Here is a 57671-nt window from a genome sequence, read left to right on the forward strand (position 1 = left end):
GAGAGCGGAACGGTCGGAGGAATAGTCCGACCGTTCACAGCGTCCTCGCTGTGTTTTTCAAAGGAACCTCGACCATCGGATTGTTCCGACGGACGGGGTATCAACATATCTGGCGTTGACTTTTGGCACGCTGTTGAGTTCTCAAGGAACGGTCGCTTCCTTCGTACTCACCCTCTCGGGCTTTCCTCCGGGCGCTTCCCTTCGGTCTTGCGTTTCCGACTCTATCAGATCTTTTCTCGATCCGATTTCCTCGGCGCTTTCCAGGTTCTCGCTCTCGCGTTTCCCTTTCCGGCGGTTCCGACTTTATCAGAAGTTCTCGGCCGGTCTGAACGGCCGCTCATTTCCGAGTAATCGGGGGTGCTTCTCAGGATGCCTTTCACGACTTCTTGAAGAAGCGATTAGATTCTAACGACTGCCGGGGGACCATGTCCAACTCCGGGCAACTGTTTGAATCTACCTCCCCACTCCCTCCGTGTCAACGGCTCTCGCGGGGCGGAGAGGAGACTAGCAGCTCGCGGGCGTCCAGTGCACATCCGGCGGGTCAGGCGGCCGTGGGGACGGAGGCGCTGCGGTCCGTCGCTTCGAGATCACCCGTCTCGCCCGCGCGTGCCGCGCGACCGCCCAGGACGTAGACGTACGTCAGGAAGGCCAGCTCGGCCGTGACCCCGATGCCGATGCGGGCCCAGGTGGGCAGGCCGGAGGGGGTGACGAAGCCTTCGATGGCGCCGGAGACGAACAGGACCAGGGCGAGTCCGATCGCCATGCCGACGGCGGCCCGTCCCTCCTCCGCGAGTGCTGTGCGCCGGCTGCGCGGGCCGGGGTCGATCAGCGTCCAGCCGAGGCGCAGACCGGTGCCTGCGGCGACGAAGACCGCGGTCAGCTCGAGCAGGCCGTGCGGGAGCACCAGGCCGAGGAAGGTGTCCAGGCGGCCGGCCGAGGACATGAGGCCGAAGCCGACGCCCAGGTTGAGCATGTTCTGGAAGAGGATCCACAGGACAGGAAGCCCCAGGAAGACGCCCAGGACCAGGCACATCGCCGCCGCCTGGGCGTTGTTCGTCCACACCTGGGCGGCGAAGGCGGCTGCGGGATGGCTGGAGTAGTAGGTCTCGTACTCGCCGCCGGGGCGGGTCAGCTCGCGCAGCTGGCCGGGCGCCGCGATGGACGACTGCACCTCGGGGTGCGTGCCGATCCACCAGCCAAGGAGGACGGCGACGGCGGTGGAGACGAGTGCCGTGGGCACCCACCAGTGGCGGCTGCGATAGACGGCGGCTGGGAAGCCCTGGCTCAGGAAGCGGGTGACGTCACGCCATGAGGCGCGGCGCGTGCCGGTGACGGCGCTACGCGCGCGTGCCACGAGCTGGCTGAGCCGTCCCGTCAGCTGCGGGTCCGGCGCGCTGGACTGGACGAGGGACAGGTGGGTGGCGGTGCGCTGGTAGAGGGCGACGAGTTCGTCTGCCTCGGCACCGGTGAGCCTGCGCCGACGGCGGAGCAGCGCATCGAGCCGGTCCCATTCGGCTCGATGTACGGAGACGAAGACGTCCAGGTCCATCGGGTCTGCCTGCTCCTCGGCTGCTCCTCCACGGCCGGTCGCGATCGCCGTGGATGCTCGTCAATGCTGTCAGCTTGTCGTACTGCGGCGCGATGCGCCCACAGCTTGGCAGACTTGCGGTTCAGGGGGCGGACCGAGGAAGGACGGCTGGCGTGAGTGAGCTGGTGACCGGCGAGGCGGTGGCGCTCGAACTGCGGCCCGCGAAGCTGCCGAGCAGGGCGCTGGCCGTGTTGCTCGACCTGGTGGTGGCGGTGGTCGCGTACATCGTCGTGATCTTGGTGCTGGTGGCGTCGACGGCCTCGCTGGACGAGGCCGCACAGGTGGCGCTGTCGATCGCAGCGTTCCTGCTCGTGTTGGTGGGCGGGCCGATAGCCGTCGAGACGCTCAGTCACGGGCGTTCGCTGGGGAAGCTGGTGTTCGGGCTGCGGGTGGTGCGGGACGACGGCGGGCCGATCCGCTTCCGGCACGCGCTGGTGCGAGGCGCGCTCGGGGTGGTCGAGATTGTGATGACGTTCGGAGTGGTGGCCTGTATCGCCTCGCTGGTCTCGGCGCGGGGTCGGCGGCTCGGGGACGTGTTCGCGGGCACGCTGGTCGTGCGCGAGCGGATACCGGCCGGGCGGACCGGATTCGTTCCGCCTCCGCCGCCCTGGCTCGCGGGGCGGTTCACCGAGCTGGACCTGTCTGCGGTCCCGGACGGGCTGTGGCTCGCCGTCCGGCAGTACCTGACCCGGATGCAGCAGCTCGATCCGCAGGTCGCGGCGGGGATGGCCCAGCGGCTGGCGGCTGATCTCGCGGGGCGCACGGGGGCTCCGGTGCCCCGGGATCTGCCCCCGGCCGCTTTTCTGGCGGCCGTGGTGCACGAGCGCCAGGCCCGCGACGCCCGGCAGGCCTTCGGTGACGGGAGGGTCGCGTCCGGTGGCTTCCCCCAGGCCGGGCCCGCCCTTCAGGCTCCGGCGTCGTACCAGCCTGCCGCCGCCTACCAGCCGTCGGCCTACCAGCCGTCGGCCTTCCGGCCTCCCCTGGGTTCCGTTCAGCCGGCCCCAGTCCCCGGCCCGCCCCTGGGCCGGGCGCCGCAGCCGCAGGCGCAGGCGCCTCTTCCTACCTCGTCCGCGCCGGGTGACGCGTCGCGGGTCGAGCGGCCGGCCACGGGGTTCGCGCCGCCGGCGTAGCGCGGGGCGGGGCCGGGCGGGGCCGCCGCCGCGTAGCCAGTGGTGTGGGCGGTGCCGGTGGTGCCGTTGGGGTCGGAGATGCCTGGGTGCCCACCGCAGCAGGGGGCCGACCACGGCAGGGCCGGGCGTGTCGGGAGCGACCGGCTCACTCGAACCGTGACGGCGGTGACTCCAGGTCCTCCAGCTCGATCCCGGGCGCGGCCAGGACGACGTCTCCGGCGATGTGGACGGTGTGCTGCTCGCCTGTGTCCAGGGCCGTGACCTGGTATTCGTCCACGGCCAAGGGGCCGTTGTCAGTGGCGTGTGCTTCGCTGTTCACCAGAGCCCAGGACTGGTCCACGGTGCGGGGGGCGAGGACGGGGTCGGTGAAGGCCACGAGGCGTACGCGGGTCGCGGCGGACGAGGGGGTGAGGCGCAGGAGACGGGCGGTGGCGACGAGGAACGCGGGGGACGTGCCGGTGAAGGCGTGGGCGCGCACATTGCCTTCGGCGGCATGAGCGCCGGTGGGGTCGGTGCGGACCCAGGTGACGCCGTCGAGGGCGGCACCGCGCACCTGCCAGTCGCCCGCGTGGAGTTCGAGGCGGATGGGACGGCCCAGGTCGTCCAGGGCGAGGTCGACCGAGCCACGGTGATCGCCGGCGGGGCCGGTCAGCCGGGAGACATAGCGCCAGCCGGACGGGCCGGGGGCGCACTGGAAGTGTTCTTCTCCGAGGGGGGTGTGATCGTGCGGATCATGGAGCGAATAGCGGCCGCGGGGCATGGGGGTCCTGGGTCGTGACGGGCTGGTCCGGCCGGAAGCCCTAGGTCGGGGGGCCAAAGGGGCAGGCCCCCGGCACGGGGGTGCGGGGGCCTGCCTCGAAGGGCCTGCTGCCAGGGGAGGCGTCGGTGCACCGGCGCGCTCCCCCGGCAGGCGGGGCTAGGGGATCACCGGCTCAGTAGCGGTAGTGGTCCGGCTTGAACGGGCCGTCGACGTCCACGCCGATGTACGCGGCCTGCTCCGGGCGCAGCTTGGTCAGCTTGACGCCGAGCGCGTCCAGGTGGAGGCGGGCGACCTTCTCGTCGAGGTGCTTGGGCAGCGTGTACACGCCGATCGGGTACGCGTCGGGCTTGGTGAACAGCTCGATCTGGGCCAGGGTCTGGTCCGCGAAGGAGTTGGACATCACGAACGACGGGTGACCGGTGGCGTTGCCCAGGTTCAGCAGGCGGCCCTCGGACAGCACGATGATCTTCTTGCCGTCCGGGAAGGTCCAGGTGTGGACCTGCGGCTTGACCTCGTCCTTGACGATGCCGGGCACCTTGGCGAGGCCGGCCATGTCGATCTCGTTGTCGAAGTGACCGATGTTGCCGACGATCGCCTGGTGCTTCATCTTGGCCATGTCCGAGGCCATGATGATGTCCTTGTTGCCGGTCGTGGTGATGAAGATGTCGGCCTTGTCGACGACCTCGTCCAGGGTGGTGACCTGGTACCCGTCCATCGCGGCCTGCAGGGCGCAGATCGGGTCGATCTCGGTGACGATCACCCGGGCACCCTGGCCGCGCAGGGACTCGGCGCAGCCCTTGCCCACGTCGCCGTAGCCGCAGACGACAGCGGTCTTGCCGCCGATCAGGACGTCGGTGGCGCGGTTGATGCCGTCGACCAGGGAGTGGCGGCAGCCGTACTTGTTGTCGAACTTCGACTTGGTGACGGCGTCGTTGACGTTGATCGCCGGGAAGAGGAGGACGCCGTCGCGCTGCATCTCGTACAGGCGGTGGACACCGGTGGTGGTCTCCTCGGTGACACCGCGGATCTCCGAGGCCAGCTGGGTCCACTTCTGGGGGTTCTCGCCCAGGGTGCGGTGCAGCAGCTGGAGGATGACGCGGTGCTCGTCGGACTCGGCGGTCTCCAGGGCGGGGACCTCACCGGCCTTCTCGTACTCGACGCCCTTGTGGACGAGGAGGGTGGCGTCGCCACCGTCGTCCAGGATCATGTTGGGGCCGCCGGTGGGGCTGTCCGGCCAGGTCAGCGCCTGCTCGGTGCACCACCAGTACTCCTCCAGGGTCTCGCCCTTCCAGGCGAAGACCGGGACGCCCTGGGGGTTGTCGGGCGTGCCGTTCGGGCCGACGGCGATGGCGGCGGCGGCGTGGTCCTGGGTGGAGAAGATGTTGCAGGAGGCCCAGCGGACCTGGGCGCCGAGGGCGACCAGGGTCTCGATGAGCACGGCGGTCTGCACGGTCATGTGCAGGGAGCCGGTGACGCGGGCGCCGGCGAGGGGCTGGGCCTCGGCGTACTCCTTGCGGATCGCCATGAGGCCGGGCATCTCGTGCTCGGCGAGGGTGATCTCCTTGCGGCCGAACTCGGCCAGCGAGAGATCGGCGACCTTGAAGTCCTGTCGGTTGTCGACAGTCGTCATTACGAGCTGCTCCTCGGGGTTGGGTCGAGGTGGGTACGGCTGGTCTGCGCGGCGGCGGACACAGGGGTGCCCGAGAAGAGGACACAGGCATGCCCACGTACGCGCAGCGCAGTCCGTCGGAGGCCCTCTCTCCCTCGGTCGGTCCGTGGGGACCGCCCGACCGCCATCAGCAGCGACGTCTGGCTCCGTCCCAAGCTACACCGGACGGCCCGCTGCGCCCCAGTCCGTCCGGGCATTCAGCGGGGTCGTATTTCAGGCGGTTCGGGGGGCGGGTGCGGGGCGCGGCGGTGGGGCGGACACCGTGGAGTCGGTGCCGACGGACCGGGCTGAACAGGGACTTCTGCCTCTTCGAGGAGGCGGTGGGGTGGTGCAGGGTGCAGGGGACCGGGGGTTCCGGTTGCGCTCGCGGGGTGTCCGGGACGACACCCCGGGCGGTGAAACGTGAGGAGAGCGACGTGACCAGTCCGGCATGGCCGCCCGCAACGAGTGGCCCCGATGACGAGCGGCGGCCGTGCGGCTGCTGGCGGTGACCGACTGCCCGACGGGCATCGCGCGCACCCGTACGGCGGCGGAGAAGCTCGCGCAGGCCGCCGCGAGCCGGGGCATCGGGATGGAGCGGAGCCCCGGCCGGAACCCTGGGTGGTCGCTCCTCAGCAGTCTGTCCGAGGTCGGCCGCCGTACGGGACGTCGGCGTCAGTGACCGGCGGCGTGGGGGGTCGGGCCGCCCGGGGTGGCCTTCGGGTCGGGGCCCTTGGCGGCCTCGGCCTCGCTGTAGATGTCCGGCTCCAGGTAGATGACGCGAGCGATGGGGACGGAGGCGCGGATGCGGGCCTCGGCGGCGTCGATGGCCTTCGCGACCTCGGTGGCCGTGTCGTCGTGCTGGACAGCGATCTTGGCGGCGACCAGCAGTTCCTCGGGGCCGAGGTGCAGCGTGCGCATGTGGATGACGCGGGTGACGGTGTCGCCGTCGACGATCGCGGCCTCGATCTTCTTGACGTCCTCGACACCGGCGGCCTCGCCGAGCAGCAGCGACTTGGTCTCGGCGGCGAGGACCAGGGCGATCAGGACGAGCAGGACACCGATGCAGAGGGTGCCGATGCCGTCCCAGACGCCGTCGCCGGTGAGCAGGGAGAGGCCGACGCCGCCGAGGGCGAGGACCAGACCGATGAGCGCGCCGAAGTCCTCCAGGAGGACGACGGGCAGCTCGGGGGCCTTGGCGCGGCGGATGAACTCCTTCCAGGAGAGCTTGCCGCGCAGTTCGTTGGACTCCTTGATGGCCGTGCGGAAGGAGAAGCCCTCGGCGATGATCGCGAAGAGGAGGACGCCGACCGGCCAGTACCAGTGCTTCAGATCGTGCGGGTGGCGGACCTTCTCGTAGCCCTCGTAGATGGCGAACATGCCGCCGATGGAGAAGAGGACGATCGAGACGAGGAAGGCGTAGATGAACCGCTCGCGGCCGTAGCCGAAGGGGTGCTGCGGGGTTGCCTGGCGCTGCGCCTTCTTGCCGCCGACGAGCAGCAGGAACTGGTTGCCGGAGTCGGCGAGCGAGTGGACGCCTTCGGCGAGCATCGAGGAGGAGCCGCTGAACGCGAACGCCACGAACTTCGATGCCGCGATCGCGAGGTTGGCGCCGAGTGCCGCCACGATCGCCCTGGTACCGCCTGACGCGCTCATGTGTCCGCGTTGTCCCTTCGCCTCTGTCGGCCTGGTCCTGATCCGTACGTCCAGGCGTGTGCCCGGCTTTGCCCGGCCTTTGCCGGTGGGCCATTCTTGCAGCCCGGCCGGGCCTCGCCGTCTCAGGTATCCACAACCCCGGTCATACGATCACAGTGGCGCGGAAGACCGTGCCCGCGCCCGAGATCTCCGCCTTCTCGCCGGCCGGGACGAAGACCGACCGGCCGGGTCCCAGCTCGTGCTCGCCGGCCCGGACGGTGCCGGCCGTGCAGAGCAGGATCTGCGGGGTGTCCCGGGTGAGGTCGTGGGCGCCGCCGCCCTCGGGGAGGACGTACCGGGAGAGCCGGAACTCGTCGATCGGCGTCTCGTAGACCTCCTCGCCCTCCGGGGAGGCCTCGGGGCGCAGCACGCCCGGGTCGCTCGGTTCGAACCGCACGATGCGCAGGAGTTCGGGGACGTCGACGTGCTTCGGGGTCAGGCCGCAGCGCAGGACGTTGTCGGAGTTGGCCATGATCTCGACGCCGAGGCCGTTGAGGTAGGCGTGCGGGATGCCGGCGCCGAGGAACAGGGCCTCGCCGGGCTGCAGGCGGACGTGGTTGAGCAGCATGGCCGCGATGACGCCGGGGTCGCCGGGGTAGTGGTGGGCGATGTCGGCGTAGGGGGCGTAGGCGCCGCCGAGGCGGGTGCAGGCGGCGGTGGCCTCGGCGACCGTGTGGGCCATCTCCTCCCGGTCGGCGGTGAGGATCGCCGTGAGGACCTCGCGCAGGGCCGCGTCCTCGGGGCGGGCGTGCAGCAGGTCGACGTAGGGCTTGAGGGAGTCCACGCCGAGTCCGTCGAGCAGGTCGGCGGCCTGGACGGGGTCGCGGAAGCCGCACAGGCCGTCGAACTCGGTGAGCGCGCAGATCAGCTCGGGCTTGTGGTTGGCGTCCTTGTAGTTGCGGTGCGGGGCGTCGAGCGGGATGCCGCGCCGTTCCTCGTCGGCGTACCCCTGTCTGGCCTGCTCCAGGTCGGGGTGGACCTGGAGGGACAGGGGGGCGCCGGCGGCGAGGATCTTGAGCAGGAACGGCAGGCGGGGGCCGAACCTGGCGACCGCGTGGGAGCCCAGCTCGCGCTCCGGGTCGGCCTCGATGACCTCGACCAGGGTTCCGCGCGCGGTGCGTGACGGGGCGCCGGGGTGGGCGCCCATCCACATCTCCGCCTGGGGTTCGCCGGTCGGCTCCACGCCGAGGAGGTGCGGGATGGCGGTGGGAGAACCCCAGGCGTAGGGGCGGACGGTGTTGTCGAGGCGGTCCATGTGTCTTCTCTGTCTCCGTACGTACGCTGCGCGGCCGGCGCCGGCGGCTGGGCCTCTCGGGGCACCGGTGGCGGGCCCGGGTGGTCCGGCCCGGAGCAAGATCAGGCCCCGGAAGCGAGCGCCAGGTAAACGGCGGCGAAATCCGTGACGGCGATCAGTTCCGCGAGGGTCTCCAGTTCGCCGCCCTCCTCCGGTTCGAGTTCGCTGACGGGCGTGTCGTGACTGAGGGCGACGTCCCGGGCGGCGGGGGCGGCGGTGAGGCCGCTGAGCGGGCGGTCGCGGAGCAGCACCACGCGCGCGTGCAGTGCGGGCGGCTCCTCCACGCGGTCGCGGAAGAAGTCGTCCGGGTCGGCGCTGGCGGCGAGCGGGCCGGCCAGCAGGGCGCTGTGCGCGGCGAGCGCCTCGGGCAGTTCGGCGACCAGGGCGGGGCGGCCGGCGAGTTCGGCGAGGGCGGCGGCGAAGCGGCGGCCGGCCGGTCCGGCCGAGGTGCCCTCCGTCCACACCATGGGGAGCGCGTCGGCGAGTTCGGCGGCGAGGGTCTTCGCCGGGTTGCTGTAGGTGGCGATGGCGGGGCCGCAGCGCTCGGCGACGTGGTCCAGGCGGTCGGCGGTCTTCTCCAGGGCGTCCGGCGGGGCGGTGATCAGGCCGATCCGGTCCAGGAGCGCGAGCAGTGGCGTCAGCAGCGCCCAGAAGACGCCCGGGGAGGACGCGGCGAGCGGTTCCTCCTGGTCGTAGGGGGCCGTCGCCATCGGTACGAACAGGCCGTGGGCGCCGGCGACCGCCTCGGCGAGGGGGGTGCGCGGCGGGGCCACGGCGGCGACCGTGCAGCCGCGTCGGTAGGCCTGGTCGGCGAGGAGGGACAGGCTCGGTTCGGAGCCGTCCGGGGTGGCGATCAGCAGCAGGTCCACGGAACCGGCCCAGCCCGGAAGCTCCCAGCGTAGGGCGCCCGCGGCCGGGGCGACGCCGCTGGGGGCGAGCCGCACGACGGGGCTGCCGGGGCCGGCCAGGGTGCCGAGGAGGTCGGCGGTGTGGGTGGCGGCGGCGCCGGGGCCCGCGATGAGGACCGCGCGGGGGCGGCCGTCCGGCTTCAGGGTGCCGATGCCGGCCTCGGCGGCGTGCCGGACGGCGGTGCGGACCCGGGCGCCGGCCTCCGCCGCGCCGCGCAGCAGACCTCGGCGGTCGGCCTCGGCGAGGCCCTCCGGGGTGTCGAGCAGCGATTCGTCCAGCATGGGCGGCAGCCTCCGGTCGCCGGGGATCCTGGGGTGCTACGAGGTGGGGCCCCGTCACTCGGGGCGGCGGGCCTCGTCCACGAGCAGGACGGGGATGCCGTCACGGATCGGGTAGACGAGGCCGCAGTCCTGGTCCGTGCAGATCAGCTCGGTGTCCTGCTCCCTCAGGGCGGCGTGGCAGGCCGGGCAGGCGAGGATCTCCAGGAAGCCGGCTTCGAGCGCCATGGGGTGTCCCTTCGGAGGGCGGTGGTGTCTTTGCGGATGCCTGGTCAGGTTACCGCTGATGGGCAGGCCGCTCAGCCCCTGATGATCGCCAGAGCCTCGTCGCGGATCTTCGTCATGGTGGCCTCGTCGCCGGCCTCGGCGTTCAGGCGCAGGAGCGGCTCGGTGTTGGACGGGCGGACGTTGAACCACCAGTCGGCCGCGGCGACCGTGAGGCCGTCGAGGTCGTCGAGGGTGACGTCGGGGCGGCCCTCGTACGCGGTACGGATCGCGGCGAGGCGGGCGGCCTGGTCGGCGACGGTGGAGTTGATCTCACCGGAGCCGGTGTAGCGGTCGTACTGCGCGACCAGGGCGGACAGCGGGCCCTCCTGGCCGCCGAGGGCGGCGAGGACGTGCAGGGCGGCCAGCATGCCCGTGTCGGCGTTCCAGAAGTCCTTGAAGTAGTAGTGGGCCGAGTGCTCGCCGCCGAAGATCGCGCCGGTGCGGGCCATCTCCGCCTTGATGAAGGAGTGGCCGACGCGGGTGCGGACGGGGGTGCCGCCGTTCTCCTTCACCACCTCCGGGACCGTGCGGGACGTGATCAGGTTGTGGATGACCGTGCCCTTGCCGCCGTTGCGGGCGAGTTCACGGGCGGCGACCAGTGCGGTGATCGCGGACGGGGAGACCGGGTCGCCGTTCTGGTCCACGACGAAGCAGCGGTCGGCGTCGCCGTCGAAGGCGATGCCGAGGTCGGCGCCCTCCGCCGGGACCCGCTTCTGCAGGTCCACGAGGTTGGCCGGGTCGAGCGGGTTGGCCTCGTGGTTGGGGAAGGTGCCGTCCAGTTCGAAGTACATCGGGACGAGGGTCAGGGGCAGGCCGGCGAAGACGGAGGGGACCGTGTGGCCGCCCATGCCGTTGCCGGCGTCGACCACGACCTTCAGCGGGCGGATGGCGGTGAGGTCGACGAGGGAGCGGAGGTGCGCCGCGTAATCCTCCAACGTCTCGCGTGCGGAGAGGGTTCCCGGCCGGTCCACGGGTTCCGGGGCGCCCTCCGCCAGCCAGCGCTCGGCCAGTTCGCGGATCTGTGCGAGGCCGGTGTCCTGGCCGACGGGGGCGGCGCCCGCGCGGCACAGCTTGATGCCGTTGTACTGGGCCGGGTTGTGGGAGGCGGTGAACATCGCGCCCGGGAGGTTCAGCGCGCCGGAGGCGTAGTACAGCTGGTCCGTGGAGCACAGGCCGATCTCGGTGACGTCCACACCGCGGTCGGCGGCGCCGCGCGCGAAGGCGCGGGACAGGCCGGGGGACGAGGGCCGCATGTCGTGGCCGACGACGATGGCCGCCGCTCCCGTCACCTCCGCGAAGGCGGCGCCGAAGAGTCCGGCCAGTGCCTCGTCCCACTGGTCCGGGACCACTCCGCGTACGTCGTACGCCTTCACGATCTGCGACAGATCAGCAGTCACGGCCAACCCTCCTGAAGTCCTATGGGTGCCCACAAACTACCCGTCCGGGGTAAGCGGGGGTGCGCGGACACCAGCGGATCCGTCCGCGGACCCCTGCGAGGACCTCTTCACGGATCCTTGCGTGGACCTCTCCACGGATCCCTGCGGGGACCTCTCCACAGGCCCGCAGCCGTAACACCCGCGGGAGGCGAATCGTCACGCCGGAGGGGGTGGCGTGGGGTGGCGGTCAGTTGTCCGGTGAGCGCAGGACCCTCAGGTGGCCGCGGCGGGCGACCTCCATGGGGTCCGCTGCGCGGGCACCGCCGCCGCCCGCCTCCGCCGCGCGCTCCTGCGGACGGGCCGCCTCGCGTACGGCGTTGGCGAGCGCTTCCAGGTCGTCACCGCTGGGCCGTGCGGGCGCGGAGCCGTCGAGGAGTCGTACGACCTCCCAGCCGCGCGGGGCGGTGAGGCGCTCGGAGTGCTCGGCGCACAGGTCGTAGCAGTGGGGTTCGGCGTAGGTGGCGAGCGGGCCGAGGACCGCGGTCGAGTCGGCGTAGACGTACGTCAGCGTCGCGACGGCGGGTCGGCCGCAGGCGGTGCGCGAACAGCGACGTACAGGGCTCACGACGTTGGACGGTACCGCACTCTTGAGCGGGCCGCGACGACTCTCCACCAGGTCACTCCACCGTGTCGTGCTGTGAAACGCCCCACACACCCCTTCGAGTGGGCCCTGCTGACCTGCGTGGACGGGGGTGTGGCGGGGGTCGGACGGGATCGCGTCCGGTCATGAGTCGGTACAAACACCGTCAAATGGCTTGAGTTCGGCGGACTTGGAGAGTTACGGAAACGAGCCAGACCTTGGCTGGAATGGTCATGCTGCGTCATGGGGGCGTTGGGCCGGTTGCCGCGTGGAGCCGGACGGGCGGAGGGTGCGGGGACTACGCTTCATCGGTGATGGACAACCGTGTACCGCCCCGTGCCGCCGGCCCTGGGCCCCGTCGCCGTGACCGCCACGGGCGGGGCATGCGGGGGCCGATCGCGCCGCCGCAGGTGCCGCTCGCGGCAAGCCGTGCCGAGGTGTTCGCGGACCTGGTGCAGGACTCCGTGGAGCGTCTTGAGCGGCGGTGGCCGCAGCTGGCCGACATCGACTTCCTGGTCCTGGAGGTGCCCCGGCTGGAGGGGCGGGGGGATCAGGCGGCGTGGGGGGACGAAGCGGTGCCGCTCGGCGGGGTCGTCCCCGCGCGGGACGGACGGCGGGCTCGGGTGGTCGTGTACCGGCGGCCGGTGGAGATCCGGACCAAGGGGCGGGATGAGCGGGCCGCGCTGGTGCATGAGGTGGTGGTGGAGCAGGTGGCCGAGCTGCTGGGGTTGACGCCGGAGACGGTGGATCCCCGGTACGGGGAGGATTAGGCCGGGGTCGGTGTCGGTGCTGGTGCCGGCCGGGTTGGACCGCTCGCCCGCGCTGACGCGGTGCCTCCCCCAAGCTCTTCGCGCAGGGGGGACGGCATGACGGCCGCTGTGTCTGTCCGTAGCCGCGTCAGTTCTGGAGTACCGACAGGTCCTGTTCCGTCCGCGGTACCGATACCGTTCCGCGGTCGTTCGGGAGGGGCTGGATGGTGAAGGCGGGGACGCCTCCTTCGGTGGCGGCGAGGGTACGGGAGGCGTAGACGGGGGCGCCGGAGACGGGTTCGACGGTGAGGGCGTAGGTGCCCTTCAGGCCTGCCGGGATGGGGGCGTCGATGTTCTGGGTGGTGCCGGACTTGAGGGTGTAGGTCTTCGTGACCGGGGTTCCGCCCTCGCTGCCGGCCGAGGCGGTGACCTTGACCGTGGCCGTGCCGGTGGGGGCGGTCAGGGCGAGTGTGGTGCCCTTGGCGCTGTTGTCGGCCGAGGTCGCGCGCGTGCCGACGGCGGCCGTGGCCGGGATGAACGCCGTCTCCTTCTTGTCGCCCTTGCCGCGGGTGACCTGGAGGGCCGCGACGACCGGGACCGTCTGGTCGGTGGGGGTCAGGACCAGGGAGCCGGCCTCGCCCCGGGTGACGTCGCCGAGGTCGACCGTCGTCGACATGCCGGACTTGGCGTGCAGGGTCTCGTTCCCGGCCGGGGTGATCAGGCCGGCGGGCGAGGCCAGGCGGATCTTCAGGTCGGCGTCGGCGTCACCGGGCGTGAAGGCGGTCAGACGGACGTCGGTGGCGTCCTTCGGGATGCCGGGCAGGACCAGGCTGCCGGCCGGGTCGGTGGCGGCGGCCAGCCAGTCGCCGCCCTCCTTGTCGTCCAGGGCCTGCACGGCCGCGCCGACCCGGCCGCTGCGCACGCTGACGTGCACGGTCAGGCCGGCCTGGCGCTCCTCGGTGAGGGTGGAGAGCAGGATCGGCTCGCTCGCGTGCGCGTCGACGGTGAGGTTCTCGCCCAGCGGGGACTTGATGGCGCCGTCCTTGCCGTACAGCTCGATGTCGACCACGGCGGCGGAGTCGTCGGGGTTGGTCAGATGGACGTAGTCGGTGCGGCCGGTGGCCGTGCTGGCGCCCGGGAACCAGAACTCGGTGTCCGCGCCGGTGCAGTTGACGCCCAGCAGGCCCCGGCCGGTGCCGGCGGCGACCTCGGTGGTCTCCTGGACGGTCCAGCCCGGCGCGAACCCGCCGTCCGCCGTGCCGATCAGCGCGGGCGTCTCGGCGCCGGAGGTCTCGCCGGTGGCCGGGGTGCCCGGTGCCTTCGGGGCGAGCACCGGTTCGTCGGCCTTCTTCGCGGTGCCCTTGCCGCCCTTGCTCCCCTTGCCGCCCGTGTCGTCCGACTGTCCGGCGGCGGCCTGGAGCCGGGCCTTGCCGCCGCTCGCGGCGCCCTTGGTGACCGGTGTGAACGACGTGTACGCCGTGTCCGCGATGTCCGACGTGCTCGGCGCCGGGCACAGCAGGCCGGTGCGTTCCACGGGCAGTTGGGCGGCTGCCCCGGGGGCGGCGGCGCCGGACGCGGACGGCGAGTCGAACGCGGCGAACGCGGTGACGGCGGCCAGCGCGGTCGTACCGGCGATCAGGGACAGGGTCGTGCGGTTCACTGCTGGCTCCCGTCGGGGCGCTGGCTGCCGGTGCCGTGGGGGTGCTGGGCCGGGTCGTAGTCCTGCTGGGCGGGGTCGTAACCCTGCTGGGCGGGGTCGTAGCCCTGCTGGGCCGCGTCGTAGCCCTGCTGGGTCGTGTCCCAGCCCTGGTGGTCGGGGTCGTAACCCTGCCGGGCGGGGTCGTAGGCCTGGTCGTAGGACTGCTGCTGGTAGGAGGCCGGGTCGTACGGCGTCTGGTCGGTGGCGGTGCCGCCGTAGGCGTACGGGTCGTACGGGGCCGCCTGGTAGGGGTCGGGCTGCTGGTACGGCTGCTGGTCGTAGCCGGTCGCGGTCGGGTACGGGTCCGTGCCGTAGCCGTCGGTCCCGTAGGCGGCCGGGTCCCCCCAGTTCTGGCTCCGCTCGGCCGAGGAGTCCCCCATGTCGTACGACTGCTGCTGGTGCGGTACGGCCGCCGGGGACTGCTCGGGCGGCGGAGGTGTGCCGGGCTGCTCCTGCGCGGCGGCTTCCTCGGCCTGGGCGCGCAGGCGGCGGGCGCGGCGGCCCTCGCCGGTGGTGGCCTGGGCGGGCAGGGGCTGTTCCTCTGGCAGGTCGTCGTCGACGTCGCGGCGGCGGCCGGGCAGGGCGAGGACGACCAGGACGAGCGCGAGCGCGCCCTGCGCCCACAGCCAGGCGGTACGGGTGAACGGGGCGTCGTAGGTGACGTCCAGGCGGCCGCCGGCGGCGGGGAGTCGGAAGCCCTGGGCCCAGCCGTCGACCGTGGTGCGGGTGAGCGGCTTGCCGTCGAGGGTGGCCGTCCAGCCGTCGGCCGCGCTGTCGGCCAGGCGCAGGACGCGGCTGCCGGAGCCAGCCGGGATCGTCGTGTGGATCTCCACCGGTCCGGAGGGGACCGGCTGGGCCTTGCCCGGGCCGGAGGCGGGCACGATGGCCGCGCGGGCGACCTCCTGCCCGACGCGCCACAGGGCGCTGCCGTTCTGCTGGCTGAGCCGGGCCAGGCCGGGCGTGGCGTCCAGGACCCGGGTGAGGTCGCGGGGGGCGCCCTTGTGGACGAGGACGTAGCGCACGGCGAAGCCGCCGAGTTCGTCGGCCTGGTCGGCGCCGGAGCCGGCGACCAGGTTGGCAACGATCTTGTCCAGGCGGGTGTTCTCGCCGTCGGCGGCGGCGAGTTCGGCGTCGCCCATGCGGGCGCCGGAGCCGCGGACCAGGGTGTAGCGCACGCGCGCGACGGAGTCGCTGTCGAGGATCAGGGTGCGGGCCTGGGCGCCGCCGGTGGAGTCCTCGGCGACGAACGCGGGCACCTGGGCGGGGTCGCGGCGCTCCAGGGGGCCGTCGGCGCCGCCGATCATCCAGCCGGCGGCGATGAGCAGCGGGCCGGCGGCCGAGGCGAAGGCGATCAGCGCGGCGACGGGCTGGCGCCAGCCGAAGCTCTGCTCGGCCACGCGTGCGCGTGCGCCGTCGGCGCCGAGGGCGGCGGCGGCCAGCAGGGCGATGCCGTAGACCAGGGTGGCCGGTCCGGCCCAGGCGGACTTGTTGGACAGCACCGCGAAGACGAGGCCGACCAGGGCGACGGCCCACGCGGTGCGGATGCCGAGCTGCCGTTCGGAGCGCAGCAGGGCGGCGAGCGCGGCGAGCACGACGCCGAGGAGCATCAGGCCGTCGACGGTGCCGGGGCCGCCGGGGGAGGCGCCGAGCAGATCGAGCGCGGAGGCGGCCGAGGGGCCGTACTCCAGGCCGGCCTCCTGGAAGAAGCCGGTCGGCAGGAGCGTCAGCGACCAGGGCGCGAGGACCAGCAGCGGCGTGCCGAGCTGGACGAGGAAGCGCAGGCCGTGGCCGACGAGGTCGCCGCGGCGCAGCACCAGGACGCCGAGGCCGAGCAGCAGCGCGATGGGCCAGACGACCGGCGTGAACGCGGTGGTGATGGTCAGCAGCAGTGCGTACGCCCAGGTGGCGCGCCAGCTGCCGCGGGCGCCGGTGCGGCTTGCCAGGCCGCTCGCGGCGATGCCCGCGCGCGCGATGAGCGGCAGCAGCACGGCGAGCACGGCCGTGCCGATGCGGCCGCCGGCGAGGGCGCCGGTGGTCGCGGGCAGGAAGGCGTAGACCACGGCCGCCCACGCGCGCAGCAGCCGGGAGGTGACCAGGGGCCGTGAGGCGAAGTAGGCGGTGAATCCCGCGAGCGGCACCGAGCAGACCAGCAGGACGGTGACGGCGAGACCGGTGGAGCCGAACAGGATCGTGGCGAGGGTCGCGACGATCGCCAGGTAGGGCGGCGCGGACGGGGTGCCGCCGGCGCCCACCGGATGCCAGGCGTCCAGGTAGCGGGACCACAGGTCGCCGGCGCCGGCCGGGGCGGGCAGCAGGGCGCCGCCGGCGAGCGCGCCGCCGCCGAGCAGGGCGCGGCAGGCGACGAAGGAGATGAGCAGCAGCGCGAGGAAGAGCACCGGGCCGGGTCTGCGGGCGATCCGCCTGAGCCGGGCGAACTGCTCGACCTCCAGGAACTCGGCGTCGTCGCCGCCGGGCCCGGACTCCACGGCGCCGCCGTGCCGTCCGGCCGAGGAGGTGTCGGTGTCGGTGCCGCTGGTGAAGCTGCCCGCGATCTGCTCCACGGTGGCCCGGACGGTGGCGCCGGGCGGCGGGAACAGCTGGCGCAGTTCGCCCTTGTCGATCTGGGCGGGGCCGCGGCGGCGCCGGGCGGCGATGATCCGCTCGGGCCGCAGCAGGGTGCTCAGCAGGCCGCGGATCTCGTCGACGGCCTGGCCGGGGACCTTGCCGACGAGGTAGGCGAGGGTGCGCAGGACGGTGCCGAGGACGAGCCGGACCAGCACCCAGGGCAGCGCCGCCGTACGGGTGTTGACGAGCAGGGTGTAGACGGCGCCGGCCTTGTCGACCTTGTGCGGGGAGGCGGTGGTGCGGCCGGCGCAGTCGACCGTGCGGCGCTCGCGGGAGGCGGCCTCGGCGTGCCGGACGACCGCGTCGGGCGCGACCAGGACGCGGTGGCCGGCGGTGTGGGCGCGCCAGCACAGGTCGACGTCGTCGCGCATGAGGGGCAGCCGGCGGTCGAAGCCGCCGAGCTGTTCGAAGACGTCGCGGCGGACGAGCATGCCGGCGGTGGAGACGGACAGCACGGTGCGGACGTGGTCGTGCTGGCCCTGGTCCTGTTCGCGGCGGTCCAGACCCGTCCACCGGCGGCCGGAGTTGGCGATGGAGACGCCGACCTCCAGCAGCTGCCGGCGGTCGTACCAGCCGCGCAGCTTGGGGCCGACGACGGCGACGTCGTCGCGGCCGAGTTCGAGTTCGTTGTCGACGACGCGCAGCAGCTGGGCGAGGGCGTCGGGTTCGGGGGCGCAGTCGTCGTGCAGCAGCCACAGCCACTGGACGGGCTCGCCGTGCGGCAGTTCGGGCAGGTCGTAGGCGTCGTCGCGCCACGTGCGCGTGACGGGGTCCCAGCCGCTGGGGCGCTTGAGGTACGGCAGCTCCTCGGGAGTGAGGACGGGCGCGGTGCGGCTCGCCTCCTCCACGGCCTGGCCGAAGCCGGTGCGGCGGGCGAGGTGCAGCACGTTCGCGTCGCCGAGGGCGTCGGTGAGCAGCTGGGCGGAGTCGTCCGCGCTGCCGGTGTCGGCGGCCACCGCGTACTGGACGGGGCGCTCCTGGCCGAGCAGCCCGGCGAGGGCGTCGGGCAGCCAGCGGGCACCGTCGTGGGAGACGAGGACCGCGGTCACCACATGACGCGGGAACTCGGGCGGGCGGGTGGGGTCAAACCCGGCGGTGGCGGCGCCGGTTCGGGCCGCCGTATGGCTGTGCACGGACATCGAGGTACGGGCCCCGGTTCGATGGACTGCGGTGGACGCCCGTGCCTCCTCGTGCGTCGGATGCGTCGAGGGGACAGCGGGGTGTCTCGGACGAGCGACCACACTATCGGCAGTCCCATCGGGGTGGCGCTTGGCGCCTCGATGAGGGGTGGTGGTACGGGGACGGGCGGGCGACGACGGCCCGCCACCGGTGGATGGCCCACGGACGACGGGCTGTTCGCGAGGTATGGGGTCGTACGCATCGGGCCGTGCGTATGGGCTCGCACGTACGGGTCTTATGTACGGGGCCTCACGTACGGGGCCTCACGTACGGGGCCTCACGTACGGGGCCTCACATACGGGGCCTCACATACGGGGTCGTGCGTATGTCAGGCGGCCGGTCGGACGGCCGGTCGGACGGCGGCCTCCTCCGGACCGGCCTTCAGACGGCGGCTCTCTGCGGACCGGCCTTCAGACGGCGGCCTTCTTCAGACGGCGGCGTTCGCGCTCGGACAGGCCGCCCCAGATGCCGAAGCGCTCGTCGTTGGCGAGGGCGTATTCGAGGCACTCGGAGCGGACCTCGCAGGCGAGGCAGACCTTCTTGGCCTCTCTGGTGGAGCCGCCCTTTTCGGGGAAGAAGGACTCGGGGTCGGTCTGGGCGCACAGCGCGCGCTCCTGCCAGCCGAGTTCCTCGTCCGCGTCGTCGACCAGCAGTTGCTGCACCAGCTCGGTCATGTGCGCCCCTCGTCTGTCTTTCGCGTCCCCGTGCCTGGCCGTTACCGATGTCGGCTGAACGACACGAGTGAAATTACAAGTGTGCTGCTCCGGGCGAGTCAAGCCGAGATCTGCTATTGGGTCCGTTATTCACTCTGCGGAACCAAGGCCGTGCGGAAAGTGTTCAAATCGCCATAAACCTTGACACGCAGCCGGACCCACGGGGGCGACCGCAACCCCGTACAGACTCTCTGTACGCAGAAGGACGCCTCCGTGTTCGATCCCGTTCCGCGAGCCTCAAGCGCTCGGATGTGCCCCATGTGTCCCGGCTCCCCGGTGAGCAAACCTTTCACCTTCCAGGTGAACCGGATGAGGTGAAACATGTCCCACATACCGGGCACCGAGTTGACAGTGCGGGTGTGAACCGATGTCCTAGTGGGCATGCTCGCGAACTTGGCGCCCACCTCGACCCGCTCCGCCGGGTCCCTCGGTGCCGCCCGCGCGCGCTGTAGCTGTTGTTGCTGTTCCAGCTGTTGAGCCAAGCCCGCTCCGGCTGTTCCCGAGTCCATCCCGGCTCGGCCGCGTCTCCCGCCGCGTGACCCCTCATCCAGGGCACCCCGCCCGCCCGCGACCCGGGCGGACCGTACGCGCCACCCCGGCTCCACACCCCCCAGCTCCAGCCCCCCACTCTTCACCGAGGACCACCCACCCCCGATGAACAGCGACAACGACCTCCAGATCGCCGGCGACATCCTCGAAGTCCCGCACCTGCTCCAGCCTCCGCGCGAGCACCCGGCCACCGTCGCCGAGTTCGTGGGGCTCGCCCGCTCGATCGCCGCCGACCGCGACCAGTGGGCGCACCTCGTCCGCTACGACGCCACCACCCGCTGGTACCACCGGCTGCGCACCGGCCCCGGGTACGAGGTGTGGCTGCTGTCCTGGGTGCCCGGTCAGGGCAGCGGGCTGCACGACCACGGGCCCTCGTCCGGCGTGCTCACCGTCCTGGAGGGCACCCTCACCGAGCGCACCGGGCGCGGCACGCGCGCGCTGGCGGCGGGCGCGCAGCGGGTGTTCGCGCCGGGCTACGTCCACGAGGTGGTGAACGACGCGCTGGAGCCGGCGGTCAGCCTGCACGTGTACCACCCCGGGCTGACCCAGATGCCCATGCACGCCTCCCCGCACTGCGAAGCGCGTCCGGTGGTCGTCTGACGCGTTGTCGGACCCGCCTGCAAGACTGGGCCCATGCGCATTGTGGTTCTGGCAGGCGGCATCGGTGGTGCCCGGTTCCTGCGCGGTCTGAAGCGGGCCGTGCCGGACGCGGACATCACGGTCATCGGCAACACCGGCGACGACATCCACCTCTTCGGGCTGAAGGTCTGCCCGGACCTCGACACGGTGATGTACACGCTGGGCGGCGGCATCAACGAGGAGCAGGGCTGGGGACGGAGCGACGAGACCTTCCACCTCAAGGAGGAGCTGGCGGCCTACGGCGTGGGCCCGGAGTGGTTCGGGCTGGGGGACCGGGATTTCGCCACGCACATCGTGCGGACGCAGATGCTGGGCGCCGGCTATCCGCTGAGCGCGGTCACCGAGGCGCTGTGCGACCGCTGGAAGCCGGGCGTGCGGCTGATCCCGATGTCCGACGACCGTGTCGAGACGCACGTGGCCGTCGACCTGGACGGTGAGCGCAAGGCGATCCACTTCCAGGAGTACTGGGTGAGGCTGCGCGCCTCCGTCCCGGCGGAGGCGATCGTCCCGGTCGGCGCCGAGCAGGCCAAGCCGGCCCCGGGCGTGCTGGAGGCCATCGCCGGGGCGGACGTCATCCTCTTCCCGCCGTCCAACCCGGTCGTGTCCATCGGCACCATCCTCGCCGTGCCCGGCATCCGCGAGGCCATCGCCGACGCGGGCGTGCCGGTGGTCGGCCTCTCCCCGATCGTCGGGGACGCGCCCGTGCGCGGCATGGCCGACAAGGTGCTCGCCGCCGTGGGCGTGGAGTCCACGGCCGCCGCGGTCGCCGAGCACTACGGCTCGGGGCTGCTGGACGGCTGGCTGGTCGACACCGTCGACGCGGGCGCGGTCGAGCGGGTCGAGTCGGACGGCATCCGCTGCCGGGCCGTACCGCTGATGATGACCGACCTGGACGCGACCGCGCAGATGGCACGGGAGGCGCTGGCGCTGGCCGAGGAGGTGCGGGGGGCGTGAGCGACACGGCGTCCGCAGGGACGGCCGAGCGGCCCGGGTACCGGGTCTGGGCCCTGTCCGGCATCCCGGAGGTGCAGCCGGGCGACGACATCGCCAAGCTGATCGCCGCGGCCGAGCCGGGCCTGGCCGACGGGGACGTGCTGATCGTCACCTCGAAGATCGTCTCCAAGGCGGAGGGCCGGATCGTGCAGGCGGCCGACCGGGAGGCCGCGATCGACGCGGAGACGGTCCGCGTGGTGGCCCGGCGCGGCACGCTGCGGATCGTGGAGAACCGGCAGGGTCTGGTCATGGCCGCCGCCGGCGTCGACGCCTCCAACACCCCCGCCGGGACGGTGCTGTTGCTGCCCGAGGATCCGGACGCGTCCGCGCGCGCGATCCGGGCCGGGCTGCGCGACACCCTCGGCGTCGAGGTCGGGGTCGTCGTCACCGACACCTTCGGGCGGCCCTGGCGCTCCGGGCTCACCGACGTGGCGATCGGCGCCGCCGGGGTGCGCGTGCTGGACGACCTGCGCGGGGGCACGGACGCGTACGGCAATCCGCTCAGCGCGACCGTCGTCGCCACGGCGGACGAGCTGGCCGCCGCCGGTGACCTGGTCAAGGGCAAGGCGGAGGGCCGGCCGGTGGCCGTGGTGCGCGGACTGCCCCACGTGGTGGCCGACGAGGAAGGGGAGGGCGCCCGGGCACTGGTGCGCACCGCGCAGGACGACATGTTCCGGCTCGGCACCTCCGAGGCGGTGCGGGAGGCGGTGACCCAGCGCCGCACCGTGCGGGCGTTCACCGACGACCCCGTGGACCCCGGCGCGGTCCGCCGAGCGGTGGCCGCCGCGGTCACCGCGCCCGCGCCGCACCACACCACGCCCTGGCGGTTCGTGCTGCTGGAGTCGGAGGAGTCGCGGACACGGCTGCTCGACGCGATGCGGGACGCCTGGATCGCCGACCTGCGCCGGGACGGCAAGAGCGAGGAGTCCGTCGCGAAGCGGGTCCGGCGCGGTGACGTGCTGCGCAACGCGCCGTACCTGATCGTGCCGTGCCTCGTCATGGACGGCTCGCACACCTACGGGGACGCCCGGCGGGACGGCGCCGAGCGGGAGATGTTCGTGGTCGCCATGGGCGCGGGCGTGCAGAACCTGCTGGTCGCGCTGGCCGGGGAGCGGCTGGGCTCGGCGTGGGTGTCGTCCACGATGTTCTGCCGGGACGTGGTGCGCGAGGTGCTGGAGCTGCCGGCGGACTGGGACCCGATGGGCGCGGTGGCGGTCGGCCGTCCGGCCGAGGAGCCGAGGCCGCGGGCCGAGCGGGATGCGGGGGCGTTCGTCGAGGTGCGGTGAAGCACACCGGGCAACACCGGGCGGGGTGAAACACACCGGACACCGCCTAGTCTCGTAGGGCGGCACCGGTACCCCTGGGGCTCATTCGCGCAGGACTCATCGCGTAGGACTCATTCGTGGCAGGACGTTTCCCCCAGCGGCCCACGCGTACGACCGTGCGCGGCGGGCACGTCGCCGTGCCCGCGGGGGCCGCCGGGGGGATACCGCGGCAGGCCTCGGCGCCCGCGCGGGTGCGGCGGTGGGTGCCGGACGGGCCGCTGGACCTCGGGCTGACCCTCGGCCCGCTGCGGCGCGGGCCCGCCGACCCGACGTTCCGGGCCACGGCCGACGGATCCGTGTGGCGGGCCTGCCGCACGCCCGCCGGGCCGGGGACGCTGCGAGTGCGGGCCTACGGCGGTGAGGTGCTCGGTGAGGCGTGGGGGCCGGGGGCGGAGTGGCTGCTGGAGCAGTTGCCGGAGCTGCTCGGTGCCGCCGACGAGCCCGACGCGTTCGTCCCACGGCACCGGGTCGTGGCGCTGGCGCGGCACCGGCGGCCGGGGCTCAGGCTGACCCGGACCGGACTGGTGCTGGAGTCGCTGATTCCGTCCGTGCTGGAGCAGAAGGTCACCACCGACGAGGCGTACCGGGCGTGGCGGCGGCTCGTTCGGAGGTTCGGGGAGCCGGCACCGGGGCCCGCGGGGGTGGGCGAGCGGGCGATGTGGGTGATGCCGGCGGCGCGGACCTGGGCGCTGATTCCGTCCTGGGAGTGGCATCGGGCCGGGGTGGACGACAAGCGGGCGTCGACGATCCTGCGGGCCGTGCGGGTCGCCGCGCGGCTGGAGCAGGGGGTGGGGATGCCGGCGGCCGAGGCTCGGGCGCGGTTGGAGGTCGTGCCGGGGGTGGGGCCGTGGACGTCGGCGGAAGTGGTGCAGCGCAGTCACGGGGCGGCGGACGCGGTGACCGTCGGGGACCTGCATCTGCCGGGGATCGTGGGCTGGGCGCTGGCGGGGGACCGGGACGCCGACGACGCGGAGATGCTGCGGCTGCTGGAGCCGTACGCCGGGCAGCGGCATCGGGCGGCTCGGCTGATCCTGCTGAGCGGGTCCGTGCCGGCGCGGCGGGCGCCGAAGATGCGGCGGGTGGACATCGGGTTGCTGTGAGGTGCGGGCTGCTCCGCTGCCGTCAGCGCCCCGAAGGGGCGCGGGGAACTGCGCGAGCAACCCACGACGCGCCGCGGACGGCTGACGGGCCCGGCAAGGCGGACGGGGCGATGGGGGGTGGGGGCGAAGCCCCCGGCTACTGGTCGGAAGAGAAGCGCACCGCTCCCGCCGGGATGCGGGCGTCGCACCAGACCCGGGCCCCCTGGAGGAGTTCGTTGTCGGCGCCCACGACCGCACCGTCCCCGATGACCGTGCCGGTGAGGACGGAGCGTTCGCCGACGCGGGCCCGGGTGCCGATGAGGGAATCGGTGATGACGGCGCCGGGTTCGATGACGGCGCCGGGGAGGATGGTGGAGCCGTAGATCCGCGCACCCTCCGCCACGAACGCGCCCTCTCCCACCACCGTGCCGCCCGTCACCTTGGCGTCCGGCGCCACCGTGGCCGAGGGAAGGATGAGGCGGTCGCCGCAGCGGCCCGGTACCGCCGGGGACGGCGCGCGGCCGAGGACCAGGTCGGCCGAGCCGCGGACGAAGGCGGCCGGGGTGCCGAGGTCCAGCCAGTAGGTGGAGTCGACCATGCCCTGCAGATGCGCGCCGGCGGCCAGCAGGCCGGGGAAGGTCTCCCGCTCCACGGAGACGGGACGGCCGGCCGGGATCATGTCGATCAGCGAGCGTCTGAAGACGTACGCGCCCGCGTTGATCTGGTCGGTGACGATCTCCTCCGGCGTCTGCGGCTTCTCCAGGAAGGCGAGGACGCGGCCGGTCTCGTCGGTGGGGACGAGGCCGTAGGCGCGCGGGTCCGTCACCTTCGTCAGGTGGAGCGAGACATCGGCGCCCGTCGACTCGTGGGTGTCCACCAGGGCCCTGATGTCCAGCCCGGTCAGGATGTCGCCGTTGAAGATCAGCACCGGGTCGTCGGGACCGGAGCGCAGCCGGGAGGCGACGTTGCGGATGGCCCCGCCCGTGCCGAGGGGCTCCTCCTCCGTCACGTACTCGATGTGCAGGCCCAGCCCGGAACCGTCACCGAAGTACGGCTCGAAGACCTCGGCCAGATAGCTGGTCGCGAGGACGATGTGCTCGACGCCCGCCGCCCGCGCCCGGGCCAGCTGATGGGTGAGGAACGGCACCCCTGCGGCCGGGACCATCGGCTTCGGCGTGTGCACCGTGAGCGGTCGCAGCCGGGTTCCTTTGCCGCCGACCAGGAGGATCGCTTCTGTCACCTGTCGTCTCTGCTTCCTGCCGGGACCGGCCGAACGGTTCGTCGCACTCTTTTCGGCCGGTCAGTGTATGCAGACCGTGCGACGACGCCCTCGACGGCCGCGCGGTGTCCCGCGAGATCGACGCGCGGTGTCCGCCGGGCCGCCGCGCCCGCCCGTCCCTCCGACGGCGGTGGACGCGGACTTTCGGCCTCAGCGCCCCTGGTACGCCGCCGCGCTGGAACGGGCGGTGCCGAGCTTGGCGTAGAGCCGCTTGCCGGGGCACTCGGTGGCGAACCCGTCCCGATGGCCGGAGATCACGTTCAGTCGTACGCTCTTCCCCTTGGGGTAGAGATTGCCACCGCCCGACGTGAGATATGTCTTTCCGCGCGGATTGACCCCATAGAGCCCAAGCTTCCACGCGGTGAGCCGGGCCACGGCCGTCACCGCGCTGCCCGCCGGCTCGGTCGTGGTGTACGTGCCGATCACGGCGATGCCCATGCTGTTCGTGTTGAACCCGAGGGTGTGCGCGCCGAGCACCGCCTTGGCGACGCCCCCGGCCCGGCCCTCGTAGAGGGTTCCGCACTTGTCCACGAGGAAGTTGTAGCCGATGTCCCGCCAGCCCATGCTCTTGACGTGGTAGCGGTAGATGCTGCGGATGACGGACGGGGCCTGGGCGCAGGTGTACGTGTTGCCCGTGGCGGTGTGGTGGACGAAGGCCGCCTTGATCGCCTTCGTGTAGACGAACCCGCGCTCGCGCAGTGACTCGTCCGCGCCCCAGCCGCGGCGCGTGACGATCCGCGGACGCGGTCCGATGTACGGCTTCGCCCGCGCCGGGTCCTGGAGTCCGGGGACCTGGAGCCGGGCCAGCTCGCGTTCGGTGGCCTGCCGGTCCAGTTCGGGGATCGCGTAGGAGCCGAAGTCGGTGATGTCGGCGTTGGCGGCCGAGGCGGCGAGCGCGGCCTCGGTGTCGAGGGCGGTGCGGGGCGGGTCGTCGGCCGGCAGGTTCCCGGGCACCGCCTCCCCCGCGTCCCGCACGCCCTTCACCTCCGAGGTCTGCTCCGTTCCCCCCGTCTCCCCCGTACCCTCACCGGGGTCCACGAGTTCCAGCCGCAACCCCGACGGCAGCGCGGACCGGAGCGCGGACCGCGGCCCGCCCGCACTCGCCCCTCGCATCCCTCGCGCCTCCCCGGTGCCGTCCGCGCGCACCCGTACGTCCACGCCGTCCGAGTCGCCCACCCACAGCGGCGCGGTCCCGCCGTGCACCCGCCCGGAGGAGCGTTCCGCCGTAGCCGTCTCGGCGCCGTGGTCGGCGTTGTGCGTCTCGACGTCCTGCCAGCCGGACCACTCCCCCGTCGCCACGGACCGGGTGCGCACCTGCACCCGGCCGTGCAGCTCGGTGGCCGGGTCGTCCCAGACCACGCCGACCAGTGCGAACCGCGCGAGGCCGGTGCGGTGCAGGCCCTGTTCCGGGACCGCGCCGGGCGCGCCCTCCCGGGAGACAGGCGCGAGCGGCAGCGACCGGGTGCTCCCGGGGACCGCGGACCCGGCCGTCACGGACCCGGCCGGCATGCCGGCGACAGCGGACCCGGCCGGCGTACCGGCGACGGCGGGCCCGGCCGGGGCGAGCGCGACGGCCGTGGCGAGGGCGACACCGATCGAGCAGGCGGCGAGCGGGGAGACGCCGGGGCAGGAGGTGAGGAATCCACGCATGTGCCTGATCTTGGACATAGTCATACATACATGTCCATCAAGGAACTGACGGTGTGTCGGGCAGCGTTCCGCCGAACCGGTGGCACCACCGCCCGCCGCGCGCGCCCGCCCGCGCGTACCCTGTGCCGGGTGAACGCCACCGATCGCACCCCCGCCGACCTGCTGACTTCCGCGCTCGCCGCCGACCCCGGCCGCCCGCTGGTGACCTTCTACGACGACGCCACGGGCGAACGCGTCGAACTGTCCGTGGCCACCTTCGCCAATTGGGTGGCCAAGACCGCGAACCTGCTCCAGGGCGACCTCTCCGCCGGCCCCGGCGACCGGGTCGCGCTGCTGCTGCCCGCGCACTGGCACACGGCGGTGTGGCTGCTGGCCTGCTCCTCGGTGGGCGCGGTCGCGGACGTCGCCGGGGATCCCGCGGCGGCCGACGTCGTGGTGAGCGGGCCGGACACGCTGGACGCCGCGCGCGCCTGCCGGGGCGAGCGCGTGGCGCTGGCGCTGCGGCCGCTGGGCGGCCGGTTCCCGCAGACGCCGGAGGGCTTCCTCGACTACGCCGTGGAGGTGCCGGGGCAGGGCGACCGGTTCGCCCCGTTCGCGCCGGTGGACCCTCAGGAGCCGGCGCTCGTCGTCGAGGGACGGGAGTTCAGCGGGGCGGAGGTCGTGGAGCGGGCCTCCGCGCAGGCGGGTTCGCTGGATCTGACGGGGCCCGGGCCGAGGCTGCTGTCCGGACTGCCGTACGACACCTGGGAGGGGCTGAGCGCGGGGTTGTTCTCGCCGCTGGCCGTGGGGGGCTCCGTGGTGCTGTGCCGGAATCTGGACCGGCTGGACGAGGACGGCCTCGCCCAGCGGATCGAGAGCGAGAGGGTGACGGCGGTACGACGGTAAGCCCGACGCCACGGACACCGGTCCCCCGTTCGGAGTAACAAAGGGCGCTCCCGGCCCCCCTCCCCCGCCATCGTCGTAAGTGCAGGACGCGACGTTCGTACGCCATGAGGGGATGGCCCCACCGTGACCGACACCGCAGGCAGGCCCCTCGGTCCCGGTCCGGGAGCGGGGGCCTCGGCCACCGGCGACGGGCTGGCACGGCGTCGCCGGCGGCGTTGGCTGCACGGCGGCTCGCTGGGGGCCGCCGTCCTCCTGGTCGCGGCCGCCGGGGCCGGCTGGGCCGTGTACGCCAAGCTCAGCGCCAACATCACCGCGGACGACGCCGCTGCCGCCGAACTCGCCCGGTACGAGCGGGAGCGGCCCACCGCGCTGGTGAAGGACGCGCAGAACATCCTGCTGATCGGGTCCGACACGCGGGCCGGGGACGGCAACTCCAAGTACGGCAGGGACCTCGGCAGCGAGCGGTCGGACACCACGATCCTGCTGCACCTGGCCGCCGACCGGCACAGTGCCACGGCCGTCTCGCTGCCCCGGGACCTGATGGTGGACATCCCGGGCTGCCGGCAGGCGGACGGCAGGCGCAGCGACCCGGTGTTCGCGATGTTCAACCACGCCTTCCAGGTGGGCGGTTCGGCGTGCACGATCCGGACCGTCGAGAAGCTGACCGGCATCCGCGTGGACCATCACATGGTCGTGGACTTCCACGGGTTCAAGGAGATGGTGGACGCCGTCGACGGCGTCGAGGTGTGCCTGAAGGAGCCCATCGACGACGAGGCGGCGAAGCTGCGGCTGCCCGCGGGGAAGGTCACGCTCGACGGGGAGCAGGCGCTCGGGTTCGTACGGGCCCGCAAGTCGCTCGGGAACGGCAGCGACACCGAGCGGATGGAGCGGCAGCAGCGCTTCCTCGGCGCGCTCGTCAACAAGGTGCAGAGCAACGACGTCCTGCTGAACCCGGTGAAGCTGTACCCGGTGCTGGACGCGGCGACCTCCGCGCTGACCACCGACCCGGAACTTGCCAGTCTGCGCGGTTTGTACCAGTTGGTGCGAGGGCTGCGTGACATCCCCACCGAACAGACCCGGTTCCTGACCGTGCCGAGGGAGTCGTACGTCTACGACGCCAACCGTGACCAACTGGTGGAGCCGGAGGCCGAGAAGCTGTTCGCACGGCTGCGGAACGACCAGCCGGTGAGGGTGAGCCCGGAGAATTCACAGAAGGTTCCCGGTGCGGACACAGGGTCGGGCGGCCCGGACGGCCCCTCGCCCGCGCCCACGTTCCGCGGGAACACCGCCGCCGAACAGACTTGTGAGTGAGCGCGCGGCGTAAAGGGAGAACTTCCGTTCAGAAAATGAGGGGGATTGCCCGGTTGTAGGCAGGTGGAATTTGTCACCGGCGTCGCTCGACGCTGAACTGGGCGGATAGTGTGAGCGATCCGGTGCACCTGGCCGCGAGGTCCGACGGACTTTGTCGGGGCTGTGCACTGATTCACCGAGACCCGAGCGCCTTGTAGGGGGAAGGCGCCGCGTGGCCCCGACGGAGGATTCGGACAACCGTGGACGCGCAAGGCCGTGGGCGGGCGGACAACATCGACCCCGCAGACCAGTGGGTACTCAATCCGAACACCGGCGAATACGAACTGCGACTGAGCCCTTCCGCAGCGCAGTCGCCGGTTCCCGGACCGCGCAGACCGACCTCCCGGGACGGTGGTGCGACGGGCGGGCGTACGCGGCGGCCGGCCGGGGAGACCCGGCAGTCGTCCCGCGCGCGCGACGCCGAGGTGCCGGCCCCGCGCTCGGCCCGCCGCCGGGCCGCCGAGCCCGAGGCACCCCAGGGGCGGCGCGCGTCCCGGCGGCCGGTGAAGAAGAAGTCGACGGCGAAGAAGGTCCTGCTGTGGACCGGCGGCTCCATGGCCTTCGTCCTGGTCGCCGTGACGGCCGCCGGCTACCTCTACATCAAGCACCTGAACGACAACATCACGTCCGTGTCCGACGACGGCGCCGGCACCGGCGGCTTCAGCAAGGACGAGGCGATCAACATCCTGCTGATCGGCACGGACAAGCGCACCGGCAAGGGCAACGAGGGCTACGGCGACTCGGGCAGCGTCGGCCACGCCGACACCACGATCCTGCTGCACGTCTCCAAGGACCGGTCCAACGCGACCGCGCTGAGCATCCCGCGTGACCTGATCGTGAACATCCCGGACTGCCCGACCCAGCAGGAAGACGGCAGCCAGAAGGTCATCCCGGGCTCCGAGGGCGTCCGCTTCAACACGAGCCTCGGGCAGGACGACCGTACGCCGAGCTGCACCATGCGCACGGTGACCGAGCTGACCGGGATCAAGCCGGACGACTTCATGGTGGCGGACTTCAACGCGGTCAAGACGCTGACCGAGGCGGTCGACGGCGTCGACGTGTGCCTGGCCAAGGACATCGACGACCCGGACTCCCACCTGAAGCTGGGCAAGGGCACCCACAAGATCTCCGGCGAGCAGGCGCTGGCGTTCGTGCGCACCCGGCACTCCGTCGGCTTCGGCGGCGACCTGAGCCGCATCGGGCTCCAGCAGCAGTTCCTCGGCGCGCTGATGCGCAAGCTGAAGGGCAACGCCACGCTCACCAGCCCGACGAAGATGCTGAAGCTGGCGGAGGCGGGCACCAAGGCCCTCACCGTGGACGACAAGCTGGACAGCATCGGCAAGCTGAAGGACCTCGGTCTGGAGCTGGGCAAGCTCAACCCGAAGAACCTCACCTTCACCACGGTGCCGGTGGTGGACAACCCGGCGGAGAAGGTCAAGTCCACCGTCGTCCTCAACGAGTCGAAGGCCCCGGCGGTGTTCGACGCCATCAAGAACGACGTCTCCTTCACCGACGTGAAGAAGAAGCAGAAGGCGGAGAAGAACGCCCAGGCCGCCCGCCTCAAGGGCACCAAGGCGCCCGCCTCCGAGGTGCGGGTGCGCATCCTCAACGGCGGGGCCGCGCCCGGCAGCGCGCAGGCGGTGCTGAGCTGGCTGCAGAACGACGAGGGCGTGACCAAGTCGGAGAACGACGGCAACGCACCCGCCCCGTCGAGCAGGACCACGCTGGAGTACGCGCCCGACCAGGCGGCCCAGGCGCGCCGGCTGGCTGCGATCATGGGCCTGTCCGGGGCCGCGCTGAAACCGGGCAAGAGCGTGACCAACGCCCAGGGACTGCCGGCGATGACGCTGACCCTGGGCAAGGACTTCAAGGGTGCGGGGGTCTCCCTCACGCCGTCGGCCAAGGCTCCGGACGTCGACAAGTCCACGGCAGACAAGGTGAAGTGCGCCTCGTAGGTAACCCAAGGGGCCCGTCGTGCGTCTAACCCGACGCGGGACGGGCCCGTTGCTTGGCGCAAGGGTGGGGAGGGCAGGGAGTTTGGCGCAGAGCGAGGTGCGCGGGGAGGCTCCGGCGGTCGAGGACACGATGTCGCTCACGCCGAAGACCACGGACACGCCGGCACGTTCCGGACGGCGCGGGCGCGGCGGCGCGGGCGGGCGGCGGGCCGGCGGTCCCAAAGTCGACAGACGGCGGCGCAGACGGCGCGTGCTGCGCTGGTCGGCGACCGTGCTGGCGGTGGTGATACTCGGCACCGCGGGCGCCGGATACCTGTACTACCAGCATCTCAACAGCAACATCCAGAAGGGCAAGCGCGCCAACGGCGACGATTCCAAGGCCCACCGTACGGCGCCCAACGCGGCCGGCCAGACACCGCTCAACATCCTGCTGATCGGCTCCGACAGCCGGAACTCCAAGGAGAACCTGAAGCTCGGCGGCAGCAGGGACCACGTCGGCGACCCGCCGCTCGGGGACGTGCAGATGCTCATCCACCTCTCCGCGGACCGCAAGAGCGCCTCCATGGTCAGCATCCCGCGGGACACCCGGGTGCACATCCCCGAGTGCAAGGACCCCGAGAACGGCAAGGTCTACCCCGAGACGACCGACATCATCAATGTCACCCTCGCCCGCGGCGGGGCCGGCTGCACGCTGCTCACCTGGGAGGACCTCACCGGGGTCTACATCGACCACTGGATGACGATCGACTTCGCGGGTGTGGTGCGGATGGCGGACGCCATCGGCGGTGTCGAGGTGTGCGTGAAGCAGAACGTCTGGGACCACTCCACGCCCAGTCAGCGCGGCGGCTCCGGCCTGAAGCTGACGGAGGGACCGCACAAGGTCAAGGGCGAGCAGGCCCTGCAGTGGCTGCGCACCCGGCACGCCTGGGGCAGCGACCTGATGCGGGCCCGCGCCCAGCACATGTACCTGAACTCGATGATCCGCACGCTGAAGAAGCAGAGCGTGTTCACCGACACCGGCCGGCTGACGGACCTGGCCGAGGCGGCCACCAAGTCCCTGAAGGTCTCCGAGGAGATCGGCACGGTCAAGAAGCTGTACGACCTGGGCATGGAGATGAAGTCCGTGCCGACGGACCGTGTGACGAGCCTGACGATGCCCAACGTCCCGGACCCGAACGACCCCGACAACCACGTCGTACCGGACAAGGCCAAGGCCGACCGGGTGTGGCAGATGCTCCGGGACGACGTGCCGTTCGACAAGAACGGCGGGAAGTCCGACGGGAAGAAGGACGCGGGCAAGGACAAGTCCGCGAAGAAGCCCTCGCTCGACGCGGCCCGGCTCGGGGTGCTGGTGCAGAACGCCACCCGGACCTCCACCGAGCCCGCGGTGCGGCAGCGGGCGTCGGCGATCGGCCAGGAGCTGGTGGGCAAGGGCTACGCCCGGGCGCAGGCGGACGCCTCGGGGAGCCTCGCCGAGGACAAGACGGTGGTGCGGTACCCGAGCGCGGACCTCGAGGGTGACGCGCAGGCCGTCGCGAAGGCGCTGGGCATCCCGATGAGCCAGGTGCAGAAGTCGACCGACGTGTCGGGGGTCACGGTCGTCGTGGGCGCGGACTGGCGCACGGGCAGCGCCTACCCCAAGCAGTCCGAGCCGAAGGCGGGCGACCTGCCCGAGGGCACCGACGCCGTCAACGCCTCGGACAAGGCGGACTGCATGGACGTGTACAAGCCCTACCAGTGGCACTGACGAAACCCGCGTACGCGAAGGGCCCCTCCCCGGTCCGGGGAGGGGCCCTTCGTGGTCCGGAGCCCTGGGTGGTCCAGAGTGGTTCAGGGTGGTCCAGGGTCCTTCGCGGTCGCGTCAGACGGGGTCGAGGACCGCGGGCCGCCGGGAGGCGATGACCTTCCTCGCCAGGGACTTCGGGCTGGTCAGGAAGCCCCAGCCCCAGGACATGTGCATGGTGGCGAGGGCCACCGGGATCTGCAGCCGGGCCTTCAGGGGCAGCCCCTTGCCGGCCGGGACGGAGCCCGCGGCGATCGCGGCCAGGTAGCCGGCCGGGACCACGAGGCCCCACGGGGTCAGCGCCGCGCCGACGACCAGGCCCGCCGCTATCGCGCACACCGCCGTCGGCGGGGCGAGGTAGCGCAGGTTGATGGAGCCGGAGTGGTAGCGGGCGACGACGTGCCGCCAGCGGCCGTAGTCCTTGTACTGCTTGGCCAGCGCCCGCACCGACGGCCGCGGCCGGTACGACACCCTGAGCTCGGGCGAGAACCAGATGAGCCCGCCCGCCTCGCGGATCCGGAAGTTCAGCTCCCAGTCCTGGGCGCGGATGAACTCCTCGTTGTAGCCGCCCTGCTGCTCCAGCGCCTCACGGCGGAAGACACCCAGGTAGACCGTCTCGGCGGGGCCGGCCTGGCCACCGGTGTGGAAGGCCGCGTTGCCGACGCCGATCTTCGAGGTCATCGCGGCGGCGACCGCGTGCTCCCAGTCGTTCTCGCCCTCGGCGTGCATGATGCCGCCGACGTTCTGGGCGCCGGTCTCCTCCAGGAGGCGCACGGCGGTCGCGATGTAGTTCGGCGAGAGCATGCCGTGGCCGTCGACCCGGACCACGATCGGGTGCCGGGACGCCTTGATCGCCGCGTTCAGCGCGGCCGGGGTGCGGCCGGTCGGGTTCGGGACGGTGTGCACGCGCGCGTCTTCCGCCACGAGCTGGGCCGCGATCTCGTCCGTGCGGTCCGTGGACGGACCGAGGGCGATCACGACCTCCATCTCGCCGGCGTACTCCTGCGCGAGGATCGCTTCGACGGCCCCGCGCAGATGCCGCTCCTCGTTGAGGACGGGCATGATCACTGACACGGCGGGGAGCCGCACGTCGGGCTTGGCGTTCATAGGGGCCTCACGTTACCGCGAACGGGGGACACGGATGCGCGCCGCCGGGCCTGCGGCGCGGGCTGGAGATCGTATCGGCCTACTGTGCTCACGGATCCCACGTACGGCCTCGTCCGGAGGTGTCCTCCTTGCCCAGCCCGCCCCGGTCCCCCTCCCCCACTGGCACGAGCGCGGCAGGCGCCCCCAGGCAGCGGCGCCGCCCGCAGCCGCCCCGCCGGGTGCCGCACCCGCCCGAGCGGCCGGTGCGGTCCGTCCGCCCGCCGCGGCGGCCGCGCTGGGCCATGCGGGCGGTCACCACGCTGTCGGTGGTGGTGCTCGCCTCCGCCGGGATCGGGCACGCGGTCGTCACCAGTCTGGACGCGGGCATCGCCCGGATCGACGCCTTCAAGGACATGAAGAACCGGCCGCAGGCCGGCCACGGCATGAACCTGCTGCTGGTCGGCACCGACGGCCGCGACAAGCTCAGCGAGCAGGACCGGCGCGCCTACCGGCTGGGCGGGCAGCCCTGCCACTGCACCGACACCATGATGATCGTGCACGTCTCGGAGGACCGGGAGCGGGCCACCGTGGTGAGCCTGCCGCGCGACTCCTACGCCGAGGTGCCCGCGCACGTCGACCAGAACTCCGGGCGGCGGCACGGCCCGCACCCGGTCAAGCTCAACGCTGCCTACGCCGAGGGCGGCCCCCAGCTGACCATCCGCACGGTCGAGAACATGACCCACGTGAAGATCGACCACTACCTGGAGGTCGACTTCACCAGCTTCATGCGGACCGTGGACGTGCTCGGCGGGGTCAGGGTGTGCACGCCGACGCCGCTGAAGGACAGGTACACCGGGCTCGACCTCGCTCCGGGCACGTACACCCTGCGGGGCGGGCAGGCGCTCCAGTACGTGCGCGCCCGGCACCTCGACGGCGCCAGCGACCTGGGCCGGATGAAGCGGCAGCAGCGGTTCCTGGCCTCGCTGCTCGACAAGGCGACCTCCTCCGGGGTGCTGCTGAACCCGATGCGGTTCCGGGACGTGACCCGGGCGGTGCTCGGCTCGGTCCGGGCCGACGCGGGCTTCGGCACCGACGAGCTGCTCGACCTCGGCCGGGCGATGCGGAACTTCGCGCCGTCCTCGTCCGAGTTCACCACCGTCCCCATCGGGCAGATGAACTTCCAGGTCAAGGGCATCGGCTCGACCCTGAAGTGGGACCCGGCCAAGGCGGAGCAGCTGTTCCGCTCGCTGCGCGACGACAAGCCGCTCAGCGTGGACCGGCCGCACCGCGATCCGGCGCGGGCCCCGGTGCCGGTGGAGGTGGCCCCGGACACCATCCGGGTCCAGGTGGCGAACGGCACCGGCACGGTCGGGCTGGCCAAGCGGGTCGACGCGGCGCTCGCGGCGACCGGCTTCGCCACCACCCGCCGGCCGGTGACCGCGCCCACCCATGTGCCGCGCACGGTGATCTTCTACGACCCCCGCTGGGACCGCTCCGCCCGTTCCCTGGCGGCGGCCCTGCCGGGCAGCGAGCTGCGGGCGGTGCCGGGGCAGGGGCCGCTGCTGAAGGTGACGGCGGGCGCGGACTTCAAGAACGTACGGAAGGTGCGGTTCGAGGATCCGGCGCAGCCGGAGAACAGCGTGGTGCGGGGCAACGAGGTGGTGTGCTGAGCGCCTCGGGGGCCCGTCCGAGGGAGAGGCCCTAGTCCTCGAAACCCTCAGCCGCCCTCTTCTCCCGCAGTTCCCTGATCGCCCGGCGGCGGGCCAGGCGGTGGGTGCGGCGGATCTGGGCCTCCTGGTAGCGGCGGCGGTCGCGGTCGGTCTCGGGGACGACCGGCGGCACGCGGCGCGGCTTGCCGTCGGCGTCGACGGCCGCGAAGACCAGGTAGGCCGAGCCGACCTGGGTGGCCGGGGCGGACTCGTTCCAGCGCTCGGCGAGGACCCGGACCCCGATCTCCATGGAGGTCCGGCCGGTCCAGTTCACCTGCGCCTTGACGTGGACCAGGTCACCGACGCGGACCGGCTCCAGGAACGCCATCTCGTCCATGGACGCGGTGACGGCGGGGCCGCCGGAGTGCCGGCCGGCCACCGCGCCCGCCGCGTCGTCGACGAGTTTCATGATCACTCCGCCGTGCACCGTCCCCAGCAGGTTGGTGTCGGCGTGGGTCATGATGTGGCTGAGGGTGGTGCGCGAGGCGGACGTGGGCTTGCCCGGGATGTCCGGCTCCATGTCCGGATCCCTGTCCGTGGCCTGGTCTGTCATGCCCTCCACCTTATGCCGACGGCGCATTCGCGGAATTTATGTCGGGTTCGCAACAGCAGGGCCCTGATTTTCCGACATCCCTTGTCGAGCCCGTGGCGGCGCCCTGCACACTGGGGCGCATGAATGACTGGCCCGAGGGATGGTCCGACGACAACCGCGGCCCGCGCTACGGACGCGGCAGTGCCGGCGCGCAGCCGGAGGGTGCCCGCGTGATGCGTCAGGTGCGGCGCGGCCCGGCGGTACCGCCCGGACCGCGCTCGGCGTACGGCGACCCCGGCCCGGCGGCGCCGCCGTACGGGGCCGGCGTGCCGCAGCAGCCGTCGTACGTCGACGGCCGGGGGCACGAGGAAGGCGCCGGCTACGGCGACTACGACAGCGGCTACAACACGGGCCAGGTCTACGGCGGCTCCGGCGGCCGCGGCCCGGGCGGTACCGCGGGTGCGCCCACCCGGGCACCGCGGCCCGCGCCGAACTGGCGGCGCCGGATCAAGTGGACGGCGATCACGCTGGCGACCCTGCTGGTCGTCACCTCGGTCGCGACCTACTTCTGGGCCGACTCCAAGCTGCGCCGCGAGGTGGACCTGTCCAAGGTCATCGACCGGCCGGAGGCGGGCGAGGGCACGAACTACCTGATCGTCGGCTCGGACAGCCGTGAGGGCATGTCCAAGCAGGACGAGAAGAAGCTGCACACCGGCGGCGCCGAGGGCAAGCGCACGGACTCGATGATGATCCTGCACGTCGGCGACAACGGCGACACGCTGATCTCGCTGCCGCGCGACTCGGACGTGGTGGTGCCGTCGTACCAGGGCTCGACCTCCGGGAAGACCTACCCGGCGCAGGGCCGGCACGCGAAGCTGAACGCGACCTACGCCGAGGACGGGCCGACGCTGCTGGTCCGCACGATCGAGGCCAACACCGGACTGCACATCGACCACTACGTGGAGATCGGCTTCCAGGGCTTCGCGAACATCGTGGACGCGGTCGGCGGCGTCGACATCACCATCGACAAGGGCTTCAAGGACAAGTGGTCCGGCGCCGACTTCAAGGCCGGCAAGCAGACCCTGAACGGGCAGCAGGCGCTCGCCTTCGTCCGTACCCGGCACGCGTTCGCCGCGTCCGACCTGCAGCGCACCAAGAACCAGCAGAAGTTCCTGGCCGCGCTGGCCCACCAGGTGGCCACGCCGTCGACGGTGCTGAACCCCTTCAAGTTCTACCCGACCGTGGGCGCGGGCCTGGACTCGCTGATCGTCGACAAGGACATGTCGCTGTGGGACCTGGCCTCGATGTTCTGGGCGATGAAGGGCGTCAGCGGCGGTGACGGCACGTCGATGAACATGCCGATCTCCGGCTCCGTGGGCGGCAACCTCGTCTGGGACAAGGCGAAGGTGAAGACGCTGGTGGACGAGCTGAACAAGGACGAGAAGGTCACCGTCTCCGGCAACTGACACCGTCGCGCGCACCGGGCCGAGGGCACCTTGCGGGGTGCCCTCGGCCGTGTCGCGGTGGGCTCACATGCTGGCGCCCGCCATCGCCCGGCAGGTCTCCGCGCAGCGGCGACACGCCTCGGCACAGCGCATCATCTGCTGGTCGTCCGGCATGGACATACACGCCTCGGCGCACAGGTCACAGGCCCGCGCGCAGACCGCGCACATCTCGCCGGCCATGGGGGAGCGCCGCATCATCATGTCGGCGCACATGCGGGTCGTCTCGGAGCAGTCCATGAGCGCGCGCATGACCTGCATCTGCGCCTGGCCGCCCTGCTGCATGCAGGAGCTCATGGTCTCCTCGCACATGTTGTGGCAGTTCATGCAGGCGTCGATGCAGTCCTGCATCTGCTGGGTCAGGGCGGGCATCATTCCGGACTGGGTCATGGCTCCTCCTCGGAGGCGGGGGCCCGGGACGGACCCGTGTGCTTCCGTCCTACGTCCGCACCGCCCACCCCGCACTTCGGCCTACGGCCTTCCGGACCAGCGGTCCCGTGGCGGAGGAGCAGCGCGCTGAACTCGGGAGACAACGGCATGGGCATGGCATTGTGGGCCGCTGCACGTATGGCATGTTTACGACAGAGTGGAGACGGGTTCCCCCGATGGCCGCACACACCGTTCCCCGCACGGCAGACCTGGCGGATCCGGCGTTACCGGACCGACCGCCCGGCCGGCCGGGGCCGCAAGGACCGCGTGTCCGATCCTTGTCCCTCGGCATCGTCCAGGCGCTGCTGATCGCCCTCCTGGTGGCACCGTTCACCGTCCTGGCCGCCGGCCGGGCCGATGCGGCTCCTCCTGCCGAGACCCCCTTCCTGACCTGGAACATGCAGGGAGCGAGCACACAGGGCAGGAACCTGTGGACCGACTACCTCCCGGGCATCCTCACCGACGCCCCGGCCGACGTCGTCATGCTGCAGGAGGTGGGCGCGGGCGTCCCCAACGGCGCCCAGGTCCTTCCCAATCCGCCGGGTATCGGGAACGACACGCGGGTCACGTACGCCGAATGGCACTCGAGCCAACGGCCCTCCGAGTGGTACATGGTCTTCCTTCAGACCAATGACCCGAACAACCCGCAGGCGCCGGGCGGCCGGGTGAACACCATCGTGATGTCGCGGACACCGGTGGACGCGGCCATGGTGGTGGACAACCCGCTCGGCGGGGCCCCCGGCCGACCCGCCGTCGGCATCCGGCTGGGCGATGACTGGTACTTCAGCTACCACGCGCTGAGCGGCGGCGGCGGCGACGCCGTCACCATGCTCGACCGCATCGGAGAGGCCGTCGAGCGCGACGATCGGCGGCGCAACTGGACGGTGGGCGCGGACTTCAACACCAGGCCCGACACTCTGATCGGCCGCCAGGACTACGGCCTCATCACGACCCCGGACGGCCTCCCCCCGCGCGTCCTGGCCAGCGGCCGGCCCACCCACCGCAGCCCGGACGGGGAGCAACGGGAACTCGACTACGTCGTGACGACCACCCCGCGCGGCAGCTTCGAGCCGCGCGTGCAGCCGAACCAGGGCGGCTCCGACCACAATCCGGTGTACGTCGTCCCCATGGCCGCACGGCAGGACAACGGCGGACCGCAGTTGGCCACGATGCCGGTCGGCGGTTACGCGGTCGACGGTCACAACGTCGCGCAGGACCCCTTCCACTACGCGGGTATGCGCGACCCGCTGGACCGGTGTGTGGTGCAGTCCTACAGCGACGGATGCCGGCAGTTCTGGCCCCGGACGGCCCGTTCTGCGAGGGCGGCGGACGCGAGCACGTCCACCTTCGACTACGTGGGCGCCGTGAGCCGGGGGAACGTCGCGGACGACGACAACCAGGAAGAGGCGTTCCCCGGCAAGAGCGTCGAGGAGCTGCGCCGGCACCTGGCCGGCGACCTGCGCACGTACAAGCCCAACGTCGTACTGCTGCAGATCGACGTCGCCAACGACCTGGCGAAGGGCGACGGGCCGACGGCCGGGCAGGAGGCGGACCAGCTGGGCGCGTTGCTCGACCAGGTCCACATCGTCCTGCCCAACACCACCGTGCTGGTCGGCGACCCGGTCCCGTCCAGGACGGCGGCCGTCCGGGACGAGATGTACACCGGCACCGACTCCTACGTCTCGCGGGCGAACGCGGTCATCGCCTCCAGGCTCCGGGCGGGCCACCGGATCCGGCGGGTGCCGCTCGACTTCGGCGGCGACGCCGGACACGTGGACACCGGGGAGTCCGCCGACGGGGTGCCCGACGCGGACGGCTACAAGATCATGACCAACGGCTACGCGGCCGAGCTGACCAGGTCGTGGAAGGACGGCACCATCGTCGGTCCGGGGGACGTCCTGGTGAACCCCGTCGACATGGTGGCGGACGGCACCGGCGTCGACTCCTCGAAGCCCTCGGACGGGAACACGAGCGGCTCCCCCCAGCACGTGATGGTGGTCGGCGACTCGATCAGCAACGGTTTCGAGGGCGACCACACCTGGCGCTACCGCCTGTGGCAGTGGGCCCGTGCGCAGAGCTGGAAGACCGAGTTCGTCGGGCCGCTGCACGGAACCGCGACACCCGACGAACCCCACGCACCCGAGCCGCCTCCCCCGGCCGAGGACAAACCGCCGACGGGGGACGCGCCCGGGACCTGGGACGGCGCCTACGCGCGGGACGTCAGCCCCGCCTTCCTCAAGAGCGGCGCCGATCACTACGCGATGTGGGGCCGGCGACTGGAACAGGACGTCCCGACCATCACCTCGGTCATGGAGGACCTGAAAGCCGGAGGGAAGCTCCCGGACACCCTCCTCGTCGAACTCGGCTTCAACGACATCGGGTGGCTCGGCGCCGGCGCCGACCTGACCGGGACGATGCAGAAGTTCATCGACAACGCCCGCAAGGCCAACCCCCGCGTACGGCTGGTCCTGGCCAACGTGCCCCAGCGCACCACCCTGGGCAGCGCCAATCCGAAACTCGGGGAGCGGACCCGCGCCTACGACGACGCGCTCGCCGCGAAGGTGAAGGAGTGGAGCACCGACGCCTCGCCGGCGGTCCTCGCCGACCTCGACAAGGCGATGGGCTGCGACCCCTCCGCCACCTCCTGCGCCACCACGTACGACGGACTGCACCCCAACGACCTCGGGGAGTACCGCATCGCGCGCGCCTTCGCCACGACGCTGCACGACGCGTTCGGCATCGGCACCGCACCGCCCGGCGACCCCGTCGACGTCGCCGAGCGGTTCCTCGACACCCCGGCCAACGTCACCTTCGACGGCACCCGGCAGGGTGTCACGCTCACCTGGGACAAGGTGTTCGGCGCGCACGGTTACGAGGTGCAGTGGCGCGACACCACCGCCGACCCGGACGGGGCGTGGAACTGGGCCCGCCCCGCGGCCAACCGGTGGGACATGAGCCGCCAGTACTACGGCCAGATCCACGAGGGCCACACCTATGAACTGCGGGTGCGCGCGGCCTCCGGGGACACCGTCCGGTCGGACTGGTCGGACATCACGCACGGCACCGCCCGCCCGACCACACCCGGGTATCCCAGGAACGTGAAGGCCACCGCCGGCCCCAACGGCGGTGTGCTGACCTGGGACCCGCCCACCGGAGAGCACAGCGACGGCATCACCGCGTACGCCGTGTACATGTGGGACAAGGCCGCGCCACTGGGGATCACTCGGAGCTTCAGCGTCTCCGGAACCTCGGACATCACCATCCTCCCGAAGATGCCTCCGGGCGACTACGTCGTCATGATCTCGGCGTGGAACAGGTCGGGCGAGGGCCCCATCGCCCTGAGCAACACCGTCACTTTCGACTGAGGCGGCCCGGCGGCCCCGGAGGCGACGGAGGTCGCCTGATCCGCGTACGACAACAGCCCCCGGCAGCACGCCGGGGGCTGTGTTGTTTGTACAGGTCAGTGGCCGAGGGGGCCCTTCCAGACGTTCGAAACAGCTTCTGACCTGCAAAAACCCTGCTAGGGAAGGTTCCTTGCCATCACGATCCGCTGGACCTGGTTGGTGCCCTCGTAGATCTGGGTGATCTTGGCGTCACGCATCATGCGCTCCACCGGGTAGTCGCGGGTGTAGCCGTAGCCGCCGAGGAGCTGGACGGCGTCGGTGGTGACCTCCATGGCGACGTCCGAGGCGAAGCACTTGGCGGCGGCACCCAGGTAGGTGAGGTCGGCGTCGCCGCGCTCGGAGGCGGCGGCGGCCTGGTAGGTGAGGGCACGGGCCGCCGAGATCTTCATCGACATGTCGGCGAGCATGAACTGGATGCCCTGGAAGTCGGCGATCGGCTTGCCGAACTGCTTGCGCTCCTGGACGTAGCCCTTGGCGTAGTCGAGGGCGCCCTGGGCGCAGCCGAGGGCCTGCGCGGCGATGGTGATGCGGGTGTGGTCCAGGGTCTTCATGGCCGTCATGAAGCCGGTGCCCTCCTCGCCGATCATGCGGTCGGCGGGGATGCGGACGTTGTCGAAGTAGACCTCGCGGGTCGGGGAGCCCTTGATGCCGAGCTTCTTCTCCGGGGCGCCGAAGGAGACGCCCTCGTCCGACTTCTCGACGACGAAGGCGGAGATGCCCTTCGAGCGCTTCGAGGGGTCCGTGACCGCCATGACCGTGTAGTACTCGGAGACGCCCGCGTTGGTGATCCAGCGCTTCACGCCGTTGAGCACCCAGTGGTCGCCGTCGCGGACGGCCTTGGTCTTCATGCCGGCCGCGTCCGAGCCCGCCTCCGGCTCGGAGAGGCAGTACGAGAACATCACGTCGCCCTTGGCGAGCGGGGTCAGGTACTTCTTCTTCAGCTCCTCGCCGCCGGAGAGGATCACCGGGAGCGAGCCGAGCTTGTTCACCGCGGGGATGAGGGAGGAGGAGACGCAGGCGCGGGCGACCTCCTCGATCACGATGACCGTGGCGAGCGCGTCGGCGCCGGCGCCGCCGTACTCCTCCGGGACGTGCACGGCGTGCAGGTCGTTGGCGACCAGGGCGTCGAGGGCCTCCTGCGGGAAGCGCGCCTCCTCGTCCACCGCCGCGGCGTACGGCGCGATCTTCGCCTCGACCAGCGAACGGACGGCGTCCCGGAGCATGTCGTGCTCCTCGGACGGGCGGTACAGGTCGAAGTCAGCCGATCCGGCCACGGTCTCTCACGCTCCAAAGACGCAGTGATACTGACGCTAATTACCGTTAAGTAACTCAAATTTTAGAGCCCCGCTCCGACCCCGCCTACGTGAGCTACACGACAGCGGGGAAATTGCCCGCCGGGGCGCCCGACTATGCTCGGGGGCCGCATCACCGACGTACCCGAGCTGGAGCGCATCCATGAGCCTGAAGATCACCGTGATCGGCACCGGCTACCTCGGCGCCACACACGCCGCGGCCATGGCCGAGCTGGGCTTCGAGGTGCTGGGCCTGGACGTCGTACCGGAGAAGATCGCCATGCTGGAGCGCGGCGAGACACCCATGTACGAGCCGGGGCTCCAGGAGCTGCTGCGCCGGCACGTCGCCGGGATCGAGGGGTCCACCGGGCGGCTGCGGTTCACCGTGGACTGGGCGGAGGCCGGCGCCTTCGGCGATGTGCACTTCGTGTGCGTGAACACCCCGCAGAAGCACGGCGAGTACGCGTGCGACATGAGTTACGTCGACTCCGCGATCGCCTCCCTCGCCCCCCATCTGCACGGCCCCGCGCTGGTCGTCGGCAAGTCGACGGTGCCGGTGGGCTCCGCCGACCGGCTGGCCGCCTACCTCGCCGAGCACGCCCCGGCCGGCGCCGACGCCGAGCTGGCCTGGAACCCGGAGTTCCTGCGCGAGGGCTTCGCCGTCCAGGACACCCTGCACCCGGACCGGATCGTCGTGGGCGTGCGCAGCGAGCGCGCGGAGAAGCTGCTGCGCGAGGTGTACGCCGGCCCGGTCGGCGAGGGCACGCCGTTCGTCGTCACCGACTTCCCGACCGCCGAACTGGTGAAGACGGCCGCGAACTCCTTCCTCGCCACCAAGATCTCCTTCATCAACGCGATGGCGGAGGTGTGCGAGGCCGGCGGCGGTGACGTGGCGAAGCTCGCGGAGGCCATCGGGTACGACGACCGGATCGGCCGCAAGTTCCTGCGCGCCGGCATCGGCTTCGGCGGCGGCTGCCTGCCCAAGGACATCCGGGCGTTCATGGCCCGCGCGGGCGAGCTGGGCGCCGACCAGGCGCTGACCTTCCTGCGCGAGATCGACTCCATCAACATGCGCCGGCGCGGCGCGATGGTCGAGATGGCCCGGGAGGCGCTCGGCGGCGGCTCCTTCCTCGGCAAGCGGGTCGCGGTGCTCGGCGCCACCTTCAAGCCCGACTCGGACGACGTCCGCGACTCGCCCGCGCTGAACGTGGCCGGCCAGATCCACCTCCAGGGCGGCCAGGTGACCGTGTACGACCCGAAGGGCATGGACAACGCCCGCAAGGTCTTCCCGACGCTGGGCTACGCCGACTCGGCGCTGTCGGCCGTCCGGGGCGCCGACATCGTGCTGCACCTGACCGAGTGGCAGGAGTTCCGCGAGCTGGACCCGGCCGCGCTCGGCGAGGCGGCGACGGCCCGGGTGATCCTCGACGGCCGCAACACCCTCGACCCCGAGCTGTGGCGGCGCGCCGGGTGGACGTACCGGGCGATGGGCCGGCCCACGGCGTAGGGCCCCGGAGGGGATCCGCATGGCGACGCCGGTTCGGCCGAGGCTCAGTCGGCCGAACCGGCGTCTGTTCGCATTCTGCACCACACCGTGCGGGCTCACGCACCCTTCGCCCGGTACCGCCGCATCTTCGCGCGGGCACCGCACACCTGCATCGAGCACCAGCGGCCGCGTCCGGCGGGGCTGCGGTCGTAGTACGCCCAGTGGCAGGTCTCGGCCTCGCACGCCTTGAGCCTGGTCCAGGTGCCGGCCACCAGCGCCTCGGCGACGGCGGCGGCGACCCGGGAGAGCAGCGGGCCCGGGTCGGCGGGCGTGAGCCGGGCCGAGCCGTCCTCCGCGTCCACGGCGACGTACAGCGGGGCCCGCGCCAGCAGGGCGCTCAGCTCGGTCACCGCGCGGTGCGGGGGGTGGCCGGCGTGGGCGAGCAGTGCCGCCCGCAGCGACTCGCGCAGGTCCCTCGCCCCGTCCAGGCCGGCCTCCGTGATCCCGAGCCGGGCACGGCCCTCCGGCGTGTCCAGCGAGTCGGTGCCCGTCTCGATGTCCAGCGTGTTCACCAGGGACTCGATCAGGGCCAGGCCACCGGGAGCGGCCGATCTCTCGCTCATGCTTGCGACGTTACCCCCGATGCGGGAGCATGCAGTAACCGTTACCGGTTACCCGCCTCTGTGGGTAACGCCAGGAGGAGGTAGACATGGCTCTCGCCAAGCTCGACGTCGTGGTGCTGGACTGTCCCGACCCCCGCGCGCTGGCCGGCTTCTACGCCGGTGTGCTCGGCGGCACGGTGGAGGCGGACCCCGGGGACGGCGCGTGGGTCGACCTGAAGGTGCCCGGCGGGCCGGCGCTCGCCTTCCAGAGGGCACCCGGGTTCGTGCCGCCGCGGTGGCCCGCGGCGGACCACTCGCAGCAGTTCCACCTGGACCTCGTGGTAGAGGACCTGGACGCGGCCGAGAAGGGGGTACTGGAGCTGGGCGCCCGGCCGCTGGACACCGAGGACCGGGAGCGGACGTTCCGTGTCTACGCCGACCCTGCGGGGCACCCGTTCTGCCTCTGCACGTGCTGACCCGTTCCGAGATCCGTTCTGGAGGAGAAACCATGGCGTCCGTGGCCCGGCTCCGCAACGTCGTCCTCGACTGTCCCGACCCGCACGCGCTGGCCGCCTTCTACGCGGCGGTGGCCGGGGGGACGCCCCAGCCGCAGGACGACGACTGGGTCGTCCTCCAGGTCCCGGACGGGCCGCGGCTGGCCTTCCAGCGGGCCGAGGGGCACACCCCGCCGGACTGGCCGCGCGCGGACCACAACGGCCAGCAGCTGCACCTCGACTTCGACGCGGGCCCGACCTGGGCGGACATCGACACGGCCCACGAACGGGTGATCGCGCTCGGCGCCCGCCCGCTGGACCTGGAGGACCGGGAGAAGAAGGACTTCCAGGTGTACGCCGACCCGGCCGGCCATCCGTTCTGCCTGTGCCGGATCGAACGGCCGTGACGCCCTAGGAGACGTCCAGCTCGGTGATCCTCGCGTTCGACGCCTCCCGGCGCTGCTGTGCCGCCCGGGCGGTGAAGTCCGCGCTGCGCAGGACCCGCTGTACGTTCCGCCAGGTCAGAAGGGACAGCTCGGTCTCGGACCAGCCGCGGCGGAGCAGCTCGGCGATCAGGTGGGGGTAGCGGGAGGCGTCGGCGAGGTCGCGGGGGTGGACGGCCCCCGAGTCGTAGGTGCCGGACAGGCCGACGCACTCGGGGCCGGCCACCCGGCGGATGTGGTCGAGGTGGTCGGCGACGTCCGGGACGGCCGGGCCGGTCTGCTCCGCGGTGAGCGGCACCATGCACAGACCCTTCGCCTCGCCCAGGGCGGCGAGCAGCCCGTCGCCCAGGTTGGCCGGGTGCGGGCGCAGGGCCCGCGCGGCCGAGCGGCTGCACAGGACGGGGGTCTTGGACAGGGCGATGGTCCGCTCGACGGTGTCCGAGGAGGCGCCGGAGACGTCGGCGAGCACGCCGAGCCGGTTCATCTCGCGCACGACCTCCTCCCCGAAGCGGGTCAGCCCGGTCTCGCCCGCCCAGGCGGTGCCGGCGAGGGTGAGCACCCGCAGCCCGAGGGCGTGCAGGATGCGCAGGAGGGCGAGGGAGTCGTCCAGGGCGGCGCCGGGGGCGGGGCCCAGCACCACGGCGACCCGGCCGCAGTTGCGGGCGTCGATGATCTGCCCTGCGGTGCGCACCAGCCGCAGGCCCTCCGGGTGGGACTCGACCACCGTGCGCACCAGGTCCAGCTGCTCCAGGGCCGCCGTCACCGCTCGGTCGGGGCCCGGCTCCTCGGGAAGGTGCAGGGACCAGAAGAGCGCGCCGACGTGCCCCTCGCGCAGCCGGGGCACATCGGTGTCGATCGCGGCCTCGCCCAGCTCCAGGTCGTACCAGGGCAGATGGCGCAGCGCCCAGGGCAGGCCGCTGTAGCCGTCGGCGACCGGGTGGGTGTCGAGCAGGGCGTGCGCGCGCTCCAGCAGCTCGCCGTCCGGCTGCTGCCGGACGAAGGGGTCGTCCGGCAGGCCGTCGTCCTCGCCGACCTCGGCGGTGGTGGGGATGTCGTCCTGGAGGTCGGCCATGGCGGGCTCCGTGCGTCGTCGTGGGCTACGTCGGTCGTGAGCTACGGCGGGCTGTGGCTGGCGTACCGACACGGTCGCACGGGACGGGGGGAGCCTTCCTGGCGAGTGGGGCGTTCGGGGGTACTCCGGTCAGCTGCTCCCGTCCGTGCCGTCCAGCGCCTCGATGGTGGCGAGGGAGGCGGGCCGGGTCGAGCGCAGGTCGCGGGCGACGTCCTCGGCCGCGCCCAGCACACGAACCGCGTTCTGCCAGGTCAGCTTGGCCAGGTCGGCCTTGGACCAGCCGCGGTCCAGCAGCTCGGCGAGGAGGTTCGGGTAGCCGGAGACGTCGTTCAGGCCGTCCGGGGTGAACGCGGTGCCGTCGTAGTCCCCGCCGATGCCCAGGTGGTCGATGCCGGCCACCTCGCGCATGTGGTCCAGGTGGTCCGCGACGGTGGACACCGTGGCGACCGGGCGGGGGTTGCGCTCCTCGAAGGCCCGGTGGACCTTCATCGCCTCGGCACTGGTGTCCAGGTGGTGCAGGCCGTGGGCGCGCAGGTTCTCGTCGGCCGCGGCCGTCCAGTCCACGGCGGCCTGGAGGACGAACTTGGGCACGAACGTCACCATGGCCACGCCGCCGTTGGCGGGCAGGCGCTCCAGGACGTCGTCGGGGATGTTGCGGGGGTGGTCGCACACCGCGCGGGCGGAGGAGTGCGAGAAGATCACCGGCGCCGAGCTGGCGTCCAGCGCGTCCCGCATCGTCGTCGCCGCCACATGGGAGAGGTCGACCAGCATGCCGAGCCGGTTCATCTCCGCCACGACCTCGCGGCCGAACGCGGACAGGCCGCCCACGTTCGGTTCGTCGGTCGCGGAGTCCGCCCAGTCCACGTTGTCGTTGTGGGTGAGCGTCATGTAGCGCACACCGAGCGCGTACAGGCCGCGCAGCGCGCCGAGGGAATTGGCGATGGAGTGGCCGCCCTCGGCGCCCATGAGCGAGGCGATACGGCCGTCCCGGCGGGCCGTCTCCAGGTCCGCGGCGGTCAGCGCGGGCGCCAGCTCGGCCGGGTAGCGCTCCAGCAGCCGGCGGACGCAGTCGATCTGCTCCAGCGTCGCCGCGACCGGCTCGGGCTCCTCGCAGGGGACGTACACCGACCAGTACTGCGCGCCGACCCCGCCGGCGCGCAGCCGCGGCAGGTCGGTGTGCAGGCGCTCGCGCTGGTCGCGGGCGATGTCGAGGGCGTCCAGGTCGTAACCGGCCTGCTTGCGCAGGGCCCAGGGCAGGTCGTTGTGCCCGTCGACCACGGGGAACTCGCGCAGCAGCGCGTGTGCTTCGTCCAGGGCGGCCACGGCGGTCACTTCCCGAAGCCGAAGCCGCCGGCGCCCTCGACCTTGGAGCGCAGCCGCTTGCCCTTCTCGGTGGCCTGGTCGTTGAGGTCCTGCTGGAAGTCGCGCATCTTGTGCAGCAGGTCCTCGTCGTGCGCGGCGAGCATCCGGGCCGCGAGGAGACCGGCGTTGCGGGCGCCGGCGACGGAGACCGTGGCGACCGGGACACCGGCGGGCATCTGCACGATGGAGAGCAGCGAGTCCATGCCGTCGAGGTACTTCAGCGGCACCGGCACGCCGATGACCGGCAGCGGGGTGACGGAGGCGAGCATGCCGGGCAGGTGGGCGGCACCGCCCGCGCCCGCGATGATCACCTTCAGGCCGCGGTCGGCGGCCTGCTCGCCGTACGAGATCATCTCGCGGGGCATGCGGTGCGCGGAGACGACGTCGACCTCGTAGGAGATCTCGAACTCGTCCAGGGCCTTGGCGGCGGCTTCCATGACGGGCCAGTCGGAGTCCGACCCCATGACGATGCCAACGAGGGGGCTCATTCGGTGATGGTGCCTCTCAGGTAGCCGGCTGCGTGACGGGCGCGCTCCAGCACGTCGTCCAGGTCGTCGCCGTAGGTGTTGACGTGTCCGACCTTGCGGCCGGGCTTCACGTCCTTGCCATACATGTGGATCTTGAGCTTGGGGTCACGGGCCATGCAGTGCAAGTACGCGGAGTACATGTCCGGGAAGTCGCCGCCCAGGACGTTGACCATCACGGTCCACCTGGCGCGCGGGCGCGGGTCGCCCAGCGGCAGGTCCAGGACCGCGCGGACGTGGTTGGCGAACTGCGAGGTGATCGCGCCGTCCATGCTCCAGTGGCCGGAGTTGTGCGGGCGCATCGCCAGTTCGTTGACGAGGACGCGGCCGTCGCGGGTCTGGAACAGCTCGACGGCGAGGTGTCCGACGACGCCGAGTTCCTTGGCGATGGTCAGGGCCATCTGCTCGGCGCGCAGGGCCAGGTCCTCGTCCAGGTCCGGGGCGGGCGCGATCACCGTGTCGCAGACGCCGCCCACCTGCTGGGACTCCACCACCGGGTAGGCGACGGCCTGGCCGTGCGGGGAGCGTACGACGTTGGCGGCCAGCTCGCGGACGTAGTCGACCTTCTCCTCGGCGAGGACGGGGACGCCCGCCTTGAACGGTTCGGCGGCCTCCTCCGCGGAGTCGACGACCCACACGCCCTTGCCGTCGTAGCCACCGCGGACCGTCTTGAGGACGACGGGGAAGCCGTCGCCCTCCTCGGCGAACCGGACGACATCCTCCGGATCGCTGACGATGCGGTGCCGCGGGCACGGGATGCCGAGCGCGTCGAGCTTCGCGCGCATCACGCCCTTGTCCTGGGCGTGCACCAGCGCGTCGGGCCCGGGGCGCACGGGGATGCCGTCCGCCTCCAGGGCGCGCAGGTGCTCGGTCGGCACGTGCTCGTGATCGAAGGTGATCACGTCACAGCCGCGCGCGAACTCGCGCAGCGTGTCGAGGTCGCGGTAGTCGCCGATGACGACATCGCTCACGACCTGCGCCGCGGAATCCTGAGGGGTGTCACTGAGAAGCTTGAATTTGATGCCCAACGGGATGCCCGCCTCGTGCGTCATACGCGCGAGCTGCCCCCCGCCGACCATGCCGACTACCGGGAACGTCACACCCCTAGCGTATCGGCCATGTGGAGGAGACCGGATCGCGTCCCTCCCCCGGGTCTCTTACCCAGGGCTTCCCCGACTCTTTACGACCCGTTTCCGGGGCGTGGCCCGGTCCACAGGCACGGGAGGGTCCGCCCGGCTAGCATGGCAAGGTCGACGGAACCTACCGACGGGAGCTGCACAGCCATGGAACCTCGTTCCTCGGGGCTGCAACGGCTCGTACGCGAGGTGGTCAAGTTCGGGGCCGTCGGCGGTGCTGGCGTGCTCGTCAATCTCGGCGTGTTCAACCTGGTGCGGCACGTGTCCGACCTGCCGGTGGTGCGGGCCAGCATCATCGCGACCGTCGTGGCCATCGTCTTCAACTACGTCGGCTTCCGTTACTGGACGTACCGGGACCGCGACAAGAGCGGGCGCACCAAGGAACTCACGCTGTTCCTGCTGTTCAGCGCGGTCGGCCTGGTGATCGAGAACGGCGTGCTGTACCTGGCGACCTACGGCTTCGGCTGGGACAGCCCGCTGCAGAGCAACGTCTTCAAGTTCGTCGGCATCGGCGTCGCGACCCTGTTCCGCTTCTGGTCGTACCGCAGCTGGGTGTTCAAGGCGCTGCCCGCCCGGGAGGCCGTGGCGCGGGCGGAATCGATCCTGGAGCAGGAGTCGGAGCAGCAGACGCCGCGGCAGCGCGTTCCCTGACCGCCGCTCAGCGGACCGTGGGCCGGTCCTCGTCCGGCGTGCGCGCCGGGGGCGTGCGCGACAGGAACAGGCCGAAGACCGGGGGCTGCGCCTGGAGCAGCTCCAGCCGGCCGCCGTCGGCCTCCGCGAGGTCCCGGGCGACGGCCAGGCCGATCCCCGTGGAGTTCCGCCCGCTGATCGTGCGCTCGAAGATCCGCGCGCCGAGGTCCGCCGGGACCCCCGGCCCCTCGTCGGTGACCTCGATGACGGCCTGGTTGCCGGTGACCCGGGTGCGCAGGGCGACGGTGCCGCCGCCGTGCATCAGCGAGTTCTCGATCAGCGCGGCCAGCACCTGGGCGACCGCGCCCGGTGTGCCCACCGCCTTCAGGTGCCGCTTGCCGGAGCTGACGATGGCCCGGCCGACGCTGCGGTAGGCGGGCCGCCACTCGGCGAGCTGCTGCTGGATGACCTCGTCCAGCTCGAAGGTGACGGCGGAGCCGGTCCGCGGGTCGCGGGAGTTCGTCAGCAGCCGCTGGACGACGTCCGTGAGCCGCTCGACCTGGGTCAGCGCGATGGTCGCCTCCTCCTTCACCGTGTCCGGGTCGTCGGTGAGGGTGATCTCCTCCAGCCGCATGGACAGCGCCGTCAGCGGTGTGCGGAGCTGGTGGGAGGCGTCGGCGGCGAGGCGCCGCTCGGCCGTCAGCATGCGCCCGATCCGCTCGGCGGAGGCGTCCAGCACATCGGCGACCCGGTCCAGCTCGGGGACGCCGTACCGCTTGTGCCGGGGGCGCGGGTCGCCGGAGCCGAGGCGTTCGGCGGTCTCGGCGAGGTCGGTCAGCGGGGAGGCGAGCCGGTTGGCCTGCCGTACGGCGAGCAGCACGGCCGCCACCACGGCGAGCAGCGCGACCAGCCCGATGATCAGCAGGGTCCGGCCGACCTCGCGGGTCACCGCGGAGCGGGGCTCCTGCACGGTGACCGTCTCGCCCTCCTCGCCGCGCTGCGTGGAGTGGATGGTGTCGCCCTCCGGCTTGCTGCCGATCTCGATGGGCGGCTTGCCGGGCATGCGGATGACCGCGTACTGGTCCTTGCTGACGGGGTTGCGCAGGACGTCCGCGTTGACGTTCTCGGCGGCGAGGATCCGGCTGTCCACGATGCTGGCCAGCCGCACCGCCTCGGACTCCACCCGTTCCTGGGCGCTGTTGCTGATCGTCCGCGTCTCGACGATCACGAGGGAGACCCCGAAGACCGCGATCACCACGAGGACGACGGCGAGGGTGGACTGGATGAGACGTCGGCGCATGGTCCGTTACCTGTGGGGAATCGCCGGGGCCCGGGCTCAGCTCTTCTCGAAGCGGAAGCCCACGCCGCGCACCGTCGCGATGTACCGGGGGTTCGCCGCGTCGTCACCGAGCTTCTTGCGCAGCCAGGAGATGTGCATGTCGAGGGTCTTGGTGGACGACCACCACGTGGTGTCCCAGACCTCGCGCATCAGCTGGTCCCGGGTCACCACCCGGCCGGCGTCCCGCACCAGCACCCGCAGCAGATCGAACTCCTTGGCGGTGAGCTGGAGTTCCTCCTCGCCCATCCACGCCCGGTGCGACTCGACGTCGATCCGCACCCCGTGCGTGGCCGGCGGCTGCTGCGGCTCGGCGGCGCCGCGCCGGAGCAGGGCCCGCACCCGGGCGAGCAGTTCGGCGAGCCGGAACGGCTTGGTGACGTAGTCGTCGGCGCCCGCGTCCAGGCCGACGACGGTGTCCACCTCGTCGGCCCGCGCGGTCAGGATGAGGATCGGTACCGTGTGGCCGTCGGCGCGCAGCCGGCGGGCCACCTCCAGGCCGTCCATGCCGGGCAGGCCCAGGTCCAGCACGACCAGGTCGACGCCGCCCTGCATTCCGGCGTCGAGCGCGGCGGGTCCGTCCTCGCGCACCTCGACCTCGTAACCTTCCCGGCGCAGGGCGCGGGCCAGCGGCTCCGAGATGGACGCGTCGTCCTCGGCGAGCAGTACACGGGTCATGAGGTGATGGTAGACCGCCCGGGCGAGGTGCCGGGGTGTGATCGGTTCCCCCGCTTCTTACCTTCGCGCGCTGCTGGTACGAACCATCGACCTGGGGATGCGATCGTAGGAGAGACCTTCGAATCCCGTTGTGCGGTTCCCGCGACACCTGTGATCCGCGTCTCAAGTCCTTCCATATCCGGCAGTGTCCTGCCGTATGGTGACCTGAACGCCTGTAGTACACCGGGGACCTTTGGCCGGCAGTGGACGCTGAAGGTCTCTTTCGTGTGCGGGCTGACCAAGATCACCTTGATCGGCCTCGAAAGGAATGACCTCTGGCCGGGCTCCGGACGCACTGACGCGTCGAGGGGCGTGGATCCCGGTGGTCGCCGTCCGCCACTCCGTGATCCGGAGCGGACTCCCCCTGGGCGTGGGGGTGGACGACCGACCTGCCGGTGCCGGCCGCACCCCCACCGGGCGCGCAACTCCTTCAAGCTCGGCCTCGCCGAGCAGGGGGGACCCCCGACCGCGCGTCCCGACCAGCAAGGAACGACCATGGCGTCCAGCCTGACGAAGGACTCGGTCCGCCCGGGCACCCCCGGTTCCGAGAAGACCTTCTTCGGCCACCCCCGCGGCCTGGCCACCCTCTTCATGACCGAGATGTGGGAGCGCTTCTCCTACTACGGCATGAGGGCTCTTCTCCCGCTGTACCTGGTGGCCCCGGGTGGCCTGCACCTGAGTGCGGGCACGGCGAGCGCCATCTACGCGGTGTACCTGTCGCTCGTGTACCTGCTCGCCCTGCCCGGCGGCTGGTTCGCCGACCGTCTGCTCGGCCCCCGCAAGACGGTCGCCGTCGCGGGCGGGATCATCATGCTGGGCCACCTGTGCCTGGCGCTGCCGGCCGCCGCGAGCTTCTACGTCGGTCTGGTGCTCGTCGCCATCGGTTCGGGTCTGCTGAAGGCCAACATCTCCACGATGGTCGGCCACCTCTACAACGGCCCGGAGGACCCGCGCCGTGACGGTGGCTTCACGCTCTTCTACATCGGCATCAACCTCGGTGCCTTCGTCGCCCCGCTGGTCATCGGCACCGTCGGCGAGGACGTCAACTGGCACCTCGGCTTCGCTCTGGCCGCCCTCGGCATGGCGCTGGGCCTCGCCCAGTACCTGCTCGGCGGACGCCACCTGAGCGCGAGGAGCAGCGAGGTCCCCACCCCGCTGACGCCCGCCGAGAAGGCGGCCACCCTGCGCAAGGGCCTGATCTGGCTCGCCGTCGCCGTGGTCTTCTACGGCGTCGTCGGCGGCACCGGCCACTTCACCCTGAACTGGGCGCTGATCCCGCTCACCCTCATCGGCCTGATCGTGCCGATCCTGGTCATCTCCCGCATCCTGCGGGACAAGGAGCTGGACACCGCCGAGCGGTCGAAGGTGTCGGCGTACATCTGGTTCTTCGTCGCCGCCGCCGTCTTCTGGATGATCTACGACCAGGGTGGTTCGACCCTGTCGCTGTTCGCCCAGAACAACGCCAAGAACTCGGTCCTCGGCTGGGGCTTCCCGGTCTCCTGGTACCAGTCGGTCAACCCGGTCATGATCATGGCCCTGGCGCCGGTCTTCGCCTGGCTGTGGCTGTGGCTGAACCGCCGCGGCAAGGAGCCGAGCACGATCGTGAAGTTCGCCTCCGGCCTGGTGCTCGTGGGTGCGTCCTTCTTCGTCTTCCTCGCCCCGCTGTCGATCGCCGAGGGCGGTCACAAGGCCGCGGCGATGTGGCTGGTCGCGATCTACTTCGTGCAGACCGTCGGTGAGCTGACGCTGTCCCCGGTCGGTCTGTCCGTGACGACGAAGATGGCGCCGAAGAAGTACGCCTCGCAGATGATGGGCGTCTGGTTCCTCGCGGTGACCGCGGGCGACTCCGTCACCGCCCTGCTGTCCAACCCGGCCGTGGGTGGCGTCAACCTCGACAAGATGGGCTTCGTCGCCCTGGAGGCCGTGCTCGCCGTGGTCGCCGGTGTCGCGGTGTGGATGTACCGCGGCAAGGTGAAGAAGATGATGGGCAGCGTCAACTAGTCGCTGCACCCGAACGGCCGCAGAGGGCCACCGCATCCGTGGGATGCGGTGGCCCTCTGCGCGTGCGAGGGAGCGCGCACGCGGCGGAGCCGCATGCCGGCCGGCACAGCCCCGCTCCCCTTGGGCCGGCTATCGCGTCCTGCGCCGTGGCATCAGCGTGAACACCGCGCCGCCCAGCAGGATCGCCGTGCCCGCCACCAGGCCCAGGGCCTTCAGGGCGCCGTGGTCGCTCGCGCCGGTCTCGGCGAGGCCGCCGTCACCGCTGTCGCCGCCGCCCGTCGCCGCCGCCCCCGCCGAACCGCCCGTGGACCCGCCCGAGGTGCCGCCCGACGTGGACGTGCCGCCCGCGGCGCCGCCCGGCTGCCCGGTGGTGTCCAGGCTGAGCGAGACCTGCGTCCTGGCCGGCGTGCACGTCGTGGTCGTCCCGAGCGCCTTGACGGTCAGCACACCCGGGGACAGCGTCGAGGTGCCGCTCGCTCCGGGCTTGTAGGTGCCGGTGAGGTCGGGGATCTCGATCGGGTCGCCGGCCTTGACCGGGCCCGCGTTCGTCGGCCCCTCCACATGCACGGTGCCCTTGTCGGCGCCGCCCAGCACCACCTCCATGGACGGCTTCACGGAGTCCTTCGGGATCTCGGCGGGACTGTCCATCACCGACTTCTTGAACTGCACCGTGAGGGCGTAACTCCCGCCGTCCTTCTTCGCGTTGATCTGCACGGGCGAGGTCGCGCTCTTGTCGCCGATCGGGGTCTTGCAGGCGTACGGGATCTGCACCTCCTTGCCGGTGAAGTCGGTCTGCCCGGTGCCGCCGGTGGTGGTGGCCGTCGCCGTGGCGGTCCTCGTCGGGGTCGCCGTCCTCGTCGGGGTCGCCGTCCTGGTCGGGGTCGCCGTCCTGGTCGGGGTCGCGGTCGACGTGCCGCCGCCCGCCGTCACCTGGATCGTCGCCGCCTTCTGCACGGTCTCCTTCGGCGTGCACTTCGTGTCGGTGGACATCGCGTTGACGGTGTACGCGTCCGGTGTCAGCGTCACCTCGCCGGCCGCCGTCAGCTTCACGCTGCCCTTCATGTCGGACAGCACCATCGCGCCGCCCTTGGGGATCGCCGGGTTCTCCCGCGTGCCCCGCATCGCGATGCCGGCGGTCTGCGCGCCGGCCGCCTTCAGCACGCCGGACGGCTGGACCGAGTTGGCGGGCAGGTCGATGATGTCCGGGTTCCTGGACGCGGCCTGGACGAACTTCCACACGACGTCCACCGTGTCGCCCACCCTGGCCGTGGCCGGCGCGGTGATCTCGACCTTCGTGGTGCCGTCGACGGGGTCGATGCCCGCGGGCGGCACGCAGTGGGTGGCGTACGACACCTCGGCCGCCCGCGCGGGGGCCACCGCAGCGCCCAGCAGGACGCCCGCCGCGCAGAACACCAGCAGGGCGCCCGTGCCCCCGGCCGCTGTGCCTCTCCTTCGCATGCTCACGTGGGTCCCTTCGTGGTGGGAGTCGTAGGACTCGTCGGGCTGTCGTCGTGCGGTGCGGAGGACCGGCCGGCCGGGCCGCCCGGAGCGGAGTCCGGGGCGAACCACGGCAGGGTCGGAGTCGGGGCGGCCGGGCGGGCCGCGGGAGCCGTCGTGGCGGTGGGGGCGGCGGGGGCGGTGGGGGCGGCTGCGGAGCGGGGCCCGGCGGTGCGGATGCGCGGGAGCGGCAGGCGCGGGGGCGACGGCAGACGGAGGGACGGGCGCGGGCGCCGGGCGGGCCGGTGGCGGGCGCCGCCCGGGCGGCGCGGGCGGACGCGGTCCACCACGGCCATGCCGGCGCGGAACAGCGCGGCCGGTACGACCAGGCAGAGCAGGACCCAGAACAGCGTCACACCCCACGGCCGGCCCACGCCCCACGGCTGCTCGGCGAGCACCCGGCCGCCGTACCGCAGCGTCACGGTGTAGTCGCCGTGCGCCCCCGCCGACAACTCGACCGGGAGCGTGATCCGCGCCTTCTTCCCCGGGGCCAGGGTGCCGTGCCACTGCCGTTCGTCCCACTCCGGGGCGAAGACGCCGTGCGCGGTCCCGACCTGGAACACCGGGTCCCGGATCGGGCTCGTACCGGTGTTGCCCACGGTGAGGACCAGGGTGCGGGCGGCCGGCGCCCCGAACCAGGTCAGCAGCCCGCTCGACCCGGTGAGCCGGGCGTCGGACAGCACCGCGAGCCGGCCGGCGGAGCGCTCGGCGGGCAGCGGGGCCACGGGGTGCCCGGCGACCTCCAGCACGGCGTCCGCCTCGGCCGTGGCGCCGGTGACGGTGGCGACGTGCACCACGCAGGGGCAGGGCACGGGCGGTTCGGCGACCGGCAGCTTCCGGCTGAAGGCACCGTCGGCGTCGGTGGTCACAGCCCGCCCGTCGCCGTTGGCGCAGGAGTTGGTGCCGCCGACGACACCCCGGGCCGGGGTGGCCCGCCCGCACACCAGCACCATCAGCAGCGTACGCGGCCGCCAGCCGCTGCCGCTGACGGTGACCGCCCCGCCGGCACCGGCCTGCCCCGCCGACAACCGCACCTGCGGTCCGTCCGCCGCCCGCCCCACCCCGGCCGTACCGGCCAGGGCCAGCAGCAGGACGACGACCACCAGCGGCAGGCCCCGCCTCACGACACCGCTCCCGTCGTGGCGGCCCGCTGCGCGGGACGCGCACGCCGTCCGCGCAGGAGTACAACCGCACCCGCCGTCGCCGCCGCCGCCGCGCCGGCCACCGCGCCCCACGGGACGTACGCGGCCGAGGCGCTCGCGGTGTCCCGCGCGCCGCCCCCCGCCGTGACCGTCAGCCGTACGCGCGCCTCTCCCAGCAGCGGCCGGCCGGGCCACGGCTCGCTGAACGTGCGCCGGGCGCCCGGGGGCAGCCGCACCGGCAGGGTGCGCGGGGCACGGTCCAGGACCCGGCCGAAGACCCCGTCCGCGCGCACCGCGAGCTTCGGCACGAGGACGGTCGTACCCCGGTTGACCAGGTCGTACGTGATCCGGTCGGCGTGTACGGCCAGGTGCTCGACGGTCAGCGCGGCAAGCGCGGGACCGCCCACGCGCAGCCGGACCGGCACGGTCGCGGTACGGCCGTGCGCGTCCCGCGCGACGAGCGCACCGGTACGGTCGCCGGGCCCGGCGCCCCGCGGCACCGTCACGGTGAAGGGCACCTCGGCACGGGTGCGGGCCGGGACGGTGAGGGCGGCACGGGCGAGGGACACCGGCACACCGGTGCCGCGCAGCCGGACCGTGACCGGGCTCCGGCCCCGGTTGGTCACGGCCACCGTGTCCTCGAGCACCGCCCCGGGCCCGCCCTCGGCGTAGAACGCGGGCCGCCCGTCCCCCGACGGCGCCAACGACCAGCCACCGGACTCCGCGAGCGCGGACGGGGCGGCGGCCAGCAGGGCGGGCGGGATCAGCAGGAGGAGGGCCGCCAGGGCGGGGGGCTTGCGTGGGGGTGGGGGTGTGAGCGTGGGTGGGGGCGGCGGTGGCCCGGGGGCGCGGGTTGCGGTCGGCATGGGCGGCTCCAGCGGTGGTGGCCGGACGGTTCGGCGGAGCGGCGGCAGGCGGTCTGCCCTGGGCCGGGCCGGCTGCGGGCGGCTTCGCCGGGCCGGCCCCGCGGCTGGCGGTCGGCCGGGGTCGGCCCACAGCGGGCGGTCCGGCCCGGGTCGGCCCGCAGTGGACGGCCCGCAGCGGGCGGTCCGGCCCGGGTCGGCCCGCAGTGGACGGCCCGCAGTGGGCGCCCCCGCCCGGACCGTTCAGCGGCGGGCCGGCTGCCCCCGTCGGGTCAGCCACAGCACGCCCGCCGCTCCGGCGAGGAGGACCGTGCCGCCGAGGGTGCCGAGGGCGACGGCGGAGTCCTCGGGGCCGGTCTGCGGCAGTTGCTGCCC

General features: G+C 72.4%; 48 protein-coding genes (1 of these 48 running past the window's edge). 19 read left to right on the forward strand and 29 right to left on the reverse strand.

What is annotated here, in order from left to right:
- Positions 1-541: 541 nt before the first annotated feature.
- Positions 542-1549: a stage II sporulation protein M gene (locus IEZ20_RS03785; RefSeq protein WP_189294661.1), complete on the reverse strand. Its 1008-nt coding sequence runs from the start codon at positions 1547-1549 to the stop codon at positions 542-544.
- A 152-nt stretch (positions 1550-1701) separates the two neighbouring features.
- On the opposite strand from IEZ20_RS03785, the gene IEZ20_RS03790 reads away from it, so the two are divergent.
- A complete protein-coding gene (locus IEZ20_RS03790) occupies positions 1702-2718 on the forward strand; it encodes an RDD family protein (RefSeq protein WP_189294662.1) in 1017 nt (338 codons plus the stop codon).
- Between the two features lie 145 nt (positions 2719-2863).
- Here IEZ20_RS03790 and IEZ20_RS03795 read toward each other — a convergent pair whose 3' ends face one another.
- A complete protein-coding gene (locus tag IEZ20_RS03795) occupies positions 2864-3478 on the reverse strand; it encodes a hypothetical protein (RefSeq protein ID WP_189294663.1) in 615 nt (204 codons plus the stop codon).
- 172 nt (positions 3479-3650) lie between these two features.
- Positions 3651-5108, reverse strand: a complete 1458-nt coding sequence (ahcY, locus tag IEZ20_RS03800; RefSeq protein ID WP_189294664.1) for an adenosylhomocysteinase — start codon at positions 5106-5108, stop codon at positions 3651-3653.
- Positions 5109-5619: 511 nt separating this feature from the next.
- On the opposite strand from ahcY, the gene IEZ20_RS03805 reads away from it, so the two are divergent.
- Positions 5620-5808 carry a hypothetical protein gene (locus tag IEZ20_RS03805; RefSeq protein WP_189294665.1) on the forward strand — a complete coding sequence of 63 codons (189 nt, stop codon included), beginning with the start codon at positions 5620-5622 and terminating at the stop codon, positions 5806-5808.
- On the opposite strand, the gene IEZ20_RS03810 is transcribed toward IEZ20_RS03805, so the two are convergent.
- From IEZ20_RS03810 to IEZ20_RS03835, 6 genes are all read right to left on the reverse strand, one after another.
- Positions 5802-6782 (reverse strand): cation diffusion facilitator family transporter, encoded by a 981-nt coding sequence (locus tag IEZ20_RS03810; protein ID WP_189294666.1) that lies wholly within the window; start codon positions 6780-6782, stop codon positions 5802-5804. The genes IEZ20_RS03805 and IEZ20_RS03810 overlap by 7 nt on opposite strands.
- Positions 6783-6924: 142 nt before the next feature.
- The gene (gene manA / locus IEZ20_RS03815) at positions 6925-8076 is read right to left on the reverse strand and encodes a mannose-6-phosphate isomerase, class I (protein WP_189294667.1); all 1152 of its coding nucleotides are present in this window, start codon (positions 8074-8076) and stop codon (positions 6925-6927) included.
- A 101-nt stretch (positions 8077-8177) separates the two neighbouring features.
- On the reverse strand, positions 8178-9305 hold the full coding sequence (locus IEZ20_RS03820) for an SIS domain-containing protein (RefSeq protein WP_189294668.1): 1128 nt from the start codon (positions 9303-9305) through the stop codon (positions 8178-8180).
- Positions 9306-9359: 54 nt separating this feature from the next.
- On the reverse strand, positions 9360-9530 hold the full coding sequence (locus IEZ20_RS03825) for a Trm112 family protein (RefSeq protein WP_189294669.1): 171 nt from the start codon (positions 9528-9530) through the stop codon (positions 9360-9362).
- 71 nt (positions 9531-9601) lie between these two features.
- On the reverse strand, positions 9602-10966 hold the full coding sequence (locus IEZ20_RS03830) for a phosphomannomutase/phosphoglucomutase (RefSeq protein WP_189294670.1): 1365 nt from the start codon (positions 10964-10966) through the stop codon (positions 9602-9604).
- Between the two features lie 226 nt (positions 10967-11192).
- The gene (locus IEZ20_RS03835) at positions 11193-11618 is read right to left on the reverse strand and encodes a DUF3499 domain-containing protein (RefSeq protein WP_189294671.1); all 426 of its coding nucleotides are present in this window, start codon (positions 11616-11618) and stop codon (positions 11193-11195) included.
- A gap of 350 nt (positions 11619-11968) precedes the next feature.
- Between IEZ20_RS03835 and IEZ20_RS03840 the strand changes: the two genes are divergently transcribed.
- Positions 11969-12355 (forward strand): metallopeptidase family protein, encoded by a 387-nt coding sequence (locus IEZ20_RS03840; RefSeq protein ID WP_189294672.1) that lies wholly within the window; start codon positions 11969-11971, stop codon positions 12353-12355.
- 127 nt (positions 12356-12482) lie between these two features.
- Here IEZ20_RS03840 and IEZ20_RS03845 read toward each other — a convergent pair whose 3' ends face one another.
- From IEZ20_RS03845 to IEZ20_RS03855, 3 genes are all read right to left on the reverse strand, one after another.
- Positions 12483-13994 carry a DUF5719 family protein gene (locus tag IEZ20_RS03845; RefSeq protein WP_189294673.1) on the reverse strand — a complete coding sequence of 504 codons (1512 nt, stop codon included), beginning with the start codon at positions 13992-13994 and terminating at the stop codon, positions 12483-12485.
- Positions 13991-17797: a glycosyltransferase gene (locus IEZ20_RS03850; protein WP_229895861.1), complete on the reverse strand. Its 3807-nt coding sequence runs from the start codon at positions 17795-17797 to the stop codon at positions 13991-13993. Before IEZ20_RS03850 ends, IEZ20_RS03845 begins: the two co-directional genes overlap by 4 nt.
- A 450-nt stretch (positions 17798-18247) precedes the next feature.
- A complete protein-coding gene (locus IEZ20_RS03855) occupies positions 18248-18511 on the reverse strand; it encodes a WhiB family transcriptional regulator (protein ID WP_003975777.1) in 264 nt (87 codons plus the stop codon).
- A 693-nt stretch (positions 18512-19204) separates the two neighbouring features.
- On the opposite strand from IEZ20_RS03855, the gene IEZ20_RS03860 reads away from it, so the two are divergent.
- From IEZ20_RS03860 to IEZ20_RS03875, 4 genes are all read left to right on the forward strand, one after another.
- Positions 19205-19699, forward strand: coding sequence for a cysteine dioxygenase (locus IEZ20_RS03860; protein ID WP_189294674.1), 495 nt, complete (start codon positions 19205-19207; stop codon positions 19697-19699).
- Between the two features lie 33 nt (positions 19700-19732).
- Positions 19733-20692, forward strand: a complete 960-nt coding sequence (cofD, locus tag IEZ20_RS03865; protein ID WP_189294675.1) for a 2-phospho-L-lactate transferase — start codon at positions 19733-19735, stop codon at positions 20690-20692.
- On the forward strand, positions 20689-22017 hold the full coding sequence (locus IEZ20_RS03870) for a coenzyme F420-0:L-glutamate ligase (protein ID WP_189294676.1): 1329 nt from the start codon (positions 20689-20691) through the stop codon (positions 22015-22017). The genes cofD and IEZ20_RS03870 overlap by 4 nt, the downstream gene beginning before the upstream one ends.
- A gap of 116 nt (positions 22018-22133) precedes the next feature.
- Positions 22134-23156, forward strand: a complete 1023-nt coding sequence (locus tag IEZ20_RS03875; protein ID WP_189294677.1) for a DNA-3-methyladenine glycosylase family protein — start codon at positions 22134-22136, stop codon at positions 23154-23156.
- Positions 23157-23292: 136 nt separating this feature from the next.
- Here IEZ20_RS03875 and manB read toward each other — a convergent pair whose 3' ends face one another.
- Both manB and IEZ20_RS03885 read right to left on the reverse strand, forming a co-directional pair.
- Positions 23293-24375, reverse strand: a complete 1083-nt coding sequence (gene manB, locus IEZ20_RS03880; RefSeq protein ID WP_189294678.1) for a mannose-1-phosphate guanylyltransferase — start codon at positions 24373-24375, stop codon at positions 23293-23295.
- A gap of 189 nt (positions 24376-24564) precedes the next feature.
- A complete protein-coding gene (locus IEZ20_RS03885) occupies positions 24565-26082 on the reverse strand; it encodes a peptidoglycan recognition protein family protein (RefSeq protein ID WP_189295314.1) in 1518 nt (505 codons plus the stop codon).
- Positions 26083-26193: 111 nt separating this feature from the next.
- On the opposite strand from IEZ20_RS03885, the gene IEZ20_RS03890 reads away from it, so the two are divergent.
- From IEZ20_RS03890 to IEZ20_RS03905, 4 genes are all read left to right on the forward strand, one after another.
- On the forward strand, positions 26194-26949 hold the full coding sequence (locus IEZ20_RS03890) for a TIGR03089 family protein (RefSeq protein ID WP_189294679.1): 756 nt from the start codon (positions 26194-26196) through the stop codon (positions 26947-26949).
- 123 nt (positions 26950-27072) lie between these two features.
- Positions 27073-28260: an LCP family protein gene (locus IEZ20_RS03895; protein WP_189294680.1), complete on the forward strand. Its 1188-nt coding sequence runs from the start codon at positions 27073-27075 to the stop codon at positions 28258-28260.
- Positions 28261-28499: 239 nt separating this feature from the next.
- The gene (locus IEZ20_RS03900) at positions 28500-30254 is read left to right on the forward strand and encodes an LCP family protein (RefSeq protein WP_189294681.1); all 1755 of its coding nucleotides are present in this window, start codon (positions 28500-28502) and stop codon (positions 30252-30254) included.
- 82 nt (positions 30255-30336) lie between these two features.
- Positions 30337-32001, forward strand: a complete 1665-nt coding sequence (locus IEZ20_RS03905) for an LCP family protein (protein ID WP_229895863.1) — start codon at positions 30337-30339, stop codon at positions 31999-32001.
- Between the two features lie 114 nt (positions 32002-32115).
- On the opposite strand, the gene IEZ20_RS03910 is transcribed toward IEZ20_RS03905, so the two are convergent.
- The gene (locus IEZ20_RS03910; protein WP_189294682.1) at positions 32116-33144 is read right to left on the reverse strand and encodes a glycosyltransferase family 2 protein; all 1029 of its coding nucleotides are present in this window, start codon (positions 33142-33144) and stop codon (positions 32116-32118) included.
- Between the two features lie 128 nt (positions 33145-33272).
- Between IEZ20_RS03910 and IEZ20_RS03915 the strand changes: the two genes are divergently transcribed.
- Entirely contained in the window at positions 33273-34793 is a 1521-nt protein-coding gene (locus tag IEZ20_RS03915) for an LCP family protein (protein WP_444545253.1), read from the forward strand.
- A 31-nt stretch (positions 34794-34824) separates the two neighbouring features.
- On the opposite strand, the gene IEZ20_RS03920 is transcribed toward IEZ20_RS03915, so the two are convergent.
- Complete coding sequence (locus tag IEZ20_RS03920) at positions 34825-35385, reverse strand: acyl-CoA thioesterase (RefSeq protein WP_189294683.1); 561 nt, start codon at positions 35383-35385, stop codon at positions 34825-34827.
- Positions 35386-35504: 119 nt separating this feature from the next.
- On the opposite strand from IEZ20_RS03920, the gene IEZ20_RS03925 reads away from it, so the two are divergent.
- Entirely contained in the window at positions 35505-36830 is a 1326-nt protein-coding gene (locus IEZ20_RS03925; RefSeq protein ID WP_189294684.1) for an LCP family protein, read from the forward strand.
- A 63-nt stretch (positions 36831-36893) separates the two neighbouring features.
- On the opposite strand, the gene IEZ20_RS03930 is transcribed toward IEZ20_RS03925, so the two are convergent.
- The gene (locus IEZ20_RS03930) at positions 36894-37256 is read right to left on the reverse strand and encodes a four-helix bundle copper-binding protein (RefSeq protein WP_189294685.1); all 363 of its coding nucleotides are present in this window, start codon (positions 37254-37256) and stop codon (positions 36894-36896) included.
- Positions 37257-37573: 317 nt separating this feature from the next.
- Between IEZ20_RS03930 and IEZ20_RS03935 the strand changes: the two genes are divergently transcribed.
- Entirely contained in the window at positions 37574-40660 is a 3087-nt protein-coding gene (locus IEZ20_RS03935) for a GDSL-type esterase/lipase family protein (protein ID WP_189294686.1), read from the forward strand.
- A gap of 155 nt (positions 40661-40815) precedes the next feature.
- Here the strand turns inward: IEZ20_RS03935 and IEZ20_RS03940 are convergent, their stop codons facing one another.
- On the reverse strand, positions 40816-41973 hold the full coding sequence (locus IEZ20_RS03940) for an acyl-CoA dehydrogenase (protein ID WP_268253026.1): 1158 nt from the start codon (positions 41971-41973) through the stop codon (positions 40816-40818).
- Positions 41974-42154: 181 nt separating this feature from the next.
- On the opposite strand from IEZ20_RS03940, the gene IEZ20_RS03945 reads away from it, so the two are divergent.
- Positions 42155-43498 (forward strand): UDP-glucose dehydrogenase family protein, encoded by a 1344-nt coding sequence (locus IEZ20_RS03945; protein ID WP_189294687.1) that lies wholly within the window; start codon positions 42155-42157, stop codon positions 43496-43498.
- A 95-nt stretch (positions 43499-43593) separates the two neighbouring features.
- On the opposite strand, the gene IEZ20_RS03950 is transcribed toward IEZ20_RS03945, so the two are convergent.
- Positions 43594-44100, reverse strand: coding sequence for a CGNR zinc finger domain-containing protein (locus IEZ20_RS03950; RefSeq protein ID WP_189294688.1), 507 nt, complete (start codon positions 44098-44100; stop codon positions 43594-43596).
- A gap of 86 nt (positions 44101-44186) precedes the next feature.
- Here IEZ20_RS03950 and IEZ20_RS03955 point away from each other — a divergent pair, with 86 nt between their 5' ends.
- Together IEZ20_RS03955 and IEZ20_RS03960 are read left to right on the forward strand one after the other, a co-directional pair.
- A complete protein-coding gene (locus IEZ20_RS03955) occupies positions 44187-44555 on the forward strand; it encodes a VOC family protein (RefSeq protein WP_189294689.1) in 369 nt (122 codons plus the stop codon).
- A 32-nt stretch (positions 44556-44587) separates the two neighbouring features.
- Entirely contained in the window at positions 44588-44980 is a 393-nt protein-coding gene (locus IEZ20_RS03960) for a VOC family protein (protein ID WP_189294690.1), read from the forward strand.
- A 4-nt stretch (positions 44981-44984) separates the two neighbouring features.
- Here IEZ20_RS03960 and IEZ20_RS03965 read toward each other — a convergent pair whose 3' ends face one another.
- The 4 genes from IEZ20_RS03965 to IEZ20_RS03980 form a co-directional block, all read right to left on the reverse strand.
- Positions 44985-46088, reverse strand: a complete 1104-nt coding sequence (locus IEZ20_RS03965) for a dipeptidase (RefSeq protein ID WP_189294691.1) — start codon at positions 46086-46088, stop codon at positions 44985-44987.
- Positions 46089-46217: 129 nt separating this feature from the next.
- The gene (locus IEZ20_RS03970; protein WP_189295321.1) at positions 46218-47411 is read right to left on the reverse strand and encodes a dipeptidase; all 1194 of its coding nucleotides are present in this window, start codon (positions 47409-47411) and stop codon (positions 46218-46220) included.
- 5 nt (positions 47412-47416) lie between these two features.
- The gene (gene purE / locus IEZ20_RS03975; protein WP_189294692.1) at positions 47417-47938 is read right to left on the reverse strand and encodes a 5-(carboxyamino)imidazole ribonucleotide mutase; all 522 of its coding nucleotides are present in this window, start codon (positions 47936-47938) and stop codon (positions 47417-47419) included.
- Positions 47935-49074 carry a 5-(carboxyamino)imidazole ribonucleotide synthase gene (locus tag IEZ20_RS03980; RefSeq protein WP_189294693.1) on the reverse strand — a complete coding sequence of 380 codons (1140 nt, stop codon included), beginning with the start codon at positions 49072-49074 and terminating at the stop codon, positions 47935-47937. The genes purE and IEZ20_RS03980 overlap by 4 nt, the downstream gene beginning before the upstream one ends.
- Before the next feature lie 183 nt (positions 49075-49257).
- On the opposite strand from IEZ20_RS03980, the gene IEZ20_RS03985 reads away from it, so the two are divergent.
- On the forward strand, positions 49258-49761 hold the full coding sequence (locus tag IEZ20_RS03985; RefSeq protein ID WP_189294694.1) for a GtrA family protein: 504 nt from the start codon (positions 49258-49260) through the stop codon (positions 49759-49761).
- A gap of 7 nt (positions 49762-49768) precedes the next feature.
- On the opposite strand, the gene IEZ20_RS03990 is transcribed toward IEZ20_RS03985, so the two are convergent.
- Together IEZ20_RS03990 and IEZ20_RS03995 are read right to left on the reverse strand one after the other, a co-directional pair.
- Positions 49769-51040 carry a sensor histidine kinase gene (locus tag IEZ20_RS03990; protein WP_189294695.1) on the reverse strand — a complete coding sequence of 424 codons (1272 nt, stop codon included), beginning with the start codon at positions 51038-51040 and terminating at the stop codon, positions 49769-49771.
- Between the two features lie 36 nt (positions 51041-51076).
- Positions 51077-51754, reverse strand: coding sequence for a response regulator transcription factor (locus IEZ20_RS03995; protein ID WP_189294696.1), 678 nt, complete (start codon positions 51752-51754; stop codon positions 51077-51079).
- A 534-nt stretch (positions 51755-52288) separates the two neighbouring features.
- On the opposite strand from IEZ20_RS03995, the gene IEZ20_RS04000 reads away from it, so the two are divergent.
- The gene (locus IEZ20_RS04000; protein WP_189294697.1) at positions 52289-53794 is read left to right on the forward strand and encodes a peptide MFS transporter; all 1506 of its coding nucleotides are present in this window, start codon (positions 52289-52291) and stop codon (positions 53792-53794) included.
- Between the two features lie 129 nt (positions 53795-53923).
- Here the strand turns inward: IEZ20_RS04000 and IEZ20_RS04005 are convergent, their stop codons facing one another.
- From IEZ20_RS04005 to IEZ20_RS04020, 4 genes are all read right to left on the reverse strand, one after another.
- Positions 53924-55252, reverse strand: a complete 1329-nt coding sequence (locus IEZ20_RS04005) for a hypothetical protein (protein WP_229895865.1) — start codon at positions 55250-55252, stop codon at positions 53924-53926.
- Positions 55253-55254: 2 nt separating this feature from the next.
- Positions 55255-56415 carry a hypothetical protein gene (locus tag IEZ20_RS04010; RefSeq protein ID WP_229895866.1) on the reverse strand — a complete coding sequence of 387 codons (1161 nt, stop codon included), beginning with the start codon at positions 56413-56415 and terminating at the stop codon, positions 55255-55257.
- On the reverse strand, positions 56412-57299 hold the full coding sequence (locus IEZ20_RS04015) for a COG1470 family protein (RefSeq protein ID WP_229895867.1): 888 nt from the start codon (positions 57297-57299) through the stop codon (positions 56412-56414). The genes IEZ20_RS04010 and IEZ20_RS04015 overlap by 4 nt, the downstream gene beginning before the upstream one ends.
- 240 nt (positions 57300-57539) lie before the next feature.
- On the reverse strand, positions 57540-57671 hold the 3' portion of the coding sequence (locus IEZ20_RS04020) for an LPXTG cell wall anchor domain-containing protein (RefSeq protein WP_189294698.1). Its footprint extends 594 nt past the window's final position; 132 of the gene's 726 nt are visible here — the last part of the coding sequence; its start codon lies off the right edge, out of view; its stop codon occupies positions 57540-57542.

The sequence above is a fragment of the Streptomyces cinerochromogenes genome, assembly GCF_014648635.1.
Taxonomy (GTDB): Bacteria; Actinomycetota; Actinomycetes; order Streptomycetales; family Streptomycetaceae; genus Streptomyces; species Streptomyces cinerochromogenes.

Coding starts and splice junctions, on each gene's coding strand:
- IEZ20_RS03785 (WP_189294661.1), bottom strand. CDS start 1,549: ATGGACCTGGACGTCTTCGTCTCCGTACATCGAGCCGAATGGGACCGG.
- IEZ20_RS03810 (WP_189294666.1), bottom strand. CDS start 6,782: ATGAGCGCGTCAGGCGGTACCAGGGCGATCGTGGCGGCACTCGGCGCC.
- IEZ20_RS03990 (WP_189294695.1), bottom strand. CDS start 51,040: ATGCGCCGACGTCTCATCCAGTCCACCCTCGCCGTCGTCCTCGTGGTG.
- IEZ20_RS03925 (WP_189294684.1), top strand. CDS start 35,505: ATGAATGACTGGCCCGAGGGATGGTCCGACGACAACCGCGGCCCGCGC.
- IEZ20_RS03930 (WP_189294685.1), bottom strand. CDS start 37,256: ATGACCCAGTCCGGAATGATGCCCGCCCTGACCCAGCAGATGCAGGAC.
- IEZ20_RS03945 (WP_189294687.1), top strand. CDS start 42,155: ATGAGCCTGAAGATCACCGTGATCGGCACCGGCTACCTCGGCGCCACA.
- ahcY (WP_189294664.1), bottom strand. CDS start 5,108: ATGACGACTGTCGACAACCGACAGGACTTCAAGGTCGCCGATCTCTCG.
- IEZ20_RS03910 (WP_189294682.1), bottom strand. CDS start 33,144: ATGAACGCCAAGCCCGACGTGCGGCTCCCCGCCGTGTCAGTGATCATG.
- purE (WP_189294692.1), bottom strand. CDS start 47,938: ATGAGCCCCCTCGTTGGCATCGTCATGGGGTCGGACTCCGACTGGCCC.
- IEZ20_RS03850 (WP_229895861.1), bottom strand. CDS start 17,797: ATGTCCGTGCACAGCCATACGGCGGCCCGAACCGGCGCCGCCACCGCC.
- IEZ20_RS04015 (WP_229895867.1), bottom strand. CDS start 57,299: ATGCCGACCGCAACCCGCGCCCCCGGGCCACCGCCGCCCCCACCCACG.
- IEZ20_RS03955 (WP_189294689.1), top strand. CDS start 44,187: ATGGCTCTCGCCAAGCTCGACGTCGTGGTGCTGGACTGTCCCGACCCC.
- IEZ20_RS03985 (WP_189294694.1), top strand. CDS start 49,258: ATGGAACCTCGTTCCTCGGGGCTGCAACGGCTCGTACGCGAGGTGGTC.
- IEZ20_RS03885 (WP_189295314.1), bottom strand. CDS start 26,082: ATGTCCAAGATCAGGCACATGCGTGGATTCCTCACCTCCTGCCCCGGC.
- IEZ20_RS03950 (WP_189294688.1), bottom strand. CDS start 44,100: ATGAGCGAGAGATCGGCCGCTCCCGGTGGCCTGGCCCTGATCGAGTCC.
- IEZ20_RS03960 (WP_189294690.1), top strand. CDS start 44,588: ATGGCGTCCGTGGCCCGGCTCCGCAACGTCGTCCTCGACTGTCCCGAC.
- IEZ20_RS03825 (WP_189294669.1), bottom strand. CDS start 9,530: ATGGCGCTCGAAGCCGGCTTCCTGGAGATCCTCGCCTGCCCGGCCTGC.
- manA (WP_189294667.1), bottom strand. CDS start 8,076: ATGGACCGCCTCGACAACACCGTCCGCCCCTACGCCTGGGGTTCTCCC.
- IEZ20_RS03820 (WP_189294668.1), bottom strand. CDS start 9,305: ATGCTGGACGAATCGCTGCTCGACACCCCGGAGGGCCTCGCCGAGGCC.
- IEZ20_RS03995 (WP_189294696.1), bottom strand. CDS start 51,754: ATGACCCGTGTACTGCTCGCCGAGGACGACGCGTCCATCTCGGAGCCG.
- IEZ20_RS03920 (WP_189294683.1), bottom strand. CDS start 35,385: ATGACAGACCAGGCCACGGACAGGGATCCGGACATGGAGCCGGACATC.
- IEZ20_RS03965 (WP_189294691.1), bottom strand. CDS start 46,088: ATGGCCGACCTCCAGGACGACATCCCCACCACCGCCGAGGTCGGCGAG.
- IEZ20_RS03855 (WP_003975777.1), bottom strand. CDS start 18,511: ATGACCGAGCTGGTGCAGCAACTGCTGGTCGACGACGCGGACGAGGAA.
- IEZ20_RS03840 (WP_189294672.1), top strand. CDS start 11,969: ATGCGGGGGCCGATCGCGCCGCCGCAGGTGCCGCTCGCGGCAAGCCGT.
- IEZ20_RS03860 (WP_189294674.1), top strand. CDS start 19,205: ATGAACAGCGACAACGACCTCCAGATCGCCGGCGACATCCTCGAAGTC.
- IEZ20_RS04005 (WP_229895865.1), bottom strand. CDS start 55,252: ATGCGAAGGAGAGGCACAGCGGCCGGGGGCACGGGCGCCCTGCTGGTG.
- IEZ20_RS04000 (WP_189294697.1), top strand. CDS start 52,289: ATGGCGTCCAGCCTGACGAAGGACTCGGTCCGCCCGGGCACCCCCGGT.
- cofD (WP_189294675.1), top strand. CDS start 19,733: ATGCGCATTGTGGTTCTGGCAGGCGGCATCGGTGGTGCCCGGTTCCTG.
- IEZ20_RS03795 (WP_189294663.1), bottom strand. CDS start 3,478: ATGCCCCGCGGCCGCTATTCGCTCCATGATCCGCACGATCACACCCCC.